The sequence below is a fragment of the Sporosarcina sp. SG10008 genome, from assembly GCF_044569405.1.
Lineage (GTDB): Bacteria > Bacillota > Bacilli > Bacillales_A > Planococcaceae > Sporosarcina > Sporosarcina psychrophila.
In genome coordinates this window covers 2,810,807-2,868,477 of sequence record NZ_CP172607.1, presented here as the reverse complement: position 1 = coordinate 2,868,477, position 57,671 = coordinate 2,810,807, and the positions used below count along the sequence as shown (strand labels likewise).

Genomic DNA, 57,671 nt, shown 5'->3' with positions numbered 1-57,671 from the left:
ATACGCGACCGCCGCGTGCCATATAATCAAGGTCTTGCACGGTGAAGAGGTGCTCCATATGTGCCGCCATGTATCGGATTTTACGCTCAATCGTTCGAACATCGTCTTCTCCCGCATCGCGTAGCCGAACTGCTTCTTTTACAAGAAGACCGTAACCAAGCGAAGCGCATCTTGAATCGATAATAATAAGGTTCATTTTTGGATTCGTTTCTTTTGCTTGGTCTCCGGTCATGATTGCGGTGTCGAATGTACCGGATAACTCTGAAGAAAAAGCGATGTAAATCCCACTTTCACCTGATGATGCGAGTTCCTTCCACTTTCGAAGGAACAGTTCAGGTGATACTTGTGATGTTTTAGGTTGCTTGCCGTTGCGAATTGCTTGGTAGACTTCTTTTGAATCGATCGTCATTATATCGTCGTACTCTTTGTCATCGATGAGGACGCGTAATGGGAAGAGCGTTACATCGTTGTCTTCGAAAAATGACTTTGGTAAATCACTGGCACTGTCCGCAAATATTTTCATATAGACCCCTCCGTTGGATAATTGTAGTTATTCCAAGTGTAACCTTTCGCGGAGCACTCGTGCAATGCCATCCTCATTATTCGTGTCTGTCACTTCATTCGCAATTGATTTCAATCTGTCAATTCCATTTCCCATTGCCACTCCGATGCCGGCATAGTCTATCATTTCAAGGTCGTTGTCTTCGTCACCAAAAGCAATAATTCGATCTTTTGGAATATCCATCCACTTCGAGACGTGTGAAAGTCCGACAGCCTTATTCAAGCCATGCCGAACGATTTCAATGACTTTCCACGGTGCTCCCCATTGACGATGATCAATGACTTCCGCGTGTACATCACCAAGATGGCGTCTGATTGCATCAACTTTATCGTCAGGTGCATGGATCAGTAAACTTGTAGGATCGACTTGCAAAAATTCACGAATGTCTCCCTGCGTTATTTTAGGCTCACCAAATCCAAAAATGTCGAGCAGTTTTTCATCGTGATGGTGCATGTATACATCATCCATCACTTCTGCAACAATATTATGGAATGTAAATTGCTGCATAGCATCAATGACATCTTTCACCACGGGAAGAGAGATCGTTTCATGGATTGTTTTCCAAGAACGATTATCAGGATGGTGAACGAACGCACCGTTGAAGTTGACAATCGGTGTTTTAAGCCCGAGTTGACGGTAATACACTTCGCTTGCTCGGTATGGTCTTCCGGTCGCAATCATAATGTGATGACCTTTTTCTTCTGCCTTTTTCAATGTAAGCTTGGTTTTATCTGAAATTACTTTTTCGTCTGTAAGTAATGTCCCATCAAGATCGAGGACGATTAAATGTGGCTTCAAAAAAACGCCTCCTTCTATAAATAGTCTATCGTTAACATATGATTCAAGTCAAAAAATCCAGTCATGAAATCGTGCCTTTTGTTTTTTTAGAAAAACTTTGGTACGCTCAAGTGAAAAGGAAAAGGTGTGATTTCAATGAATGTTACTGAAGAGTTATGGGGCGATATCCCCTTATTACATATAGTTGAGGATGAGTTTAAAGACAAACAAGTTCCAGTTGTTATTTTTATTCATGGATTCATGAGTGCTAAAGAACATAATTTGCATTATGCCTATAATATGGCGAAGAAAGGCATCCGAGTTCTCTTACCTGACGCGCATCTACACGGTGCTCGGGAAGATAATCTTGATGAAGTCCAACTGAGTCTACGTTTTTGGGAAATCGTTTTGACGTCAATTGAAGAAGTGAGTGTCATTCGTGAAGAGCTAGTGCAACGCGGACTTTTTACTACAGGTAAAATTGGTTTAGGAGGCACATCGATGGGCGGCATTACGACGCTCGGCTGTCTTGCTGTCTATGATTGGGTCGATGCTGCCGCTGTTATGATGGGAGCTCCAGGCTTTGTTCAGTTAGCGAAAGCACAAATGTCTGAGTTCGAACGTCGCGGTTTTACATTGCCTGTTACTGAAGATGAAAAGAAGAAATTACTCGCCACATTATCTACGTTTGATTTAACGAAACATCCATCGGCATTGAACAATAGACCTGTCTACTTTTGGCATGGTAAGCAGGATGCGGTTGTGCCATACGAACCGACACACAACTTCTATCAGGCCATCAAGAAGGAGTATGCTACTGAACCGGAGCGAATTGAATTTGTTTCAAGCGCTACCTCGGGGCATGCCGTTTCTAGAGCCGGAATGCTTCAGGCGGCTGATTGGCTTGCCTGCCATTTGAAATGAACAGCCGAACTCTGCTATGATGAAGCTAGTAAAAACAAGGAATGAGGGATGAAGATGAGCCAGGATATGAAAGATAGCATGATGGGGGCACTTGAAAACGTTATTGACCCGGAACTTGGAGTCGATATCGTCAACTTAGGTCTAGTTTATGATGTAGAGCTTGACGAAGAAGGAACGTCAAAAGTGACAATGACACTAACATCGATGGGTTGTCCAATGGGGCCGCAAATCGTTGCTAACGTTACACAAGAACTGATGGAACTTCCAGAAGTGAAAAACGTAGATGTTAATATCATTTGGAGCCCACCATGGTCAAGAGATAATATGTCTCGTTATGCTAAAATAGCGTTAGGCGTAAGATAATAGAAAATAGTAAAGCCGTGTGACTTAGAGATAAGTCGCGCGGTTTTTTTGTTGGTTTCACGGGTAAATCTTCACAACAGATTATCCTTACGTACAGGTACTTTCGGATCGCTGTGGACTGAACGATTACTATACAATTATTGGGATATCTTGCTGAGTAGGGATGCGACAATGTCGCATCCCTACTCATTTTTTCGTTAATCGTATGGTGGTAGTTCGTCCGTCGCTCTCCAAAAATACCGGTACACCAAGTGCCAAAGCTTTCGGGAATGAATGAATAGCCACTTTGCTATCCAATAAAGGAGCAGCCAAAGATGCAATTTTGGCTGCTTACTCCTTCTTTATAGTATTTCCTTTTCAAATTTAAGGCAGGGTTATTTTCTATCTAGCGGCACACTGTTACTTGTCTGATCCTTGCTAAAATAAGCAAAGAGGGCTTTATTAAAAGTAGTGAAGTGCCCGAAATTTCATCTTCGGGCTCTTGCAACCTCTCTAGAAAGCTAGTTATTCTTTCATCTTCCAAAGTAGTTGCATTTGTCACTTGAACAATGTAGGTATGCGACGGACAGATAGTCGCAACAGGATGACCGAAAAAAATGTGGCTGGAAGTGACGAAGTCATTTCCAATCACATTGAACCCGTGGTAATAGTATTGTGATTATTTCGTCCAAAGCAAGCCGGAAATGTACACGTGCAAATACAGACTTGTATGCTTTTCTATCAGGTGCTTCATCTGAAAAAGTGGTTCATCAACAGACATTATATTTCTCACTTAAAAAGGAATATCGAAATAATGTCGAATGGTATAGATATGAGAAAGAATTCCAATAAGGGAGAGTGTTCAAATGTCGATAAAAACTGCGGATGTATGTGATGATTTTTCAAACGAATTGCAAGTGTGTTCAACGGTATTTAAATCGTATGGCAAAAGCAAAAGATTTTCTGGCCCAATTGCTACTGTGAAAGTATTTGAGGATAACGTTCTTGTGAAAGAAGCACTGCAAACTATTCCGGAAGGTAGTGTTCTTGTTGTCGATGGCGGAGGTTCAAAAAGATGTGCGTTAATGGGCGGCAATTTAGGTGTTATCGCTGAAACCCGTAAACTCGCAGGGGTTATTATCTACGGATGTGTTCGCGATACAGCAGAATTAATCGAACAAAATATTGGTGTGCTGGCACTAGGCAGTCATCCGTTGAAGAGTACAAAAGAGGGAAAAGGGGAACAGGACAGTAAACTGCTTTTCGGAGATATAGAGTGGAATCCCAATCACTTTGTCTATGCGGACGAAGACGGAGTAGTGGTAGCCACTCGTAATCTGTACAGCTAATGACAAACCCTAAGACACTCCTTTGTAGAGGTCTTTTCTTATCATTCATCGCCGTGCAAATCGCTTTACTTTCAATCAAATTCATCTTATAATTTAATTAATCAAAGATAGTCAAAGTCAGACGTTGACTTATAGAAAGGCGGATGTATATGCGAATGGACGGACAGCAAGAAGACCAGCGTACACCTCTAGAACAATTTGGACGGAATCTCGTTGAAGAAGTTAAAAAAGGGAAAATGGATCCCGTTATTGGTCGTGATGAGGAAATACGTAACGTCATTCGGATTTTATCAAGAAAGACTAAAAATAATCCTGTTTTAATCGGGGAACCGGGTGTCGGCAAGACGGCAATCGTTGAAGGACTTGCGCAACGAATTGTGAAGGGCGATGTGCCAGAAGGATTGAAAGATCGCCAAATTTTTGAACTTGATATGAGTTCACTTATCGCGGGTGCAAAATACCGTGGTGAATTTGAAGAGCGTTTAAAAGGCGTACTGAAACAGGTGAAAGATAGTGCAGGGGAGATCATTCTATTCATTGATGAAATCCATACAATTGTCGGCGCGGGGAAAACAGAAGGAGCAATGGACGCTGGCAACATGCTGAAACCAATGCTAGCACGCGGTGAATTATACTGTATCGGAGCAACGACACTTGACGAGTACCGGTTATATATCGAAAAAGATCCTGCGCTTGAACGCCGTTTCCAGCAAGTACTCGTGCGTGAACCGTCCGTGGAAGATACAGTGTCGATTTTACGGGGATTGAAAGAACGCTATGAACTTCATCATGGTGTGCGCATCCATGACCGTGCAATTGTTGCAGCGGCAGCATTATCAGACCGTTATTTAACAGAGCGTTTCTTGCCGGATAAAGCAATTGACTTAATAGATGAAGCGAGCGCGATGATACGGACTGAAATCGATTCAATGCCATCCGAATTGGATGCGGTGACACGCCGGATTATGCAGCTTGAAATTGAAGAGCAAGCGTTACGTAAAGAAAAAGACGCGGTCAGTAAAAATCGTCTTGAAGTACTTCGTGATGAACTGACAGAGCTGAAAGAATCGTCTGCAGGCATGCGGGAGCAATGGGATTCTGAAAAAGAAACATTGCGTGGAATCCAGGATAAGCGAGAAAAGCTAGACCGTTTCCGACGTGAACTGGAAGAAGCTGAAAATCGGTTTGACTTGAATAAAGCTGCAGAACTTACTTATGGAAAAATCCCGAATCTAGAGGAGGAGTTGCATGAACTTGAGGCCGCGCTTGTAGAGGGACAGGAAAATCGACTGCTCCGTGAAGAAGTGACGGAAGAAGAAATTGCAACAATTGTCGCGCGTTGGACGGGTATTCCGGTAACGAAACTTGTTGAAGGTGAACGTGAAAAACTACTTCGTCTGCGTGAAACACTTGAAGAGCGTGTAATTGGGCAGGATGATGCTGTACAACTTGTGACGGAAGCCGTGTGGCGCGCACGTGCGGGCATTAAAGATCCAGATAAACCAATTGGTTCATTCCTATTTTTGGGACCAACTGGGGTCGGTAAGACAGAGCTGGCGAAAACGCTCGCTGCGACATTGTTTGATTCGGAAGATCATTTCATCCGCATCGACATGTCGGAATATATGGAGAAGCATAGTATATCACGGCTTGTTGGCGCACCTCCAGGCTACATCGGTTACGAAGAAGGTGGTCAATTGACGGAAGCAGTACGACGCAATCCGTATTCAGTGGTGCTGTTAGATGAAATCGAGAAAGCACATCCGGATGTCGCAAACATCTTATTGCAAGTATTAGATGACGGCCGAATCACCGATAGCCAAGGCAGACTCGTCAACTTTACCAATACTGTCGTCATTATGACTTCGAATATCGGCTCTGCCTACTTGCTTCATGGGCTAGACGATACAGAAAACCATGCAGCAGAAGATCTAGTCATGGCCGAATTAAAAAATCATTTCAAACCAGAGTTATTAAATCGAATGGATGACATCATTATTTTCCATTCACTGACAGGTGATTCATTCCGCAAGATTGCACGGAAAATGATTGAAGACCTAGTTAAACGATTACGTGGACAGGAAATCATTATGGAATATAGTGAAGATGTGCTCGATTGGATTGTCAATGAAGGAACAGATGCCGATTTCGGAGCTCGTCCATTGAAACGCTTTATCCAACGACATGTTGAAACGATGGTTGCAAAAGAAATTATTAAAGGCGATCTTAAACTAAATGATAAACTCGTTCTAGCTATGGAAGACGGGAAATTAGTTATTCAAACAGATTAAAACAGAAAAAGCCGCAGGAAGTTTGAACTTCCTGCGGCTTTTTCTATAGTATCCAATCACGTCTATTGATTAACTATTTTCTTACATAAAGAGCAGGTAAGAAAGGCTTAAAAAACGCCATTTTCACTGGATCATTCCCGATCCGCTTTCAGAGAATTATTCACGACAACCTTACCGAGGGGCAAGTGTGGCTAGAAACGACTTCGTCATTCCTAGCCACACCCTTTTCAGTAACCCTGTTGCGAATTGTTTCCTATCGCGTTCCTATAACGGTCAAGTGAAAAATACAGCTGCTTTAGAATAAAAGAATAGATGACTTTTTATACATGTTGTAAGTGCCCGAAGATACAATTTCGGGCACTTTAGTACTTTGTACAAGGTGTTCCTTGTTTACCTTTAGTAAAGGGTATGCATCTTATCATGCGATGGACTATAAGAAAGTGACTCTTTCTTAACTAAAAAAGACAAGACTATGGAGAAGGCTTCAGCCGACAAAATTGTATCTTTGGCGGCTATTATCTAGATAAGAAGCCCCGTTATTCTTTCGTCCCGAAAAATTTTAGTACTTTGTGTACTTAGGAATTTGGAGCGCGACGGATGAATAAGCACCATACGATTACCGAAAAAATGTGTAGGGATGCGACAAAGTCGCATCCCTACACATCAAGACATCTCGGTAATCGTATAGAGGGCATTCAATTCAAAGCAATCCAAACAACCTGTACACGAAGCGCTTAGTGTTTGATTCAGTTAATTACTGGTTGTTTTTGGTTAATCAACACAAGTAGTATCCAATATAAAAACCATCCCCAGCGAGGGAGATGGTTTTTTGTTGATTAATGATCTGCAATTTCGCCTTCTGGGAAAGATTCAGCCAGTAAGATAACGATTACAGAAACGACAAGCGAAACATATACGCCTGGCATGAAGTCAAATGGCAAGTTAGCAATTGCTCCAGAAACATAGTTCAACATAGTGATTAAACAGAAAGACCAGAAAAATGTCATTACGTATTTCATTGAATTCACCTCTACATTACTATTTCATATTTAATCATATCACAGTGGTTACATTGGAGAAACTAATTTCCATGCAAACGGAACTTTATTTGGCGAAAAAGTGTCAACAGGTTGAAAAGTGAGCCCGTTTCTTTTATGATTAAGAGCAGGTACTAATAATAGATGATAAAGAACGGGGGATGCGGAATGACTGCTGGATTTATCGGCATGGGTAAATACGTACCATCACACGTTTTGACGAACGCGGACCTAGAAAAGCGTTTGGATACATCGGATGAATGGATTCGTACAATGACAGGCATCGAAGAAAGACGCATCGCAGACGATTCAACGGATACGTCTCATATGGCATACAACGCTGCAGTGGAAGCGATTAACAACGCAGGGATCAAACCAGAAGAAATCGGACTTATTCTTGTAGCTACAGTCACACCTGATCGACCTTTTCCTTCAGTGTCGACAATGCTTCAACAACAGCTCGGCGCAACCAATGCGGCGGCTATGGACATTTCAGCGGCTTGTGCAGGGTTCATGTATGGCGTCGTAACGGCGAAACAGTTCGTCGAATCTGGCACATATGATTATGTCCTAGTTGTCGGAGTTGAAAAATTATCTAAAATTACCAATTGGGAAGACCGCAATACCGCCATTCTTTTCGGAGATGGAGCGGGTGCAGCTATTATAGGAAAAGTAAGTGAAGGACGGGGAATCCTGTCATTCGAACTCGGTGCAGACGGTAGCGGTGGCAAACACCTTTATCAGGATGAAAAACTTGTTATGAATGGCCGTGAAGTATTCAAATTCGCAGTCCGTCAGATGGGCGAATCCGCAGAAAGCGTTATTAGAAAAGCGGGTCTAATGAAGGAAGACGTCGATTTCCTTATTCCGCACCAAGCGAATATACGAATTATGGAATCTTCTCGTGAACGACTAGGTTTACCAGTAGAAAAAATGTCCAAGACAATCCATAAATATGGCAATACATCTGCCGCGTCCATTCCAATTTCACTTGTCGATGATCTAGCTGAAGGCAGAGTGAAAGATGATGACGTTATTGTCATGGTTGGATTCGGCGGAGGTCTCACTTGGGGCGCAATATGCATTAAGTGGGGAAAATAAAAAAGTACACATGTTTTGTAGTGTATGAAAAGTGACAAGAAGCGTCAGTCTTTATAGAATAGAAGGGAAGTTTTCACATATGGGAATAAAACGTGTAGTAGTAACAGGTATAGGGGCAATTTCTCCAGTCGGGAATTCAGCGGAGGAGTCTTGGAAAGCGGTCTTGGAAGGGAAATCTGGAATCGGACCACTAACAAGACTTGACAGTGATAAGTTTCCTGTAAAAGTGGCAGCAGAAGTGAAAGATTTTGATATAGAACAATATATCTCTCGGAAAGACGCGCGTAAAATGGATCGATTCACGCATTACGCACTTGCGGCATCGATTATGGCAATGAAAGATGCAAATCTTGAACTTGAAGGAGATTTAGCTCTTCGCACGGGTGTCTGGATTGGTTCAGGCATCGGTGGTATGGAAACGCATGAGCAACAGTTTCTAACGTTCCAAGAGAAAGGCTATCGACGTGTTAGCCCGTTTTTCGTACCAATGATGATTCCCGATATGGCAGCGGGCCAAGTATCGATTTATCACGGAGCAAAAGGCATTAACTCTTGTACCGTAACAGCTTGTGCATCAGGCACGAACTCGATAGGAGATGCATTTGAAGTTATTCGCCGCGGTGATGCTGACGTTATGATTACTGGCGGAGCAGAAGCGCCAATCACAACAATGGCAGTTGCTGGTTTTTGTGCGAATACAGCATTGTCGTTAAACCCCGACCCTGCAACCGCATCACGTCCATTTGATAAAGAACGTGACGGTTTTGTAATTGGAGAAGGAGCTGGTATCTTAATCCTTGAAGAGTACGAGCATGCAATTGCACGCGGTGCGAAAATTTACGCTGAACTAACCGGCTATGGTGCAACAGGTGATGCGCACCATATTACGGCTCCAGCTCCTGGGGGCGAAGGTGGCGCACGCGCGATGCAACAGGCGATTGAGCAAAGTGGTATCAGTCCAGATGAAATCGATTATATTAATGCTCACGGAACGAGCACGCCATATAACGACCAATTCGAAACAATGGCAGCGAAAACAGTTTTCGGCGAACACGCTTATAAACTCACGATGAGCTCAACAAAATCAATGACAGGCCATTTGCTCGGCGCAGCAGGCGGATTGGAAGCAATCTTCACGGTGAAGGCATTGCAAGAAGGAATCCTGCCACCGACAATGAATTTTGTGAATCCAGATCCTGAGTGTGATCTCGACTATGTAACTGAAGGTGCGCGCAAAGCGGACATTACGTACGCTATGAGCAACTCACTCGGTTTCGGCGGACATAACGCATCACTCGTATTCAAAAAAGTATAAGTTTAAGTTAGCAGGACGTTCCAGTTTACTGGGGCGTCTTTTTGTTTATGTAGTTTTGGGCTTGTTCAGAAAGATTCGCGGCTTGCCCTGATAGTTTGGCGATTAGCCCTTACAGTATGGAAGTTTGCCCTCAGAGTTTAGTGATGCGCTCCCAGTTTCTTGGCTTGCCCTGACAGTTTGGCGATTTGTCCTTACAGTATGGAAGTTTGCCCTCAGATTTTCGCGATGCCATCCCAGTTTCTTGGATTGCCCTGACAGTTTGATGATTTGCCCTCACAGTGCGGAAGTTTGTACTCAGATTTTTGCGATGCGCTCCCAGTTTCGTGGATTGCCCTGACAGTTTGATGATTTGCCCTCACAGTGCGGAAGTTTGTACTCAGATTTTTGCGATGCGCTCCCAGTTTCGTGGATTGCCCTGACAGTTTGGTAATTAGCCCTCACAGTACCGAAGTTTGTCCTCAGAGTTCCGCAATGCGCCAACCCACCCCGACACATTCAAAGTACTATCTTTTTAAATTAAATGGCCCCCTTCGTCTAAAAGGGGGCCATGCTGTCATATAATCAAAGAAAATCAAAAGGACGATGCTAATGACACGCATATTTTTATTTCTAATTAGTTATGGGCTAATTGTTGTTACTGTTTCACAAATAATATTTTATTTTAATTACAGATCATTCGGTTACGACTGGTATCAAATCATTTATTTTATAATACATACGGCAGATTTTGCGTTATTCGTCGTAGCAACAATCATGATTATTCTTACCGTCTACGTCCGAGTCCCATCGCGACTTCCATCTTCCCGAGAGTGACAGCTGCAATCGCATTTGCTTTCACTGCGCCTTCATCCAAAATTTCATCTAGGACAGGCGAATCCAAAAGTTCGTAGTATCTCTCTTGGATAGGTGATAGATGGTTGATGACGGCTTCGGCTACGCCAGCTTTAAATGCGCCATATCCAAGTCCATCATATTTCACAACAAGATCTTCAATTGAAACATCACTTAACGCTGATTCAATTGTCAATAGATTCGATACACCTGGTTTATTTTCAACGTCGTATTTCACGATGCCTTCAGAATCTGTTACTGCGCTTTTAATCTTTTTCTCGATTTCTTTGGGTGTATCAAGTAGCGAGATAGTCCCTTTTTTATTAGGATCAGATTTACTCATTTTCTTTAACGGATCTTGGAGTGACTTAATGCGTGCACCATTCTTTGGAATTCTGACTTCTGGAATCGTCAAGATACCGCCGAACCTTTTATTGAACCGCTCTGCTAGATCACGCGTCAATTCAAGATGCTGCTTTTGGTCATCGCCAACCGGGACGATATTAGTGTTATATAGAAGGATGTCAGCAGCCATAAGTGGTGGATATGTCAGAAGCGCCGAAGAAACGCCCTCTTTCCCATCTGATTTATCTTTGAACTGCGTCATACGCTCAAGTTCACCGATATAAGCAATACATTGCATCATCCAGCCTGCTTGCGCGTGTGCAGGGACTTCTGATTGGATAAACAATACCGCTTTCTCTGGATCGATTCCACTTGCAATATAGATTGCAGCAAGAGAACGGATTGTTTTTGCCAATTCCACTGGATCTTGCTGAACTGTGATAGCATGCTGATCGACAATACAAAATAGGCATTGATAGTCATTTTGTAACTCTGTAAATTGACGGAAGGCACCGATGTAGTTGCCAAGTGTTACTGTTCCTGTCGGCTGTACGCCTGAAAAAATGGTTTTCATTTTGAAAAACTCCTCCTGTTTGATGGATAAAATAAATTGTTAAGGCTACCTAATATGATGAAAAAGCTCCGATGGAAGACGGCTTAAGTTCATCACGATGGAAGGCAACCAAAGTTCGCCGATAACGGAAGGTAGTCTAAGAACGCGACGTCCTGTCGCAACGACTACATGATCAGCATCCTGCTGACCCCGGCAATGGTTGCACACCTACATGCTGTAGACGCAAAAAAACATCAGCCGTCCCCGTAAAAAAAGGGACGACTGATGTTTGATCAACCGTGGTACCACCCGAATTGCCCGAAGGCCACTCTGATTCCCATAACGCGGGGGACGTGACGAGCTTCTTTAGGGCTAATTCAAAAAGTCCATATACTTTGAATTAGCTCAAAAGGTTCGCTTATCAAGCTCGGGATCCCATTCTTTCGGTTCAGTCTACCTGTTTGCACCACCCACAGGCTCTCTGAAAGACTGATACTGAAATACTTTTTTCCGTCATTGCCATTCGCTCTAAATGTTTCTAATAATTATAAATCTTACACTGGAAAAATGCAATAGGCTTGCTCCTTAAATATAAAAAATAAGGAGCGCGATTCCCATCATAATAAGAATGAGTGTACCGCTTCCGAGCATTGGACTTACGTTTCCTGAAAAAACTTCTGAAGGCTTCCGCATCGCCATAACATCATCCATCCGACGTTTAGGTGTAACTACTTTTCTCATGCTAACGGTAAATACATCGAAAAATCCGGTTGAAAAAACGAAAGAGACCAGACCAAGAAATGTTAGTACGCCACCAACGATGAAAGATGCGTTTATATAAGAGAGTAAAGTGAGCTCTTTAAAATAGAGTAGAATAAGCAGAATAATTATTACATGTGCAATCAGAATATTCCTAACTATTTTCTTCATATTTCCACCCCGTTCCAAAGTAATAGTAAAGTATTGGTAAGAAAAAATCAATATAACAGAAGTATATCAATAAAAAATATGAATTAATTTATCGTTGTAAGCGTTGTCAATGCAGGCTTTGTCTATATAACGCTGTTCTATTACACTAGAAAATTTCAAAAAGGTATGTACAACTGTGAGAATCATTGTATAATATAAATGTACCTAGTTTTCAGACAATTTTGAGGAGGTCATCGATTTGAAAAACCACAAATTTATGTGGCTAATTAGTATCATGCTTGTACTTAGCGTGTTCTTAGCAGCGTGCGGCGACAAAGAAGAAGCAGGCACTACTGAACCGGTAAAAGACAAAGAAGAGGACAAAGGAACTACAGAAGAACCAGCTAATGAAGAAGTGGCGCAAGTTCTGAATCTGATTGAAACAGCAGAGATTCCTTCTATTGACTCATCAATTTCAGAAGATGCTGTAGGTTTCAACGTACTGAACAACATTATGGAAGGACTTTACCGTCTTGACCAAGACAGTCTTCCAGTACCTGCTATGGCAGATGGAGAACCTGAAATCAGTGAAGATGGATTGACATACACATTCAAAATCCGTGATGCACAATGGTCTGATGGAACACCTGTAACTGCGCATGACTTTGTATATGCTTGGCAGCGCGCAGTCGATCCGGATACTGGTTCACCTTACGGACCATATTTGATGGCAGGCATGATTAAAAACGCAACTGAAATCGGTGAAGGAACTGCAGAAATTGCAGATCTTGGAATTAAAGCAGAAGACGATAAAACACTTATCGTTGAACTTGAACGTCCAGTTGCTTACTTCCTATCACTTATGTCTTTCGGTACATTCTACCCACTTAACGAAGAATTCGTAACTGCTCAGGGTGATAAATATGCAACTAACTCTGAAGCAATGATCTATAACGGTCCATTCTCATTAGCTGATTGGGATGGTACTGGTAACTGGAAATATGTTAAAAATGACAAGTATTGGGATGCTGATACTGTAAAACTTGAAGAAATCATTGTTGACGTCGTTAAAGAAACTGCAACAGGTGTAAAATTATATGAACAAGGCAAGAAAGACCGTGTACTACTTTCTGCTGAATATGCAATGCAATTTGCTGATGATCCAAATATCATCAATGAGCTTGAAACATCTGTATTCTACTTTAAACTGAATCAAGAACGTAACGGTAAAGCTACACCACTTGCAAATGCTGACATTCGTAAAGCATTCGCAAGAGCCTTCAACAAAGAAGAGTTAGCAGATGCAATACTTGCTAATGGTTCTATTGCTGCTAACTTCCTAGTTGCAGATGACTTTACTTTTGATGCGGATGGAAAAGATTTCCGTGATTACAGCGGTGAATTCTCTGCATATAACGTTGAAGAAGCACAAGAATATTGGAAAAAAGGTCTGGCAGCACTTGGAACAGACAAAGTGGAAATTGAAATTCTCGGTGGCGACACTGAAAACGCTAAAAAACAACAAGAATGGTTCAAATCGGAATTTGAAAGAAACCTTCCAGGTTTGACAATCAAACTGAAAGAAGTTCCTTTTGCTGTTCGTCTTGAACTTGATGATACAAGTGATTATGATGTTCAATCAGCAGGATGGGGCCCTGACTTCCAGGATCCAATCTCGTTCATGGAATTGTTCGTAACGGGAAGTCCACAAAACAAAATGAATTACTCTAACCCAGAGTATGACAAGCTTATTGAATCTACAAAAACTACAATTGCAACTGATCCAGTAGCTCGTTTTGAAGCATTTGCAAAAGCTGAAAAAATTCTTCTTGAAGATGATGCAGGTCTTGTACCTCAGTATCAACGCGGAAGAATGGTTCTTATGAACCCTGCTGTAAAAGGTCTTGCTACACATCCATTCGGTGGCGACTATAGCTACAAATGGACGTATATGGAAGCTGCAGAAAAGTAAGAAGTATAACTTGTTAGCTTAAAATCTTATAGAAAAGAGAGTATATGGGCATTTATGACCATGTACTCTCTTTTTCACTGAGGTTAAACTAACTAAAAATTCGTTGTATTATTTGCTAGAATTAATAGTTTTTTAATTAAATTCATCTATGAAATATAGGAGGTGCGAAAATGGCAAAGTATATCACTAAACGTGTGATTTATATGTTCCTATCACTATTCTTGATAGCATCGTTTACATTTGTTCTAATGAAACTGCTTCCAGGGTCCCCGTTAGCTTCCGCAGCAAAATTATCCGTTGAGCAAAGGGAAGTCGTTTATGAGAAGTATGGATTGAACGATCCGATTCCCGTACAGTACGCCCGCTATATGGGGAACCTTGCAAAAGGTGACTTTGGTGTATCGTTTCAATATAAAAATGCAGATGTCACAACACTTATTGTGAAAAAACTGAAATACTCGGCGATTTTAGGATCTCAGGCACTTATTTTCGGGACCTTAATCGGAATTATTCTCGGAATGATTGCCGCGTTGAAACAAAATACAGTTTGGGATTATGGTAGTACCATTATCGCAATTCTCGGTATCTCCATACCGTCCTTTGTTTTTGCAGTATTGCTGCAATATGTCTTTGCAGTATGGCTTGGAGTGCTACCAGTTGGCCTGTGGGAAGGTTGGAAGTCCAGTATACTACCTTCAATCGCACTTGCGATGGGACCTATTGCTATTGCGGCAAGATTCATCCGAACAGAAATGATAGAAGTATTAAGCTCAGACTATATTTTGCTAGCAAAAGCGAAAGGCGCAAATTGGTTTGAAATCGCTTTCAAACACGCATTCCGTAATGCGCTTATTCCGCTAATCACAGTCCTTGGACCAGTTGCAGCAGGACTATTAACAGGATCACTTGTAGTTGAGCAGATTTTCGCAATCCCAGGTATAGGTGAACAGTTCGTTAAATCAATTAACTCGAACGACTTCGCTGTCATCATGGGTACAACAATGTTCTTCTCGGTATTCCTAATTGTGATTATATTAATAGTGGATATTCTTTATGGGGTCATTGATCCGCGTATCCGTTTGTCTGGAGGTTCCAAGTAATGACTACTAACATGAAGAAACTACCAAAAGATTCGTTTGAGCGGATTACAATCGATAGCTCGCATGCCGAAAAAATTTCGAAACCGAGTTTGAGTTTCTGGCAGGATGCTTGGCTTCGGATCCGTAAAAACAAAGCGGCTATCGTCAGTATGTTCATTCTTGTGTTTATTGTATTTATGGCATTTGCAGGTCCTTTCATGGTTGAACATGATCCAGAGGATGTAAAAGTTGCGCATGCAAGCTTACCGCCTAAAATTCCAGGGCTTGAAAAATTAGGTATTTTTGATGGCGAAGGTAAACTGGGTTCTAAAACAGTTAATCTGTATGAGTTAAAGAAAGTAGAAGTTAACTACTGGTTCGGCACGGATAGCCTAGGGCGCGATTTGTTTTCACGTCTCTGGAAAGGAACGCAAATCTCACTGTTAATCGCATTCGTAGCCGCTATCATTGATGTTGTGATAGGCGTCATCTACGGCGGAATTTCCGGTTATTACGGAGGTCGAACCGACGATGTCATGCAACGAATTGTCGAAGTGCTAATTGGAGTTCCGACACTGGTCATCGTTATTCTTATGATTATGATCATGGATCCGGGCATATTGTCCATTATCATAGCCATATCGATAACAGGATGGATTGGAATGTCCCGTATTGTACGCGGACAAGTTCTTAAATATAAAACTCAGGAATTCGTCTTGGCAGCTAAAACTTTAGGTGCAAGCGATACACGAATTATCAGCAAGCACTTATTGCCGAATATCATGGCGATTATTGTCATAAATATGATGTTCACAATTCCTACCGCAATTTTCTTCGAGGCATTTTTAAGCTTTATAGGACTTGGCCTTCAAGCGCCGAATGCTTCTCTTGGAACACTAATTAATGATGGTTATAAATTCATTGAGTATCAGCCACATATTTTGTTCTTCCCGGCGGTTGTCATAAGTTTACTTATGATTGCGTTCAACTTAATTGGGGATGGACTACGTGATGCACTTGATCCGAAAATGAAAGATTAAAGGAGGAAAGTGAAATGGAGAAAATTGTTGAAGTGAAAAACCTGGAGCTTTCCTTCCATACATTTGCAGGAGAAGTGAAAGCAATTCAAGGGGTTAATTTTGAAGTATTTAAAGGGGAGACGCTCGCTATAGTTGGTGAGTCAGGTTCAGGTAAATCGGTAACGACGAAATCGATTATGCGGCTCCTTCCGAAGTCTAGTACCGAGTACAAAAATGGTGAGATTTTATTCGGAGGAAGAGACCTTCTGAAGATTTCTGAAAAAGAAATGCAAAAAGTAAGAGGAAAAGACATTTCGATGATTTTCCAAGATCCGATGACTTCACTTAATCCGACAATGACGATTGGTAACCAGATTATGGAGCCACTGCTAAAACACCAAAAACTTAGTAAACCCGAAGCTCGGAAAAAGTCTATTGAATTGTTGACTCTGGTTGGGATGCCTAAACCAGAAATGCGATTGAAACAATACCCTCACCAATTTTCTGGTGGACAGCGTCAACGTATCGTCATTGCTGTTGCCTTGGCATGTAATCCAAAGCTTCTCATTGCGGATGAGCCGACGACAGCCTTGGATGTTACAATTCAAGCGCAAATCTTAGAATTGATGAAAGACTTGCAAAAGAAAATTGATACGGCAATCATTTTCATCACACATGATCTTGGAGTCGTAGCAAACGTTGCAGACCGTGTTGCGGTCATGTACGGCGGTCGAATCGTCGAGGTGGGAACGGTTGATGAAGTCTTTTATAATCCGCAGCATCCGTATACGTGGGGGCTTCTAAGTTCAATGCCGTCACTGGATACATCTGAAGAGAAACTATATGCGATTCCAGGCACGCCACCCGATTTGTTGGATCCTCCGAAAGGAGATGCATTTGCACTGCGTAGTGAATATGCGATGAAGATTGATTTGGAACAAGTTCCGCCTCTCTTTAAAGTAAGTGAAACACATTATGCGGCGACGTGGCTACTCCATCCGGATGCACCTCAAGTGGATCCGCCGGTAGCGGTCATAGAGCGAATGAAGAGATTCCCTGGCAGCCGGTATTATGAAGGCAATGCAGGAGGTGTTCGATAATGGCTGAAAAATTACTTGAAATCAAAAACTTGAAACAGTATTTCAATGTGGGAACAAAGAATGAAGTGCGTGCTGTTGACGATATAACATTCGACATCTATAAAGGCGAAACGCTTGGTATTGTTGGTGAATCTGGTTGCGGTAAATCAACAACCGGTCGTACAATCATCCGTCTTTACGATGCGACAGGCGGGGAAGTCATTTATGATGGCGTCGATGTCCATGCGAAAAAATCGAAAAAAGAACTAAAAGCGTTCAACCGGAAAATGCAGATGATTTTCCAAGATCCATATGCATCATTAAACCCGCGTATGAAAGTGCTTGATATCATCGCTGAAGGCCTCGATATTCATGGTCTTGTGAAGAATACGAAAGAACGTACTGCACGTGTTCATGAGCTCCTTGAGACGGTAGGATTGAACCGTGAGCATGCCAATCGTTATCCGCATGAATTCTCTGGTGGTCAACGTCAGCGTCTTGGAATTGCACGTGCGCTTGCTGTAGAACCAGAATTCATTATCGCAGATGAACCGATTTCAGCTTTGGACGTATCTATTCAAGCGCAAGTCGTCAACTTGTTGAAAGAGCTTCAAGAAGAAAGAGGACTGACATATCTATTCATCGCACATGACTTGTCGATGGTGAAATATATCTCAGATCGAATTGGTGTTATGCATTTCGGTAAACTTGTCGAAATTGGACCAGCCGAAACGATCTATACGGCGCCTTTACATCCTTATACGCAATCGCTATTATCTGCGATTCCGTTGCCAGATCCAGCTTATGAGCGTAGCCGTGTACGAAAAAGCTACGATTCAACATCACATAAGTATCTTCAGGATGAAGAAGTAATCATGCGTGAAGTGACACCAGGGCATTTTGTCCTTTGCTCACAGCGCGAATTCGATTCTTTTGCAAAGTAAGTTTAAATAGAAGCAACTGGGCTGGTTTTCGATAAGAGAACCAGTCCTTTTGCGTGTTTGAATATAGATAATGGTAAGTATGCGGTGAAATTCATGGATTCAGGTAATAGGAATTCCCTAAATGTTAATTACAAACCAAAATAGATAAAGAATTTCAGTGGTGAGCCTTATGTTTCTGAATTTTTTTAAATTAATATGAAACCTTTGCCCGTATTTAGACGTACTATATAATGTAGACACTAAATTATTTTCAATTAGCAGCTACCCAAATGAGAAAGTTTTTTATTTGACAAAGCAGATGTTTAATTAATTCTTGCATCGGGTATAACAGTAGAGAGAACATGCACATACTGATGAAAGTCGCTTATGTTGCGGAACTGTGACAATAGTGTATGGGATAGCGAATAATTTTTAAAAAGTGTATTCATCGGTAATGAAAATGTGTATAATAGGGATTAGAAGCAGGCAGTTTAAAATAATTCTAATCTAAACGTAAAAATATAAATCAAAACATTCGAGCCGACTGAAAGGGAGTGTCAGCATATGATGGTCACATTATTTACTTCACCTAGCTGTACATCATGCAGAAAAGCGAAAGCATGGTTAGAGGAACACGAGATTCCGTATACTGAACGTAACATTTTTTCGGAACCATTGAATATTGATGAAATAAAAGAAATACTTCGTATGACTGAAGATGGAACAGATGAAATTATTTCAACTCGTTCGAAAATATTCCAAAAATTAAACGTTGATGTGGAAAGCCTTCCATTACAACGCCTATATGAATTAATCCAAGAACATCCGGGTCTTTTAAGAAGACCAATTATTCTTGATGAGAAAAGACTTCAAGTGGGATACAATGAAGATGAAATTCGTCGATTCCTACCTAGAAAAGTAAGAGCCTATCAGCTGCTTGAAGCGCGGCGCATGGTAAACTAATCCGTAAAATAGTGTGAAGCTGATAGGGGTTGACATTGCAAAATGCCGTACACCTATCGGCTTTTTGTGTTTCTCTTGCTTTCCGGGTGGATGTTCTCTACAATGCTATTACTATCAAAATTATACGTCCTAAGGCGGAACCCTTTCAAAACGTAGAGGACGGTCATATAGTAAGTATAAGCATTGCAGGATTTTTTCACACATCGAAGGGAACCGGACAAATCCTGTTCCATAGGAAGGGAGAGAAAAGGGATGGAAATAGAGCGTATTAATGAAAATACAGTTAAGTTTTTTCTTTCATATATTGATATCGAAGAGCGTGGCTTTACTCGTGAGGAAGTTTGGTATAATCGCGACAAGAGCGAGGAACTCTTCTGGGAGATGATGGACGAAGTCAGTGACGAGTCTGAGTTTGAAGTCGAGGGGCCATTATGGATTCAAGTACATGCGATGAGCGGCGGCATTGAAGTGACGGTCACACGTGCGCAAATGTCTGAGGATGGTGAACCACTTGAATCACCATTCACTAACGATGATCCAAGAAAACTGTTCCAACATGGCAAAATGTATGACGACGATGATGATGATGATACTATGCCAGGTATAGGGGATGCAGCATTTGAATGGCTTGACAATATGTTTGTCTTTAGCGAATTTGATGATCTTATTCCTCTAGCAGGGAAGATGAAAGATTATGAAGTGAAGACATCTCTATATTCGTTTGAAAATAACTTTTATTTACACTTGTTATATGACGATGAAATTATGGATGATTCTCGCAAGACAGATCTGTTTAGCGTACTTTCAGAATTCGGTCAACCGTCAAACATGACGATTCATCGAATTGAAGAGTACGGCAAACTTATCATGGACTCAGATGTTTTCGTGACAATAGAGCGATACTTTGGGGCAAAATAAAGGACAGTAGAAACAGCTATCTTAAATGGTAGCTGTTTTTTTACTTGCTTTAGTATCTGAATATTTGTATTATTAATGCAGGGAGGAGCTGAATATTATTCTCACAGCAAAAACAGAGGAAGGAAAACTTGTTGTTCTTACACCGGAATTAGAAAGAGAACGGTTGCGCAAATGGCGAAAGTTGCGATCATTCTTTTGCCCACAATGTAATTTTCCGGTTCAGTTGAAAGTTGGAGATATTATCATCCCACATTTCGCACATTTGAAGGATTCTACCTGTCTTACTTTATTCTCTGAAGGTGAATCTTACAGCCATCTTCAAGGTAAGCAACAATTGTATGCTTTTTTTCAAAAACATGCCGAGCTTGTCGAACTTGAGCCATTTTTAAGAATGTTATCTCAAAGACCTGATATCCTGATAACGACACAATCTGAATCGATAGCCGTTGAATTCCAGTGCAGTACGATTCCCATTACTGACGTAGAGGCTAGATCCGCAGGTTATCGTAGTATAGATATGAAACCCATCTGGATTTTGCATACCCCAGCAAAATTTAGTTCATTACCTGTAGGTGTCGGTACATTCGATTTTTCAAGATTCCACGAAAGCTTCTTGACACATACATCCCCTGAAGGCTATTTCTTACTCACATATAACCCCCAAACGGAACGATTCCATTATTTTACGAGTCTTATTCATGTCGCAGGTAAGCGCTATATTGGTATCCATCGTACTTTGCCATTATCGATGCAGATATTTCCATTTGCTCGGCCAAAAACCCCGACAGAGCAAGAAATTTACCGTTATGTAACCCTTTATTTATCCATACGCAATCAATTTATTCAATCCCGTATTTTATTGAATAAAAGGGGGGTGAACAATCCTTTTCTAAGAATGTGCTATGAACTGCGAGTGATACCAACGAATCTTCCAAAATGGATTGGATTACCCGTCCTTTTCAGTGAGTCATTCCGCGAGCATGACTGTGAATGGCAATTAGCATTCCTTTATTATTTGAGAAGAAAGGGGATTAGTGTTAGAACTATATCCCGCAGTCAGGTTAGAAAATATGTCTCTCTGTTAGAAGAGCCATCGGAAGCAAAGGGAAAAGCGTGCATAGCATACCGCGATTTCCTTATTTCCGCGACTGTAGATTCTTGTCAAAACAGAACAGTTATTGACGAAGAAAAAATAATTCAACTAATTTCAGAAAGATTGCTTGCAAAGCGTTATGAAAATTGAGAAAATAGGATTGATTCGTTTCCCGAAGTAATGGGAGAAGGGGGATAAGTGACGATGGCTGAAACTAAGAACAAAGTATTAACTCGTGGTGAAGTAAAGGTAGAGGAGACTTGGCGTCTCGAAGACATATTTGCAACTGATGAAGCATGGGAAAAAGAATTCGCTGAAGTTGAGGAATTCTCCGGTAAAGCAGATTCTTACAAAGGGACACTTTCGGGTGGTGGAGATGCGCTTTACACTGCATTGACATACCGTGACACCCTCTCTGAAAGACTGCGCAGGCTTTACACGTATGCGCATTTGAAGACTGACCAGGATACGACAAACAGCTTCTATCAGGCGATGGATAGCCGTGTGAAATCACTTTACGTGAAAGTAGCAACTGCATTATCATTCTTCTTGCCAGAGCTTCTGGCTATTGATGAAACAGAATTGAACAAGCTGGTTACTGAGCATGAGGGACTAGCTCTTTATAAACAAGAATTCGAAGAAGTCAACACGCAGCGGCCACATGTGCTGCCTGCTGAACAAGAAGCTTTGCTTGCACAACTATCAGAAGTCACGGGCAATTCTTCAGAAACATTCAGTATGTTGAACAATGCTGATTTAACTTTCCCAATGGTGAAAGATGAAAAAGGTGAAGAAGTAGAATTATCACATGGCCGTTATGTAGGGTTTTTGGAAAGTGATGATCCGCGTGTTCGCGAGGATGCGTTCAAAGCAATGTATTCGAAATACAGCGAATTCCAAAATACTTTCGCATCCACGCTTTCAGGTAATGTAAAAGGCGATAACGTTAATGCACGTATCCGCAATTATTCATCTGCGCGCGAGGCTGCAATGTCAAATAATCATATCCCTGAACAGGTTTATGAAAATCTTGTTTCAACAATCAATAAAAACGTCCACTTGCTACAGCGCTATGTCGCGCTCCGTAAAAAAGTGTTCGGATTGGAAGAACTTCATATGTGGGATATGTATGCACCGCTTGTGAAAGATGCAGGCATGGAAGTTCCATATGAAGAAGCTAAACAAACGATGCTTGATAGTTTCCACCCACTAGGTGAAGAGTATGTATCAATCGTAAAAGAGGGTCTTGAGAATCGTTGGGTAGACGTCCGTGAAAACAAAGGGAAGCGTTCAGGAGCTTATTCTTCAGGCGCCTATGGAACAAATCCATATGTCTTAATGAACTGGCAAGATAACGTCAGTAACTTGTTCACACTCGCGCATGAATTCGGCCATAGTGTTCATAGTTATTATTCACGGAAAAGCCAGCCATTCGTCTATAGCGGTTATTCCATTTTCGTAGCTGAAGTCGCGTCAACTGTGAATGAGGCTATTCTGAATGATCATCTTTTGAAAACGATTGATGATGAACAGAAACGAATTTATTTGCTGAATTATTGGCTTGACGGCTTCCGTGGTACTGTTTTCCGTCAAACCATGTTTGCTGAGTTCGAACACCTTATTCATCAGCTTGATCAGCAAGGTGTCGCGCTGACTGCTGAAAAATTGACAGAAGAGTACTATGCACTCAATAAGAAATATTTCGGTGAAGATCTAGTCGTCGACGAGGAAATTGGCTTGGAATGGGCAAGAATTCCACATTTCTACTATAACTATTATGTTTATCAGTATGCAACAGGTTATAGTGCAGCAGTCGCACTAAGCAATCAAATCTTGACAGAAGGAGAGCCGGCAGTTGAACGCTATGTGAATAACTTCTTGAAAGCCGGTTCTTCCGATTACCCAATCGAAGTACTGAAAAAAGCAGGCGTCGACATGACTAGTGCCGCTCCAATCGAAGAAGCATGCCGCGTCTTCGAAGAAAAACTGAACGAACTTGAATCACTTCTTTTGAAAAAATAAATTAAATTGACCTAGCAAAAAGCCTTATCCGCCATATTTCTGGTCGAGATAGGGCTTTTTCTTCTATACATATTACTATATAAATATAAAGTAAGGCGTATTGGTGAAATCATCATTGTGACAGTCATGTGAAAATCATTGTGAATTCTTGATGCTACTATTATTTTGTGATAAGGTAAGGATGTGAAATAAATCACATACCAAACATACACCCCTTTTGTTTGAACGTGAACATTTCTCCCATTCCCTTTGAATAAGAGCATTCCCTCCCCCCCAGGAGCGAATGCTCTTTTCTTTTGTATTTATAGTGGAGGATTTCGTGGAATTAGTCATGGCCAGTTCGAATAATTATGACAAAATCAATATTTTATGGAATGTGATGAAAAAAGGATTTACGGCAGACTATTGCCATATAAGTTAGCATTTTGTATAATTAAATAGAATAATCAATCATATTTAAGGGGTGAATAAAATACTGGTTCCCATTAAAAGGAGTACCCCTGCTCTGCTCAAAGGAATACCACGCTTGATTGCCCGCATACCCCCTGATCATTGGAAAGTTCAGCATTTAAAAGAACAACTTTATCGGATCAGTGCAGGCTATTCTGGAGAGTGTAACGTCGATTCATACATCGAACGTACCCGATTTCCTGAAAGTACCAAAGTGTTTACTGATGTTCAATTACGCGTTTCCCCCAATTTCACATTTCAGATTGATACTTTGATTATCACAGAACGGTATGTCTTAATCGTTGAAGTGAAAAATATTAAGGGCACAATTCGATTTGTCCAAAACCCCCCACATCTCGAACAAGTGTTAGAAACTGGTGATCAAGCGATTATCGATTGCCCTGTATATCAAGTCGAATCAAATAAATTAAATTTAGATGAATGGTTCCGCCAACGAGGGATTAACCTGAAAACACTAGGTTTAGTCGTTCTCGCAAATCCAAACACAAAAGTAAAAGATGTGCCCCAAGACTTTCCTATTATCTATAAAAAGCATATTCCTTTCTATTTACAAAAAATTAGACCATTCGAAACAGTTTTTTCAACTGCCCAAATTAATGAAATTTCAAAGGAAATAGATAAAGAACAACATGAATTTAACCCTTTTCCATTATGTTCTTATTTTCATATTAACCATCAAGATTTGCGAACAGGATTTATATGTCATTATTGCCATCAGTTACTTCAACGAAAGAGTTTGAGGACATGGCGCTGTAGCGGTTGCGAAAAAGATGTCAAAAATCCATACGAGAAAGGTATCGATGATTGGTTTATGCTGGTGAAAAATTCCATTACGAACGAAGAGTGCCGAAAGTTTTTAAACTTGAAAGATTCCAATGCAGCACGGTATGTATTGTCTTCGTCGTTACTTGTGAAGAAGGGGAAATCTACCGGGACATTTTACATTAAAGGTACTAAGAAAACGAATCATTGATAGTTATGAAAAGCCTTTCGCTTTAGGAAGGCTTTTTTCTAATGAGATGTATTATTGCTATGGTGAATAGGGCGAACAGGCCGCGTCGTTGACTTCATGGCCAAGAGTCAGTTAGTCATGGCGCGCTTCGATGAAGTCATGGCCCGTCGTTGACTTCATGGCCAAGAGTCAGTTAGTCATGGCGCGCTTCGATGAAGTCATGGCCCGTCGTTGACTTCATGGCCAAGAGTCAGTTAGTCATGGCGCACTTCGATGAAGTCATGGCCAAGCGTTGACTTCATGGCCAAGTGTCAGTTAGTCATGGCACGTCTCGGTGAAGTCATGGCCCAGCGATGACTTCATGGCCAAGTGTCGGTTAGTCATGGCGCGCTTCGATGACTTCATGGCCGGACGTTGACTTAATGGCCAAGAGTCAGTTAGTCATGGCACGTCTCGGTGAAGTCATGGCCCGTCGTTGACTTCATGGCCAAGTGTCGGTTAGTCATGGCACGCCTCAATGAAGTCATAGCTAGACCAAATAAAGTCATGGCTCTTTCCGACTAATCAACTGTAACCCAACAACCCAAACCCGCTCAACAAAAAAAGCCACCTCACTCCCCGGAATCTCCAGGCAATGAAGTAGCTCACTTAATTCATATCATTTTTTTACGCCATAATGTCATGTCCTGGAAATGAATCCGTTCGACATGCTGTTGGAGAAGGCGTTTCTTGAGTTCGCGTTCTGCAGATTTTTCCGTGATATTGTAGATACTAGCAATCTCTGTTGTGGAGAGTGTATCGAAACGTTGGAACAAATCCTCAAGTGGAGGGGGGATGTCCGGCAGAATCGGTCCGCCGACTAACTCTTCTAAAATTTGTTCGTAGACATCGTAGTCGTATAAGCCGCTCACTTTTAATCCTTCATCTTCAATGTTTTCATTGAAAAAGACGAAAGTAGGTGCTTTGTCGACTTCCATTTCTTTGGCCATGTACAAATCGACTTGTAAAGAGCGCAAGACGTTTTTTGAAGAAAAGTCTCGGATAAATTCGTCTACATCAAGATTTAACTTTTTTGCGATTTCGACGAGTACGGAAAAAGACGATACATTCCTTGACTTCAAAAATGAATATTCAAGCATTTTTGATAAATATCGAAAACCGGCACGTTTGCCTTGAAACTCTGCAGTTTTAACAGCAATACTTGGGAAAGCTGGATGTGTTTTTTCACAAGCCAGCTCATCCTCATCTTTATGCAGACATTGAAGATTCATTTTAGGCAATGATGTGCGTAATGCAATGCGCAGTGTGAAATAGCGATCATATTCAACTTGTAATTTTCGGAGTAAAGGCGGGAGCGACGAACAATCTCCGCATAAAGGATCGATGAAAACATATAGCTCGATTGGCCTTATGCATGCGGAAGTACTGATTGGGTTCTCCAGTAATGTTTGTCGATTCACGTTTTCTCCTCCCCAGCCCTGTTCACCATATGATTGGCGGTCAAGACGAGGCGCTTATAATAGATATCACGTATATTTCCTTCAAGTTCGACTTCGTCCATTGCTTCTGCCATGCACGCTAGCCATGCTTCCGCTTGAACTGGTGTAATTGGGAATGGCATATGACGAGCTTTCATCATCGGATGACCATGTTCTTCAGTATATAAATTGGGACCACCTAAATATTGTGTTTGAAATTGTTTTTGTTTGCGTACTGTTTCTGTCAGGTCATCTGGGAAAATCGGATATAGGTCCGGGTGTACGGCCACTTTAGCGTAAAACAGGTCGATGAGTTCCGACAACTTTGTAGCACCGATCTCCTCATAAGGGATCAAAGGTTTTCGCATCATTATGTCAATCTCCTTTGCTCTGACTGTATTGATATTCTATCAACCCTGCACTCTTTTCACAAATAAAGCGCTCCGTTTATGAAACAGTAGGTTAGATTATCAATCTTATGCATTGAAATAGCCGAGCACTTTTTTTACGTATTGCTGTGTCTCTTTGAATGGGGGAATCCCATCATGTTTTTTTACGTTTCCGGGACCTGCATTATAAGCAGCAAGGGCAAGCTCGATATTACCGCCAAACTGATTAAGCATTTGTCTTAAGTATTTGGCTCCGCCCATCACGTTCTGGACAGGGTCGAAACTATCTTTTACGCCTAGGAACTTTGCCGTTCCGGGCATTAGCTGCATAAGGCCTTGTGCACCCGCGTGGCTGACAACACCGTTGTTGAAGTTCGATTCTTGTTTGATAACGGCAGAAATCAGTTTATCGGGCAAGTTATATTTGTTTGCAGCTTGGCTAATAATATCGCGATAGCTGTCATCCCCAATGGATGTATTTTTCATGGGAACAGTTGAACTTTGTTGCGCCGTGGAAAGGATAGCGCTGAGAGAAGAAGGTTCAAACACACCATTTTTTCCGTCATAGCGCAAGCTTTCTATATTATTGAGGCTTCCGAGTAGTGTAGATGAAACGGAAGATAAGGAATCCGTTATGGATGTGCCGCCTAACATCTCCTCTAATAGTGTGTTAAAGAGGGATGGGGATGTGTTATTTTGTTCAGTTTGTGTCTGAACAGCTCCGAGAGACTGGAGTGTATTTATTTCCATTAATGTACGAATTGTGTGCGTATCCATCATGATCTGTCCCTTCTGACGTTAAGCTGTTCGCTCGCGAAATAATAACTTAACATTAGTATACCAATTTATGTGGGGAAACGCATTTTCTAGACTGCAAGGCCGCGCAGCATATGATAGAATAAACGTAATGACGCATGAAGGGAAGAAGAAATTGTGAACATTAAAAATCGAATTGATAGTGGACTTCGAAATGATGAACAAATCCTCTTTTTAGTAGCAGAACAAGCAGAACAGCCTCAAGGTATACCAGCTGGAAAGATGATAACAGATTCAGACAACTTGTCGTTTGTTTATCTTTTAGAAGTAGAAGCAGGGTACGAGCATCTTCATTTAACACAGGCTGTATGGCCACTTATGGTCGATGTATTGACGACGAATTTAGATCCGGTGCTTTCGTGGAAGGATGAAATAATTCCGCTTCCTGGATTCAAAGATGAACTGACAATGCTTATTTTTAATATTGAGGGTAATGATAATTACGGGGAAGCATTCTCCTCGGCAGTCGAGCAAGCATTCAGCTCGATACTTCAACATATGGAATAACAGCTGGGAGGGGTCCGGATGAGGCAGTGGAATCAATTTCTTGAACCTTATAAACAAGCAGTAGATGAACTGAAAGTGAAATTGAAGGGCTTGCGAGCTCAGTATGAATTGGAAGACGTACATACGCCCGTTGAATTCGTGACGGGCAGGGTGAAGCCGCTCGCGAGTATCTATGACAAAACACTTGAAAAAGGGATTCCATTCGAACCATCGGCAGAACTTGCCGCTGAACTGCCTGATATTGCGGGCCTTCGTCTGATGTGCCAGTTTGTCGATGATATTAGTACTGTTGTAGAAACGTTACGACAGCGGAATGACCTCGAAGTGATTGAAGAGCGCGACTATATCGCACATAATAAACCAAGTGGATACAGGTCTTATCACTTAATTATCAAATACCCTGTTCAGACGATTCATGGGGAGCAGACGATTTTTGCCGAGATTCAAATCCGTACGTTAGCAATGAATTTCTGGGCGTCGATTGAACACTCATTGAATTATAAATACGAAGGCGAAATGCCGGATGAAATCAGGCATCGTCTAGAACGAGCAGCGGAAGCAGCCTTCCAGCTAGATGAAGAAATGTCGCAGATTCGTAATGAAATTCAGGATGCGCAACAATATTTCAGTGCATTCAAAGAAACGGCGACAAGACGCTATGGAGAGGCGAACGGGAAAGGAGGAGGGAAATTATGAAATTTGCAATACAGACACGAAACGATGCATTATCGAACAAACTTATGGATGAAGCAAAGGAATATTTGACAGATTTCGGGCTTTTTTTCGATGAAGAAGAACCGGACATCGTTTTGTCAATTGGAGGAGATGGTACTTTACTCCACGCTTTTCATAAGTATAAGTACCGATTGAAAGATACAGCGTTTGTCGGAATTCATACAGGCCATCTAGGGTTTTACGCAGACTGGAAGCCGGCTGAAATTGAAAAGCTTGTCATTTCTATTGCTCGTAAAGAATTCGAAGTTTTCGAATACCCACTTCTTGATGTGAAGATTAACTACCGAAACGATAAGGATAGCGCATTGTACCTTGCACTGAATGAGTCGACGGTGAAATCTCCTGATGTGACGCTCGTCATGGATGTTGAACTGAATGGCAACCATTTTGAACGTTTTCGTGGCGACGGGTTATGTATGTCAACGCCTTCTGGGTCTACTGCATACAATAAGGCATTGGGCGGAGCAATTATTCATCCTTCTCTACCGTCCATGCAATTGACAGAAATGGCATCTATTAACAATCGGGTGTTCCGTACAGTTGGCGCACCACTAGTGCTACCCGCGCATCATAAATGTGCACTAACACCTGTAAAAGGACCAGATTTCATGGTAACAGTCGACCATTTGCAACTTCTACATAAAGATGTGAAGTCGATTGAATATCAAGTTTCAAAGGAAAAAGTACGTTTCGGAAGGTTCAGGCCGTTTCCATTTTGGAGACGTGTGCATGATTCATTCATTGACAGCGATGTCTAAGGGGGATGAGCTGGATCGCAGGTTTCGCCTCGTATTTCAGGTGGATGAAGGCGGTATACTGCTACGCGAATTCTTGCACGCAAAAGGGATATCTAAAAGAACGTTAACTGCGACTAAATATGATGGCGGAGATATCCGCGTGAATGGCTTTGAACGCAATGTGCGACATCCGTTGCAGTCAGGTGATGAAGTACTTATTATTTTTCCATCAGAAGAGCCAAGCCCAGGTTTACTTCCAGAGACAGGTGATTTATCGATTGTCTATGAAGATGAAGCGCTAATTATTGTCGATAAGCCAGCAGGGCAAAGTACTATCCCGTCGCGAGATCACCCCAATGGAACGATGGCGAATGCCGTTGCCGGAAAGTTTGCTAAGGAAAGACTTCCAGCCACAGTACATGTCGTCACACGTCTTGACAAGGATACATCGGGTCTAATTTGTATTGCAAAAAACCGGCATATTCATCATCTGCTTAGTGAACAGATGACAAATTCCGGTTTTCATCGACAGTATATCGCCCTGGTTGAAGGACATGTTGAAAGGGACCAATTCAGCATTGTACAACCAATTGGTAGAAAAGATGGTAGCATTATCGAACGAATTGTACGTGAAGATGGCCAATTCGCTCGGACAGATGTAGAAGTACTGGGTCGTTCGGACATAAAAGGTCATCAGTTAACAAAAATTGCACTAACGCTTTATACGGGCAGGACGCATCAAATACGTGTCCATATGAGGTGGGCAGGCCATCCGCTACATGGTGATGATTTATATGGCGGCTCCCATGGGTTGATTGGTCGGCAGGCTTTACACTGTGCGATGATTGGGTTTTTGCATCCACTTACAAGTGAAAAAGTTGAGTTTAGATGCGATATTCCGTTAGATATAAAGCGACTAACCAACACTGATATCAAACAAACGCAGTAAATTTCTCTGGCACAAATGGTTGTAAAGAAGGAACTGATACAATTTCCATTTCGGGATAGCGAAGGGCTGTAAGTTTACCGCCGAATACGCAACCTGTATCAACATTCGCAGAGTTATTTACAAAGCGTACTTCCTTTACAGGCGTATGACCATAGACTATGAAGGGAGTACCTTTGTAGTGCTTAGCCCAATCACGTCTTAGAGGTCTACCATCGGGTAACTTTTGGCCTGTGATATCTCCATAGAGAACGAATACTCGTATTTTTTCCGAATAGGGTGCACCAATCATTTCTTCACGGATGCCTGCGTGTGCAATGATAAGATTACCTTCATTAAGGGTATGGTATAACGGTAGAGCTTCGTAAAATTGACGGTATCTAGTCAAGAAGTGTTTACGCGCATCACTTGATAATGCATCGAGTTCAGCTACTGTTGTTTCAAGACCATGTGTGGGTTGAACCTGGTTACCCTTGGAGAAGCGATACAACTTATTGCAATGATTTCCCGGGGAATAATAAAGTGTATGCTCATCTTGGATTTTGAAAAGAAGATTCAACATTTTAATCGACTGAGGCCCTCTATCCATCGTATCTCCGACAAATACCAGACTTCTGCCATCGGGATGTAGGGGGATACCTGTAATCATCTCGTATCCTAATTTGTCAATCAAATGCATGAATTCATCATAACAACCGTGAATATCACCGACAATATCGTACTTCATATTTTCATCACCCTTTTTCACAATATGTATTCGTATATAATACCCTTATTCACTTTATTAATCCACGATAGAAGTAGAAAGGAAGGTGTAGCTGTGAACATAAAAGAAGAGCATAAAGAAGAAATTATTTTCGATGAAGAGAAGTTGAAAGAGACACTTATCCAGCACAACATTAAATCTTTCCGAAATGAGTACCTACGCCTTCATCCGTATGACAGAGCGATATTTTACGAGAAAATCGAACCGGAACTCCGGGAAATCATCTATCAATACTTATCACCAAAAGAACTTGCGGAAATATTTGAGACGAGTGAAATTAGCGACGATGAATACAAACAGTTCCTTCAGGAGATGGACACGACGTATGCAGCAGACATGATTTCGTTCATGTTTGTCGATAACGCGGTAGATGTCCTGAATGAACTCGACAAATCACAAGTTGTCAGCTATTTGACGCTAATGAATAAAGAAGCCGCTGCTGAGATCAAAGCATTACTTCATTATGAAGAATATACGGCCGGGTCGATCATGACAACGGAATTTGTTACAATTCCACAGAATTCGACAGTCCGTTCTGCGATGACAATTTTGCGCAATGAAGCACCGAAGGCAGAAACAATTTATTATATATTTGTCGTTGACGATAATAATCGCCTGACAGGTGTTATATCGCTACGCGATTTGATCATTGCACATGAAGATACACTGATTAGTTCTATAATGAGTGAACGAGTCGTAAGTGTTCTCGTTTCAGAAGATCAGGAAGATGTTGCCAAGATGATCAAGGACTATAATTTCCTTGCCGTCCCGGTTGTCGACTTCCAACAGCATATACTTGGGATTATTACAGTCGATGATATTATCGATGTACTCGATGAAGAAGCATCAGATGACTACTCCAAACTTGCTGGGGTTTCCAATATGGATACATTCGATAAAAACTCATTCTCAGCTATGAAAAAAAGACTTCCATGGTTGCTTATTTTATTAGTACTCGGAATGCTTACTGCTAATTTAATAGACTTATTTACAGAAACAATTTCGAAAGTGGCACTTCTAGCTGCATTCATTCCTCTTATTGCGGGTACTGCAGGGAATAGTGGAACGCAAGCACTTGCTGTCGCAGTGCGCGGTATTGCGACAGGAGATGTTGAGGACGAAAGTAAATTCAAGCTACTTATCCGTGAAGCAGGAACAGGATTGATGACAGGTTTTATCTGTGCACTATTTGTAGTTGGTCTAATTTACGTGTGGAAGAATGAATTCGTAATTGGTCTATTAGTAGGTGCTGCCATTTTTGTCTCAATTTTTGTCGCAACGATTTCAGGATCATTCATCCCATTGCTTATGCATAAGTTGAAAATCGACCCTGCAGTTGCGTCCGGTCCTTTCATCACAACATTAAATGATGTTATTAGCGTTATTATTTATCTTGGTCTTGCAACGGTTTTCATCAGTGATCTTTAGATCACTGGTGAAAACCTTTTTTTATTTGGGTGGATGTCTAGACTCCAGACGTCAGCCCCATGGGTCATAAGACGGTTTGCTGTGGGGGCTCTGTAGTATGCATCCTCTTACCTGCAAGGATACAGGTAAGTAGTCGCTGCGACAGGACGTCGCGAATTTAGACTACCTTCCTTTTCCTCTATGCTTGTCGGGGCTAATCAGCGTCATGCGCTTTTTTTATGAACATCCGTAAAATGGGCGCATATACTGTGTTAAAAAGGATGTGCTTAACATTTATCAAAATAAACCGTTATTGTTTGTTGACGGGCCACCAGTCTTTATTAAAGTTGCGATTATAGTGGAGGAAAGCACGTCAGTATTTTTACTTAACAATGAAGAGGAATCGGTGGTGGAAAATGAGGAACAGTTAAGTGTTACCGAAGTCGTGCCAGTGAATCCGGGCATTCAACGTAAAATTATTTACTTAAGTAATTCGTTCCGTCGCCAAGCTTATCAGCCACTTCAATTTGTTCTAGAGGAAGAAACACTATCTGGAACGATTGAGAAGATTGAAGAAGAAACAGTATGGATTGATCTGGAAGGTGTCAATCATGAAATAATAGCCGTGGAAATGGGGAAGATTGAAGAAGTATTATGGCGTGGTAAGCCGTTTGATGAAATTAAATAAGAAAACGGAGGTGCCTTTAACTTAAGGACTGAAGCGACTCAAAGGGCTAGGAGATGGAGTCTAGACACTGCTGCATGTGAAAAACCTATACTTTCTTATTATTGTAAAAAGGCAGGATGGGGAATCTCTCCGTCCTGCTTTTTTACAATGATGAAGAAAAATTAAAACAACCCAACAGATTGAAACTGTTGGGTTGTTTGGGCATTGCAGGGTATTAATTAATCTACGTCGCAAAAGTCGATAAACGTATCTTTGATACATTGGATTCCACAGAAACAAGTCAAGTCTACTGTGATGCATGAATCTGTCGCACCAAACCTAGTAACTTTACAAAGTTCTTCGAGATCTAGCTTGCCGTTTTTAATAATGTCCACCGGATTATTGTTACTGTCTAACGGTGCTAGTACTTGCAATGTTGCGCAGCAGCCGTCAAAGACGTTTTGGACTCTGAAAAAAGTAGAGAAGCAATTGTGTAGGTAATGTCTTCGGCTTTCCGGACGGAACATTGCTTTGAACGGATCACCATTCTTCGTCAATAGCATGAAAACGCGTGTATTAACACGGTTACGTGCAGGGCTGGATATGCTACCAAGCGGAGCCATGAAACAATCTGTTTCACATTCTACACAGTCATCGTCTGTTCCAGCATCCTGTAAACGTTTGATGAACCTGACAACCTCACATACACAGTCATCTTGGTGCTTTCTTTCATTATCTTCTTCATTTCTTCCACATCCCATTAATTCCACCTCCATTTCTCAATTCTTTATACTTTATGCGGCAAAGTTCATAGTGTTAGGGCGCTTAGGTGAATAATGAATAAAGTTTAGTATGAAAAGGCATACTGTATAAAAATGGAGGGGACGCGTATCCGTAAATTTAGCCTTGTGTTTTTCGCAGTTGTCTTACTATCCGGCTGTTCAGGTAGCGGATTCCGGATTGACAACAATTCCAGTGAGGATCATGCGAAAGCCGAAGAAGTATTGATAAATGACAAACGTCTCACATCAGCGGTCACTGTTTTTCATGAAAATGACTTGCTAACTGGCGTTACGCTTACAACTTTTTCGCGCTTCAAAAAAGAAAAGATTGAAAAGGAGCTCAAGAAAAAATTAGAAAATAGCTACCCAGAGTTGGACGTTACCGTTTCAGCAGACAGTAAAATATGGATGGAAACGAACAAGCTCATTGATTTGGATGACAAAAAGGATCAGGGAAAAAAGATTGAAAAATTGAAATCGCTTATAAAGGAAGAGACATGATGGACGAAAAAAAATATGCGAAGTTAGAGAAAGAAATTTCCCCTAAAACACCATTGATGCGGAATATCATTTTTGCATTTCTGACGGGAGGCACAATTTGTTTGGTAGGCCAATTTGTGTCGCTATTTTATATGACCTATTTTGATTTCACGGAACGGACGGCTAGTAACCCGACTGTTGCAACGATGATATTTTTTGCGATGCTGTTAACGGGTTTTGGATTGTATAAGAAAATTGCCCAATTTGGAGGAGCGGGGAGTGCGGTTCCAATTACAGGTTTCGGCAATGCTGTCATTTCTGCTGCAATTGAACACAAGACGGAAGGGTATGTTCTTGGAGTTGGCGGCAACATGTTCAAACTAGCGGGTTCAGTCATTCTCTTCGGTGTTTTTTCGGCATTTGTTGTTGCACTCATTAAGACGATACTTGTGAAATTTGGTGTCGTATCATGGTAGCGCGCGGCCTGCTGACATTCAAAACGACCCCATCCATTGTGGCAACAGGTGTTACAGTTGGACCTTTGGAAAAGAAAAGTCTATTCGTCGATAAATTTGATAAAGTTTACGAGGATGAGCGCTGTGAAATGAAAACAAATGAGCATGGTCATGCAAAAATGATGGAAGATGCGTGCATGATTGCGTTAAGTAAAGTGGATTCTGTACCAAGCGACGCCGATTTCCTGTTAATTGGCGATCTTATTAACCAGATGACACCCTCAAATTTTGCGGCTACAACGGTTGGAATTCCCTATATTGGCCTGTTTTCAGCTTGTGCAACGTCAGTATCTTCGCTTTTAATGGCTGCATTGCTGACAGAAACGGGCATGTCCACTTGCGCTATTGCTGGAGCATCTAGTCAGCATAATGCAGTTGAAAGACAATTCCGCTATCCGAATGAGTACGGTTCACAAAAGCCTGAGACATCTCAATGGACTGTCACAGCGGCAGGGGTAGCAGCTGTCGCACCTTATAAAAAAGGGTTTCCTTCTATAGAGTGCGGAACAATCGGATGCGCAATAGATCTCGGAATGACAGATCCACTGAATATGGGGGCGGCGATGGCACCGGCAGCGGCAGATACGCTTACCCGCCATTTAAAAGGTCACAATAAAGACGTGAAAGACTATGATGTGATCATGACAGGAGATCTTGGGAAAACTGGTTTTGAGTTATACAAAAAACTTGCGAGCAATCAAGGAATTGACGTGACTAAAAATTTCCGGGATGCAGGTAAAGAATTTTACGGTGCTGACGCATCATTTTTATCCGGGGCAAGTGGTGCAGGTTGTTCTGCCTCCGTTTTCTTCGCGGAAATAATTGATAAAATGAGTACGGGTGAATATAAACGGGTCCTTCTAATTGCGACGGGCGCGCTATTATCTCCGTTATCATTTCAACAAGGTGATACGATTCCGTGCATTGCGCATGCAATCGAATTAACAATGAAATGAGTGTGGATTATGGTTTCGATTTTCATTACAGCATTTATTGTAGGTGGTCTCATTTGCGTTGTGGGGCAGCTGTTGTTTGACGTAGCAAAACTGACACCGGCACATACATTGTGCATTTTGGTTGTTGCAGGTTCAGTGTTGGACGGGGTGGGTCTGTATGAGCCGTTTATCGATTTTGCTGGAGCGGGGGCAACGATACCAATTACTTCTTTCGGTAATGCCCTAACCCATGGTGCAATGGCAGAAGCCGAAAAACATGGACTGATTGGTGTTATGACAGGCATGTTTGAAGTGACTAGTTCAGGAATTAGTTCAGCGATCCTATTTGGATTCATTGCATCTGTTATTTTTAAATCGAAAGGAAAGGTTTAATAGTCATGCGCCCTCTTCCTTCTTCTCGTGTCTGCATAGGATACGAAGAAAGGAAGGGGGTATTATTATGTTTGGAGGATGTAATTCTTTCGGTGGCGGCGGATACGGCGGCGGAGGTTGTGGCGGTTATGAAAATGAAAAAGGCGGCGGTTCAACATTTTGCCTGATTGTGGTTCTATTCATCTTGCTTATCATTGTAGGCCGCACTTTTTGCGTATAAAAAGGGGGAGATAACAGATGAATGATTCATTTTTCCGGAAAATCGAATCAAAAACAGGCGTCCCGATGGAAGAAGTTTTTGCACTTGCAAATGCAATTCAATATGCAGATTTCAGTGATGAACGGCAAGTGAGGAAAATTATACGGAAAGTCGGAAGGCTCGCCAAAAAAGAAGTACCTCAACAGACGGAAGATGAGCTTGTTAATTCTATCGTCAAGAATGGCAAAGCGGTTAATATTAGTGATATTCAAGATATGCTTGGCCGACAATAAAATAAATTAATAAAAAAGCAGAATAATAGGTTTAATAATACTAACTTCTGGATATAGTAATAGTACTAGCAAAAATGGAGGTGTTAACGATGGGTTATATTTTACCAATTCAACCAATCCAATCTCAAATATATGCAAATCGATTGAGTATGGAAGCTTATAATTTTGCTTATATTGATCGGGTGAACAAAGTTAAGTTAAATTCAGACTTTTTGGATGAATTTAAAGAGTCCTCGCATCAAGAACGAGAAAGGGAGGAAGAAGAGGAAAAACCCATTGTAGCAGCACCTTTGGCATATCAAGGATTTGTCCGTCCCAATCCAGTTAATCTATCACCGGTGATCGCCAGAGTAGTAGGGAAAGGTATCGCGATAAATGCTTATGTCTAACTGATAACAAGAAAAAGGTTCGCATTGCTGTTATAAAGCAATGCGAACCTTTTTTATTTTAAAAAAGAAAGAATAAGTTTTTCTACTTAGGTAGGTGTCTAGCTCCAGGTGCCAACCGCTAGGAGACCCACTGGATGTGGGGTCACGTAGCCATTGCCGCAGGACACGGCGTACTTAGGCTTTTCATATCATCCTTTTTTCCATTGCGCGATGCGGGATATCCGCATCCATAAATTCGGGTGAAGTAATGACATAGCCTAATTTTTCATAGAAAGGGACAGCATATGATTGTGCATTTAAAATAATCTTGTTCATACCCGTTGTTTTAGCATGTTCTTCAAGTGCATGCATGATAAGGTTTCCGAGATGTTTCCCGCGAAATTCCCCTAAAATGCAGACACGTTCAACTTTTCCGATTCCGTCGTTGATTTCCCTGATACGGCCTGCGCCGATTGGAGATTCTGATGAATAGACGACGAAATGTGCTGCAGTTTTATCGAAATGATCTAGTTCAAGGTCAAGTGGCACACCTTGTTCTTCCACGAACACTTTTCTTCTGACAGAAAATGCATCTTCTTGTTCAAGGTCAGAAGTTGCGAATCTTACTTCAAACAATTTTCAGTTATCCTCGTCAAGGCGGAATGTTTCATATACCGTCCATGAGCCGTCTTCAAGTTGATAAGTAAGGTGCAAACGATCAATTGTTTCAGTATGATCGACACCAATCATTTTCAGTTGACCAATGATATCATCGTGTTCGCCAGAAGAAAGTTTTTGAGCAATCGTCACGTGGGGAACGAATGCAAACTCAGGTTTTTCACCGAAGAAATCGTTGTTCAGGTCTTTATGCAAAGCAGCTAATTCATCGTTAAGGGTAGCCTTAAAATAAATTGTATTTGTGATAGGAGCGAATGTGCCCACTTTTGACACGTTTAATTCAAATGGAGTGTGTTTTTTAGTTACTTCTTTAATTGCCTTTGCAACTTCTTCAATTTCTTGATCGTTCGCTTCGAATACACCTTTAACCGTCAAATGCGGCGTGATTTGTGCATAATGCGGATCATATCTCTTTCTGTAAGCGTTTGCCAAGTCCTGAAGTTTCTTTGATGGGAAAGCAACGACACCGTATTTCATAATAAAAACCTCCTAGAATAATTGTTTTAGCTTTATAAATTTGATTATAGCAGAATACTTGAAAATATGTCCGTTTTGTCTGAATTAGTGACCAAAAACCATTTGAATGGCGCGGCGGACATCGGGTTGCCAATGCTTCCACGTATGGTCTCCATTGAATTCATCATAGAAATAAGGGAAGCCTTTTCTTTCAAGTAATTCGTTTAATGTTCTGTTTGGCGTAAGGAAGTCTTGAACACCATCAACTTGCGTATTTACTTGGGTTTCTTCCTTTCCAATTACATGATAAATGGAGAATCGGGAAGGATCTTGTGAAGCTTCCACTTTTTCAAGCACAAAATCATTGACATAAGGGGAATGCAGAATCACTTTCCCGAATATATTGGGATACTTCGATGCAGTTAGAAGAGAAATCGTCGCCGCTAAGGAATCGCCGATAAGAGCCCTGCCTGCCCCAATCTGATATGTTGGATAATTGTCGTCGATATACGGAACAAGTTCATGAGCAAGGAAGCGGGTGTAGGCTTCACGTCGATCCCCATCGGGATGATACATGCGCCTGCGTTCTTTGACACTCTTATAAGGAACACCAACTACAATGACGTTTTCAATTTCTTCGGCATCAATTAATTCGTCAACGACCCGTCCTATACGGCCGAACTGAAAATAATCTTTCCCATCAGATGCAATCAGCACTGAATATTTATAGAGAGGTGAAAAGTTGTGGGGCAAATGAATGAGCAACTGCATTTCCTCATCAAGTGCTTTACTGTAAATTGATATATCTTCTATTTTTCCGTATTTCACTCTGGTTGCCTCCTCAAATTGCGTGTATATTGAAATTGTATCATATCGTTAAGGTCAGGTATAATAGTTGTGTTCTGTTTATATACTAACTATAAAAGGGGTTGGCAGGAATGCATGATGATACAAAAATTGTACATTCAAAAGTTGTGACTGAAGCAACGAAAGCGGCTTTGAAACGGCGCGGTGTGACGTTGGAAGCAATCGCTGAAATCGTCTATGAACTACAATATCCGTATAATAATGGTCTTACAATGGCCCACTGCATTGAATCTATCGAAGGTGTCCTTCGAAAACGGGAACTTCAGCATGCGATCCTTGTGGGAATTGAATTAGATGAACTGGCAGAACAGGGAAAACTGTCCGCCCCATTACAACAAATCGTTGAGTCTGACGAAGGTCTATTCGGGGTTGATGAAACAATAGCACTGGGTGCCGTGTTTACATATGGTTCCATTGCAGTAACAACATTTGGTCATCTCGATAAAAATAAAATGGGCATCATTAACGAACTAGACACGAAAAAAGGTCAAGCTATTCATACATTTTTAGACGATCTCGTTGCCAGTGTTGCTGCTTGTGCAGCTTCAAGAATCGCACATAGAACTCGCGATCTTCAAGAAGCGGGCGAAACGTTTGAAGATATTACACCTGAGGAAACGATGCCTGAAACGAAAGTGAAAGGTGCACAAATTTAGTGAATAACTACAAACACCTGAAAGGATTCTCCCTTTTAGGTGTTTTTTGAATTTGGTGAATAGTGTATAAGAAAGCGTTTGTAAACGCTTGCAAAAAACTGATTAATTTTAAAGTTTATTGACAAAATAGAGAGACTTCATGGTAAGATGTATTTTAGGATTATGGAGAATTATTACACTTAAGGGGATGAAGGTAAATGAAGAAAAAGCGATTGCGATTGTTTACATTTATTATGATGATTGCATTACTAGTTCTATCAGCATGTAACTCAGGAGATACAGGGACATCGGAGAAAGATTCAGATGCTGGTAAAAGTAAAGAAGATTATAAGTTTCTAAGTATTTTAACTGGAGGAACACAAGGGACTTATTATCCACTCGGGGGATCATTCGCAGATTATATTTCAGAAGCAACTGGTATTAAAACAACAGCAGAAGTATCACAAGCATCTGCTGCGAATATGACATCACTTCAAGACGGTGATGCTGACATTGCATTCGTTCAAACAGATATTGCTTACTACGCATCTAAAGGTGAGCTTATGTTTGATGGCGATGTAATTGATAATGTTTCAGCTATTGGTGCATTATACCCTGAAACGGTTCAATTGATTACACTTGAAAAGAACGGTATTAAAACATATGAAGATTTGAAAGGGAAGAAAGTTTCCGTTGGTGCACCAGGTTCTGGAACGTATGCGAACGCGGAACAATTGCTAGAAATACATGGACTAACAATGGATGATATAAAGCCACAAAGTCTAGATTTTGGTGAATCACAAGAAAGTCTACAAGCGGGTCAAATTGATGCTGCATTCATCACAGCTGGTACACCTACGGGAGCGGTTGAAGGCTTGAACGCAGTTGCGTCAGTATTTGTTGTTCCAGTTGAAGATGCAAAAGCAGACGAATTGATCAAAAAGTATCCTTACTACGCTAAAGAAATGATTCCTTCAGGTACATATGGAATGGCAAATGAAACACCAGCAGTTTCCGTTGGGGCGATGCTTGTTATCCAAAATGAAGTTCCTGAAGAATTAGGCTATGAAATTACAAAAGCAATTTACGACAATGCGTCTAAATTGCAACATGCAAAAGGGAAATTGATACAAGCTGAAAAAGGTCTTGATGGAATCGGAATTCCGGTTCACCCAGGTGCACAGAAATACTTTGATGAAGTAATCAAAAAATAAGATGTAATGTTAGCGGGGCGGTGAAGCGTTGTTAAGCTTTAGCCGTCCCATTTTTGAAATTAATCTAATGAATTAGAAACGGAAGGAAGAGGCGAGATGTGTCACAAAAAAGCCGTTCCGTTTATTACTTTTTTCATTTGTTCAGTTGCTATTCTTTTTTTTATTCCAATAAAACCAGCGTTTACGTTTACTGAACATCGTGTGGAAAACCCTGACGTCTATTATGTCCCTTTAAAAAATACTAACAGCTTTCAAATCAGATACGTTCACTCCATTCATTTGACAGATGTCATTGAATTCTATGAAGTGACTGCTGATCGAAAAATACGTCTGTTATCGATGCAGTACGAGGATCTTGCAATTGGTTTGCCTGGCTATGCAGAAGAAGGAGAAACCCTAACTGTGCAGGATGGGGTGTATACGCTTACATATGATGATAATGTTATAGATTCATTTGTCATGCTGGTTGGAGATGTAGATGCAGAATTAGCTTTTCGATACTTAAGAAACGAACTAAATTTAAAGAAACAGTTGATAAGGGGAAAATCGTACACATTTCGTGTTGTGAACCTATCCTTCTATCAAATGCTGAAAGGAGTTCATATGAATGGGGAAAAAAACAAAGCGGAACGATGAGCTAGAGCTGGAAACGCAAACAGAAGAGTTTAAAATGTTGTCAGAAGAAGAACAACTGGAAATACTTCAAAAATATGACCCCGAATCGAATACACGTGATGTTACAGGCATATTTAAGAAAATTGTATTTTTTGGTTTACTAGCGTTTTCCATATTTCAATTATATACAGCAATTGGAACTCCTTTTACGGCGTACATTCAACGTTCAATTCACTTAGGATTTGCATTATCTTTAATTTTCATCCTGTTTCCGGCTAGGAAAAAAAGTAAGAGAGAACGAAATAAGGTACCATTTTACGATATGATTTTGGCGCTTCTGGCTATAGGGGTCGGACTTTATTGGCCGCTTCTAATCGGAGATCTTGTGTTACGTGTTGGTCGTGTATCAATACTTGATATAATCGTTGGGGTCCTAGCCATCCTCTTAACGATGGAGGCCGCGAGACGAGCGGTTGGTATGCCAATTACAATTATTTCGGCTGTGTTTTTAGTCTATGCATTTTTCGGACCATATTTCCCAGGATTCCTTGCACACCGTGGACAAGATCTGAAAAGTGTTGTTCAATTGATGTTTTTCACGACAGATGGAATTTTAGGTACGCCAATTAGTGTATCTTCCACATTCATTTTCGTGTTCCTGTTATTCGGAGCATTCCTTGTCAAAACGGGGGTCGGAGCTTATTTCAACGATCTTGCGGTTGTATTGGCGGGCCGTTTAGTCGGTGGACCGGCTAAGGTTGCCATCTTCTCAAGTGCTTTACAAGGTACAATTTCGGGAAGTTCGGTTGCCAACGTTGTTGGATCGGGTTCGTATACAATTCCGATGATGAAAAAACTTGGTTATAAAAAGGAATTTGCTGGCGGCGTTGAAGCGGCAGCGTCGACGGGCGGGCAAATTATGCCACCGATTATGGGAGCAGCCGCATTCCTTATGGTTGAATTCATAGGCGGCGTTACCTATTGGCAAATTGCAAAAGCCGCAGCGATTCCAGCACTCCTTTATTTCACTGGAGTTTGGATTATGACACACTTTGAAGCGAAGCGTGTCGGTCTAAAAGGAATGACGGAAGACCAAATTCCTGACCGTAAAAAGACATTAAAGAAAATATATTTACTCTTACCGATTATCGGTATTATCGTCTTTTTATTAATTGGTATTCCTACGATGAAAGCAGCATTGTTGGGAATCGTCTTAACGATTATTGTCAGCTCATTCGATAAGTCAACGCGTCTTGGATTTAAAGATATGATTGAAGCATTGGTTGATGGTGCGCGTACAGCGCTTGGTGTCGCGGCAGCGACAGCATGTGCCGGTATTATCGTAGGGGTTGTTGTGAAGACAGGTTTAGGCCTAAGTCTTGCGACTGGATTGATTTCAGCTGCAGGTGGAAACATCTTCCTCACACTGTTCTTTACAATGCTTGCTGCAATTGTTTTGGGCATGGGTTCACCGACAACAGCGAACTATGTCATAACGTCAACAATCGCTGCTCCTGCGATTATCACGCTTCTTATGCTTGATAACCCAGGCGCAACTGTTCCAATTGTTGTGGCTGTGTCCGCACATCTATTTGTATTCTATTTTGGTATTATTGCAGACATCACACCACCTGTTGCCCTTGCAGCATTCGCTGCAGCTGGTATCTCAGGCGGAGATCCTATTAAAACAGGTGTCGTTTCTGCGAAGCTCGCTGTTGCGGCATTTATCATACCGTACATGTTTGTATTCAATCCTGCGATGCTCATGATGGGAGCCTCTGTCCCAGAGATTTTATGGGTCGTTTTCACTGCCATTATTGGGATGATTGCGATTGGTGCAGGAATGATTGGCTTCTGGTATCGAAAATGTAATTGGATTGAGCGCCTGTTCGCTTTAGCGACAGGGATGCTTCTCATATACCCAGAAACTATTACTGACATTATCGGACTGGTTCTGTTCTCGGCAATGGTCGCACTCCAGTGGATGACACGGGAGAAAGAAGACGATAGCAAGGAAGTCACAGTAGCTTAATAGAATATGGAGATCCCTTTGCTATGAGTTTTCATATGCGAAGGGATTTTTAGTTTGGGGAATAGTCGCTTGATCATATCTCGTGGCTGACCGACCATATTATATCTGAACGTATTTAAAATCACCTCACCATTTATTACTCACTGTTCGAATATCTGTAACAATTTTAGAAGAGAGGGGAGGATGAAGTCTTATGAAGTATATAAAAATGAAGGGATGGATATTGTCGTTAGTAGCCTTATTACAATTTGGTGCACTTGTTTGTGTATCATAACAATAAGAGTTGATGATTTAAATTGAATTGAACTAATCGGTACGCCGTATGCATCGACAGCCGCACGTGTAGAGTAGGAAGGGGAATTTGGAGGATAACCTCAAAAGCTTACCTGTCTGTATAAAGAAGGAATTATCGGATTCTATGTCGAATTAATAATAAAGGAGGTAGTTACTGTGGTTGAAATTTCAAATGGTATTGCAAAAAGAGAAATGAAAAGCAAAATGAATCAGTTGTTCGAGGACGAAAAGAATGGTCACCTTCATGTACTATATAAGTATAATGGGCTTGAAAATTACATTATACAGGTTTTGAGTTATGTACAAGATGGTATTGCAGCGGGAGATTACGTGATTCTCATTGAGAATTCTCGTCTTTATCCTATTATTCGCAAAGAACTAAGTACACGTTTAACGAAAGATCAAATGGAATTCATACACTATGTAAATAGCCTCGAATTCTATTGGTCAAGTGGCAGTTATCATCCACCTTCAATCGCTGATTACTTCAGTAAGACAATTCAGCCCTATGTCGAAAATAAAATCTCTTTCCGAGCATGGGCACATGTCGAGTGGGCTACAATGGAAGAGCCACTGCATCTTATAAAAGATTTAGAGGTAATAGTAGACGAAGCTGTAAATCTGCTGTCGTTTCCATTAATTTGTGCATACGAAGGAAATAAAATGCCCGACTACCTCAAAACGAGTTTGATGGAAACACATCCCTATGTTCTACTGGAAGATGATTTTATCGTCTCGGAAGAATACCAGCCATCGAATGTAGTAAAATGATATTTATTATTTAACAAACAGGCGCGTTCGTATTAGTTTAACAGCAGGAAATCATTTATTGACGGTTGTTTTTGAACAGAAGGCTTGTAAAATTAAAGGCGACCTATCGTTAATCATTAGACGGGTCATCTTTTTTTATTTAAAAAAATAACCAATAAAAACTTGTCATTCGATGATTACTAATAATAAAAAACACAACCCAATAAAGGGTTGTGTTACTCTGTAACCCCTTATGCACAAGGGGTTAACGATATAGTCCCGACTGGAATCAATCCAGTCCTCTCCATGTCGATTTTGTATCCCCTAGATTATCAAGGGGTAGAACGTACTTTATCATACTGTGGACATTTAGTTGGTCGATTTTAGTTAGCCAATATGCAATCGCTTTTCAAATTCTGATGATTGCCAGATCAAAATCCTTCATCGTAAAGGGGCGCATCTAGACTTTGCTAGTCAGGTTCCTATTTAACTTTCTTTTTTTCCCTTGTCCTCACTAAATAATATGCATTAATCCAGGAAGCAATTGGTACAATCAGTGCGATACCAATACCCGCACTAAATATTGTAATCATTTCACTACCGAAAATCTTTGAATTTACGATTTCCCCTATAGAATAAGATAAGTCTTTAAACCACAAAAGCAATGCCATATAACCCCCAAAAAAGGCGAAAAACAACGTATTTGTATTTGACCCTAGAATATCCTTTCCAATATTTATCCCAGATTTGAATAAGTCTCTTCTACTAATAGTTGGATGTTGGTTAAATATCTCAAGCATAGGGGAAGTAATCGAAATGGCTACGTCCGTAATAGCTCCGATTGTACTCATAATAATGACTGAAGCTGCAATTTTAACAAAATCCACACCAATATAAAGAGAAAATATGGTCAGTTCATCGATTTCTTCTTCGCCAAACCCTTGAATCATCGTTAATTTCGTCACTTGATTGATAAAAATCAATAAAATGACAATTGTGATGGCAGTAGAAAGGAATGCAGTTTTTGTTTTACTGTTCACTTTATTGATGAAAAAAAGGTTAATACAACTAATGATCGTGCACCCAATAATCGTCAGGATAATTGGGTTTGCATTCGGATCTGCCATGATCAATGTGATAAGAAGGATGACACCAAAGTTTAAGAATAAGGAAATGAAGGACCGTGCTCCTTTTTTTCCGCCAATGACGATCATCAATATAAACAAAATGGCTGCTAGCCACACCAATACATTCATAATTTATGCCTCTTTCGATTCACAAAGAAGATAGAAGTGTATAAACCAATCGGAATTGCCAGTACAATCCCAATGCCACCTGCCAACGCTCGCGCTAATTCCAAAGAAAGGTTCATAGAAAGGGCAAATGACAGTGAAGTGTGGTTTTTTATATATAAAATAAGGACTGGAATGGATCCGCTAATGTACGCAAAGAACAAAATGTTAGTCATGGTACCCATAATGTCTTTTCCAATTTCTAAACCGGATTTCTTCAATGCTTTTGTCGATATATGATTGTCTTTCTCGTAAAGCCCGAAGATAGAGGAAGACATTGTAATGGCGACATCCATCACTGCACCTAAAGAACCGACGAAGAGACCAGCCATGAAAACCATTTCATAAGGGCGTGTCAGAAAGCTCATCTCCTCATATCGTAACCCGCTTCCAGCAGTGATCCATATGACCAGATAAGCAATCAGTAAGGAGAAAAATGTTCCTAAAAGTGTTGCGACAATCGCAGCATATGCTTTTTCGTTAAAACCGTTCACGAGTAACAAAGAGGTGACGGTAAATAAAATAACGGTTATCCCGCATATCCAAAGTAAACTGATAGATGAATTGTTTACATAAACATCTAGTGCAAAAGATAATAAGAGGGCATTGACTGCTAAACTGACGATCGAAAAAAATCCCTGTTTTTTCCCAATTAGAAGCAAAACAAATATAAACACCCACATGATCATAACAATGTATTTATCACGTTTAATATCTTTTATACTTCCGGTTAAATCGCCTGATGCCTTTGTTTGCTCATCAATTGAAATAAATAAATCGTTTCCTACTCGATATGCATGATCATAAGCACCTGAAGTTGAATACTCGTTCGTTATATGGATTTGTTGTCCTTTTTCTTGTCCATTTTTAATCTCGGCGATGATTTGCTGTGTGAACAACTGATCGCGATTATTATGCATATCAACAACTTGAATTGAATCTTCGAGATTGGTCTCGATAATTTTAGCAATTGGTCGATCGTAAAAAGAATAATTGTATTGAACAAACAGTATAGAACCAACAAAACAAACTGCTATAATGCTGTACAAAACAATATTTTTGAGTAGCAATTTTTTAAATCTGTTTATGACAACATTCAAAGAAAAACCTCCGACTAATAGTTAGTGTCTATCGCATATAACAAAAGTATACGGACAATTGTATAGTGAGAAATAAAAGTAAAGTGTTATGAAACAAAAAAGTACATAACGTTAAACTTAAATTTTAACAAAAAAGACTTGCCTGTCTTCCAAAATTTCTCTGCTTTAGTGTGTAGAATCAAATGCAGTGGAGGTCGAAAGGAATGCTGAGGATGTCTGAAGTCAATTGTATCAAATTAATGAGGAATCAAAAATCATTAACTACCAATAAAATCAAAAAACGTTAGGAATTAATTGGAAAACGGCAAAATAAGATACAGACGCAGAACAAATCCCTGCTGAGAATGAAAGAAAAAGTTCAGGGATGCGGCGTATTCAATCACTTGCCAGAAAAGAATCAGGAAAATCATTTACTCGGGATGAAAATGATATTCAATTAGTTAATTGGGTTCCGAAAAAAATGAAGAGACTGTATTCACTAATGAAATAGAACTATTATTGCAATGTATCTTAAGTCAAAGGGGATTAAGTTTTAAGGGTTTGAGGTTAGGTCTATTATTTACTGTTTTACATGCTTAAAAAAGACGCTATTATAGCAAAAAATTGGTTGCTTTTAAATCCTGTTGGTGGCTATATTCTAGGAGCGATATTGCTAGGAGAACCTATATAAAAATCTCTATAATTGGAACAATACCGGTTTTATTCGGTCTAAATTTGTCAGAGGATTTTGTGTAAAACCTTCTACAGCAGTAGTTACACAAGTTGCTAAAATGAGTAGTGAGTAATACAAGATGTAGTCTGAAAAATAGTATTGTACCAACGGTCAGTTTAGTTCAATAATGAATGGATGTTATACTTTAAAAGAATTATAAAAATTCGATGTTCTGTTATTTAATTAAATTCTGAGAATATGTTAGTGAGGTATTCAAAATAATGATGAAAATAGTACCCCCTAAGCCTTTTTTCTATAAAGGTGGAGAGAGAGCCGTTTTACTATTACATTCTTTTACAAGCAATACGATTGATATGAAAAAGTTAGGGAGGTATTTGCAAAAGAACAATTATTCTTGCTATGCACCATTATACAGTGGACATGGTTTAACAGCAGAAGAATCTCTCACACATAGACCGCCAGATTGGTGGCAAGATGTACTAAACGGTTACAAGTTGTTGAAGGACAAAGGTTTTGAAAAAATAGCTGTGATTGGTCTTTCTCTTGGTGGTGTGTTTGCATTAAAAGTTGGTCAAGAGTTGGAGATAAATGGTGTTGTGACAATGTCAGTTCCAATACATAGGGAAGCTACTTTTCTACAAAAACGTGTCTTTCATTATGCAAAAGGATACAAACAACTGGAAGGAAAAAATGAAGAACAAATAAATGTAGAAATGAAACGTCTTCAAAATATTTCTATCGATTCATTAGTTGAGTTCCAACAGCTAATTGATATAACGATGGATAAATTAGCACTTTTAACATCACCAATTCATTATATGGTGAATTAGATGAGCCATTGTATAAAGAAAGTGCAGAGGTAATTTTTCAAAGCGTTGCGACGAATCAAAAAACAATGAAGGGGTATCCGAACTCTAAACATTTAATGACATTAGGCACGGATATCAATGACGTGAACAAAGATATTCTTACATTTTTAAATGAATTAACTTGGTAATTTTAATGAATCTTCAACTAACAGTAGCTTTACTTCAAGAAGGAGTAAAGCTGTTTCCTTATTCAACTCCCCCCAATTTAAAAAAACAATAAAAAAAAGACCTCCAAGCACAAGGCCTGAACGTCTTTTTTATGGAAAAACCTTTGTTCCTAAAGGTTTTCTTCGGGTTTGGCACCCAATGGTCCCGACTGGGCTCGAACCAGCGACCCCTACCTTGTCGATTTTGTATCCCTTAGTTAAACTGGTTAAGCTGAATTAGTTGAGGTTAAATAAGTTTGATTTAATAAGGTTTTAGTGAACAGGTAAATTAACTCAGTAAAATAAGTTTGGTACAGGAAATTAATTATGCGGACAAATTGCGGACAAGAAAGTAAGCAGGTGGTCTGTATTACTTTTTTGAATAAATCTTTATACTACAACAGTTTTCTTATTAGAAAATGTTACTCGTAATCCGAGTAGGGAATGATATTTCACATTACCAAATATGTTTAGACATTACGGGAATGTCTGTAACTTAGAAAAACGGATTCACATGCTAATTATGGGCAATTCACTGGGGACGAAAAATCACGGCCAGAAAATATCTTCCCACCTCCGCTATGAGTTTCCATGGAGGGTTTTCGACTGCTTCTTGTTGAGGTCAATCTGCATAATTATCCATGTAGAGAGGCCTGGCGCTCACCAGAAAGCCCGTTAGTGGATTCAAGCATAATAAAGTAAGGGGTCATAGAAGGGGAACTGAGGTGTTACAAGGGGTTACCTGTTGGAAACAACTGCCGAGAACCGGTGTTATGTCTACTAAAGATGCATGGCCTATACAAGCTTGTTTAGCGATCGAATTCCTTGTTCAACTAACTGGCAGGTTAGTTAAGTAAATAAATGGTATAATTTTTTTAGAGGGGTTCTTTAGTGAAAAATTATGGCCTACCTAGGTCAGCTTTTTTCCTTCTTGAACTAACGGGCCATTTTATCGAATATTATTTTTTTACAAATTTACTTAGCTAACGATCAGGTTTTGCAATAAAGTGATTAAACGATTTGGAGGTATTTGCATGGATAATATAATATTTATGGGAGCAGGGAATTTGTTAGGGATACTTTCCCTAGTACTGATTGTACTTTGCTTTTATTTCAGTCTGTCCTTCTTTCATTACTTAAAATTAGGCGATGAACGGCTTATTAAACAGTCTAAATTTGCAGCAATCTTATGTCTCGCCCTGAGTTTGTTAATACCTGCAATATTTAATTTTTATGTCAATTATCGAATGATGAAATAATACCCGTTAACATTTAAGATTTTCCATAATCGGGCGCGATTGTTTAATAAGCGTCTCTGTTCTTATTAAAATAACGAATACTTTAGTTGAACAATCGGCTGCCTTTCATGACAGCTTTTCCTATTGAACTAAAGGGGCAGGTTAGTTGAAGAAGATTTTTTTAGTATCAACTATTAAAACCAGATGATAAAATTAGTGAATAGGATTTTAATAAAATTTTTATGGGGGGGCAATAATGATTTTAGATACTCAAAAAATTAAGGAAATAATTAGACATCGTTATCCATTTCTTTTAGTGGATAAGATTTTGGAATTAGAAGAAGGAAAAAGAGCAATTGGTATTAAAAATGTGACTGCAAATGAGGATTTTTTTAACGGGCACTTCCCCAATTACCCAGTTATGCCAGGTGTATTAATTGTGGAGGCATTAGCTCAAGTAAGTGCTGTTGTGATGTTAACTAAAGAAGGAAACCAAGGACGATTAGGGCTATTAGCAGGTATAGATAATTGTCGTTTTAAACAGCAAGTAAAACCCGGAGACCAGCTCCGTCTTGAAGTTGAAATCACTCGATTAAAAGGTCCTATTGGGAAAGGCAAAGGTTTAGCTACTGTTGACGGGAAATTAGTTTGCGAAGTAGAAATAATATTTGCTTTTGGTGATTAAAAGAAAATATTAAAAATGTTACTCAAAATCTCTAACGAAAGGTTGTCTTATGCAGCTAACGGGTGCTTTAGTAAAAAATAGACAGGAAAAAATGAGCTTGGAAATGCTTCTCCAAGCTCATTTTTCTATACGAAATCAACAACCAACTTAAACATAGCCAATAAAAATTAAAATTCTTGTAACGAATAACACTTTAAAGCTATATATAAGTATCCATGCAAAAAAAATGGTGGGAAGGAGGGAAAAGGTGGAGGATTTAAATGACATCTACGAATCTTATGCAGACGAAGTCAAACGTTTTCTTATTTGTTTAACGTCAAACGTAGATGTAGCTGAAGAGCTAACCCAAGAAACTTTTTATCAGGCGGTAAAGTCTATTCATCGATATAACGGTGAATGTAAAATGTCTGTATGGTTATGTCAGATTGCAAAACATACATACTATAATTACTTAAAAAAGGAGAGCCATTCTACTCATCTGAGTGTAGAAAACATTGTGCAAATGGGGATGGATATCACATCTCCAGAACAGCAGCCAGATGTTAAGCTTGTCAATCGCAATACACTTATTTCGATACATAAAGAAATACATCTGCTAAATGAACCTTATCGTGAACTATTTTTATTAAGAACATCCATTGATCTCAGCTTTAGAGAGATTGGCGAGATATTTGGTAAAAGTGAAAACTGGGCGAGGGTAACCTATTACCGTGCGAAATTAAAACTATCGGAAAGGATTGATCCATATGAATTGTAATATTATTAAAGATTTATTGCCATCATATATTGATGGTATTTGTAGCGAAGATACTGCAAAACTAGTTGAAGACCATTTAGAGCATTGTGAAGAGTGTAAGGCGTGTGTCAACAGTATGGAACGGCAAATTGCATATGTTCAACAAAATCCAAAAGAAGTTGTGAAAGCTATTGCACCTTTTAAAAAAATCAATAAAAAACGACGTATCCAAGTCATTACAGCTATTGTTATGACCATTTTTATCTTGACGGTAGGTTCTCTAGTTTATCAGAACGTAGGTGTTGTTCATTATTACTTTTCCCCAAAGGTGACCGCAATTGTGGTTGTAGAAGATACTTCGGAAGAGTGGCAAAGCATAAGTTTTAACGACAAAAATTATCTAATATATGATCGTATTTTCTGGAAGAAGATTATCGTAAATGACGCAAATAGTGAAAGTGATGTACTTCTAAGGGTAAAAGATGTAAATGGTAAAGTAGTAGTCGATGAAATTCGGGTAAAACCTGGAACAAACGTCAAATTGGATAGCTTAAAAAAGAACGAAAAATATTTCTTTGAAATAAAAGCATCACAAGGGAGATTTTTCATTAATGCGGTATGAGAATAATGGAGACCTAGATAGTTGCCAGTAGTATTTTATTGCACTAACGGGTGCTTTCGTATTATAAGGTTAACCAGTTTTTACTGATTGACCTTTTTTTAATTGGATTTAATATATCAGTAGCCAGGGTAGGACGTACGGGTGCGTGGGGCATTGATCCCGTCAAGTAAACTGTCCACCCCCTACTTGTAGAAACATGTTTGAGGCTGGTTGGGACGTAGATCTCGTATAACAAGCGAAGCTATGACACTACAAGAAGGATTAGGGGTACTGGCAAGTAGAAATTAGAGGAGGAATAAAAATGAATCCAGTAGTTGGCCTGGATGTGGCAAAAGGAGAAAGCCAAGTTCAGGCATTCTTAGATAAATCAAAACCGTTTGGAAAGAGCTTTTCTGTGGAGCATACCAGAGAGGAATTACATCGCTTTATTGGATTTTTAAAAGAGATAGAAAAGATGACAGGACAAATGCCTATGGTCATTCTAGAATCCACTGGTCATTATCATACCCCCGTTGTTCAATTCATGGAGGAACATGATGTTCTATATATCTTGCTTAACCCTATAATTTCTTATCAGGCTAAGAAGTCCAGTTTAAGAAAGGTGAAAACGGACGCAATCGATGCGTATCAGTTGTGTGTGCTTTATTACAAAGAAGATTTTGAACCTCATAAAAACAGAGGGCTTCAGCTTTTAGACCTTCGAAATCTTTCAAGACAACAGGAGATCGTTACGAATATGTATGTAGAAGCAAAACTTCAGTTTCATACTATTTTAGATCAAGTATTTCCTGAATATCGGAAGGTTTTTGGTGATCTATATTCAAAGGTTTCTTTATTGATGTTAGAGGAATTTCCGACTTCAGAAGCCGTCTTATCAGCTGGGGAAAGTAAAATAGCCGTGCGTGTTGCAGAGTTCTGCCCTAGTCGTTCTGTCCAATGGGCAAGAGAAAAGGCAAAAAAAATAATGGATGCCGCAATGCGAAATCCATTTCAAAAAGTCGTGTATCAAAGCCACTTAATCAATCTTCAAATGTATATTGAGATGCTTTTTCAGTACCAAGGACACCTTTCAATTTTAGAGAATCGTATTGTGACCTTGGCAAATGAGCTAGAAGACTACAAGATTGTCCAATCGATTCCTGGAATAGGAGAAAAAATCGCTGCAACGATTATCTCCGAAATTGGTGAAATCGATCGGTTTAGTCATCCGAAAAAACTGGTTGCCTTTGCAGGAGTAGATCCCAGAGTTTACTCATCAGGAAAGTTCACAGCAACAACCAACCGTATTACTAAAAGAGGTTCAAGCAGACTGCGTCACGCCTTGTATCTAGCAGTATTATGTGGAATAAGAAGTTCAAGGAACAAAAAGCTTAAAGAATTCTATGGTAAGAAAAAGTCAGAAGGAAAGCCAGCCAAAGTAGCGATTGTAGCCTGTATTAATAAATTACTTCATTGGATTTATGCATTATTAAACAGAAAAGAATCTTTCCTTGATATAGCTTAATTAACAGTTTTAATAATGAGAGAGAAAATCTTCCAAAAGGTTTTTGGAGGGCTGTTTGGCATGCTCAAAATAGTATAACATAGGGTTAATAATTATTTTAGAGAAAAATATTGACATCCTATTAGCTGGTTTAGTTGAACAATCGGCTGCCTTCACAGGGTGGCTTTTCTTATTGCGTAATGAAGGTAACTACTGCCGTGAACTGGGGTTATGTCAACTTGGTGTCTAAGTGCATACAAGCCTGTTCAGGTTTGATTCCATGGAGCTATTCCAATTTATTATTCAACTAAAGGGGCAGGTTAGTTCAATAAGGAAAAGACTAAATAGTGTGAAGAAATAGATGGAATAGAATGGGGCGAAAAAATGGAAAGGAAGTTTAGTAAGTATTCCATCATTTTAGTTGTCGTTGGAATTTTTGTTGCATATATGGCTTTTCCACCGATTAATATTACTATTTTGGGTTGGTGGGGAATATTCATTGGATTTGGTGTCTATTTAACAGGCATAATACTTGGTATCGTTTCTTTCTTTAAGAAAGAAAAAGGGTTTATGAAGTATATCTCGTTACTTTCCATTTCATTAGGTGTTTTATTTATTGCATTTCTCTATGCAATCGTCGGTAGAATTTAACGAAATTAATTTTATGACATAATTATACTAACGAAGCAGATTACTTCAATAAAGATCTTACGTTTTTATGGAGAATTTATAAGGGAAAGAGGGGAATTTGTGAACAAATTTTTAAAAGTTACACTTATTGTTGTCGGAGTGATTATATTAGGAATAGCTATACTTGTATTTTCTTTTCTTCAGAGTATGAAGCCAGATAAAGAAAAGGAAGAAAAGGTAAAAATCCAAGCGGAGGAATATTTAGAAGATAAATTTAATGATAACTTCGAGATATATGACATTTTGCATGGTTCTATGGAGCACTTTAATTTTGAATACGGTGCCAAGGTACGGGATAAGAAAAATAATATAACGTTTTATGTTTACTATAGCGAAGCTAAAGATAAAATGGTTGACACTTACACCGCTAATAAATGGGCAGGTGATTTAGAAAATGAAATACGCCCTTATATTAAAGGGAATTTCGGAGAAATCACTGACTTTGACGTCATTTATGATGACACAATAGGAGAAGAATTGGGTATTGAATCTGCTAATCCAGGGAGTTATAAAGATTTTAACGTTGCACCTATTATTCGTTTTAATATTCCCCGAAAAAAGAGAGAGGAAGATGAAAAACTCTTTAATGAGTTCATATCTTTTTTGAAAAGTGAAGACAAACTGGAACAGGGTACTGTTATTGTCGGTTATGTCGCTGAAAATGGTGTATGGCTGGAGGATGATGAGTGGAGTAGAGAATTTTAATAAGTAGTTGATTGAGATTACTCAACTAACGCTTGCTTTAGTTAAAGATCATGGGGGTGCTTGGGCAGCTCTTTTATCTTATTCAACTAAAAGGGCAGGTTAGTGAAAGAAGGTTATAAAGAAATAATTAATTGGGGGTAGAGATAAATGTTATGGGGAACTATTTTACTTTGGATTGTTGGATTATTAATTTTGTACGTAGTAATCTTTGCAGCAGTAAAGGATGGGATTGATAGGTCAGAGGTTGGTCAGTTAATAAAAACGAAGTATGGGGTTAGTGCTGAAATTGTTTCGGTTAGTGATGATGAGATTGAAAAGGAATTGGAAGACGAATTTAATAAAAAATAGTGGATGATAAATAGGTTTGAAAAAAGTAATTCAGTAAAACTAGTTGAACTAACGGGGCAGTTTAGTTGAAGAAGTGCTTGTAAAATCCTGATGTTAATCTAAGGATTTATCTGTTGAAGTTTGTTTTTTGGAGGGACATAAAATAGTGGAAATCTCATTTATAAATGTAAGCGAGGACTATGAAGAGGAAGTAAATTTAGGTATTAAAGCAAAGGAAATGCCTATAAGTATTTTCGAAATAAAGTGCGAGGACATTGAGCAGTACCATTACATTTTTAGAGGTGTAATATCCATTCTCGCTGATTATTCAACTAGGCTAATTACAATCATATCGGAACCTGTTCCATTAAAAATCCCCTTTGATTATAAGCAGACTGTTTTAAAAGGAAAAAAGATGATTCAAACTGACTTCATAGATTCCTCAGCAATTGGTTTTCTTGAAGTTTATTTTTCAGAAAGTGAGTATCGAAATTCTGATGATTTTCTTTGCATAGGTGAAGTCCAGTCATGGGAAGTAAAACCTAGACCTGAATTTCCCCCACTATCTTTTATAGATTTAAAAGGTTTATTTGCCTTTTCTGAAGACCTAAAAATAATTCAGTGTGTAGTATTTGAAGCAGGATTTCAAACTGGGTTTTTAGCGAAATTGAAAGATATCAAGTCCTAATACTTATTCAACTAACAGGTGCGTTAGTTGAGCATGAAGGCCGATCCTTTTATCGGCTTTTTTTACACCATAGCAGTGTCATAACCTTTAGGTTCTGACACTCTAAATTGATGGTACAAGAGAATGGGTTCCTAGGGTGTCATTTATTAGGATAATAAATATAGAAGCCGTTGAATTGGCAAGAGTGTATATTGTTTAATGCGAGCATCCTAGAAAGGATGCTCTTTTGAATTACCTGGATTGATTTTTAAAATCATGCCACAGATTATAAATCTGCTTTTATCGTATAAATTGTATTCCTCGAAATGCCAACTTCACGAAGTATATCTACGATGTTCTTACTTTCAGAAAGTAGTTGGACAACCCGTTCAAAAATAACTTTATCTTTTCCAGTAGCAGCTGTATGATATCTTTTCTTACCCTCCCCCGATACTTCCCTTGTTGCTTAGCGATCGCAATTCCTTCTTGTTGTGCAGTGCGGATTCGTTGGCGATCATCATCCACCATACATGAGAGTAGCGTAAAGACGATATCTGAAAACGGAAAAAGACAGAGTTAGAAGATTATTAACTTCAATTACCCATGTTCAAAATCGTCTCTTAAGAGAAAGAATACTTCAGGAGTTATAGGTAGAGAAGGAACTTACCACAGGGTTTCTTCTTTTCTTTTAGTAACAGATAAAAGTAATAATAATTTCAAATAAATTATTCGAGAATGAATGAGTACCCTATAAAAATTACATACCTAGCTTTCTTCCTTATTTATTTCACTCCGAGTGAGTTGTTCGAAAGCCTTGTATTTCCTCGTCATTTCCCGCTTAAAATCGGTCTCTTTTGCGGTGGCCGCCTTCACCGTACTTCATAAATGATAAAGAATCTCCTCATTTTCATTATCGATACTTGCCTTTGTCGGTTAAGCTTAGCAAATCGTGGATATTAAAATCGTGTAAGCAAAATAACAACAAGAATCATTTTGCCTTGGAAAATTTATATATATTTTTTGAAAAGTTGTAACGGAATTTGCGGTCAAGGTATTAATACTAAGAACAGTGAGAGTGAGGGCCGTCATGAATAAGCTTGAAGATGAATATGAAGAGATCCAACCGAAAATATATGCGTTTTTTTATGCCAAGACAGGAAATCGGGCGACCTCTCAGGATCTCTGTCACGATACCTTTTATGAAGCGTGTAAAAATATTGCATCTTTTAATGGCCATTCCACCTTGTCGACGTGGATGTTCTCAATTGCCAACAACTTATTAAAAAAGTATTACCGCAAAAATAAATATCAACAGAGCTTAATGGAAAAGCTCGCAATAATTCCGGAAGCTGAAATACAGTCAATAGAAGAGTTAACGGAAGTCAATGAAGATACAAAAATGCTGTTGCACCATATCTCGAAAATGGAGGATGCTGCGAGGGAAATTGTATTACTGCGCATATACGGCGAGCTGAGTTTTGCAGAAATCGGCGTGTTGATCGGTAAATCGGAAAACTACGCACGCGTAACTTTTCACCGGTTGAAATTAAGAATTCAAAAAGCGATGGAGGTGACTTTATGAATAAAGAATGTGCCATTGTACAAGATTTATTGCCTTTATATGAAGAAGAGTTATTGCAGGAGGAAACCAAACGAT

At 39.9% G+C, this 57,671-nt stretch carries 61 protein-coding genes and 1 other annotated feature (2 of these 62 running past the window's edge); of the genes, 45 read left to right on the top strand and 16 right to left on the bottom strand.

The genetic code is table 11. The features are described 5' to 3' along the window. Together ACGLYD_RS13820 and ACGLYD_RS13815 are read right to left on the bottom strand one after the other, a co-directional pair. Positions 1 to 523, bottom strand: partial view of a DegV family protein gene (locus tag ACGLYD_RS13820; RefSeq protein WP_187045532.1) — the 5' portion only. It extends 344 nt beyond the left edge of the window; the window shows 523 of its 867 coding nt (coding positions 1-523); the start codon lies at positions 521 to 523; its stop codon lies off the left edge, out of view. Positions 524 to 550: 27 nt separating this feature from the next. Further along, positions 551 to 1,360, bottom strand: a complete 810-nt coding sequence (locus ACGLYD_RS13815; protein ID WP_067211906.1) for a Cof-type HAD-IIB family hydrolase — start codon at positions 1,358 to 1,360, stop codon at positions 551 to 553. 135 nt (positions 1,361 to 1,495) lie between these two features. On the opposite strand from ACGLYD_RS13815, the gene ACGLYD_RS13810 reads away from it, so the two are divergent. The 4 genes from ACGLYD_RS13810 to ACGLYD_RS13795 all read left to right on the top strand — a co-directional run bounded on the left by ACGLYD_RS13810 (position 1,496) and on the right by ACGLYD_RS13795 (position 6,245). Then, on the top strand, positions 1,496 to 2,263 hold the full coding sequence (locus tag ACGLYD_RS13810; protein ID WP_399628480.1) for a prolyl oligopeptidase family serine peptidase: 768 nt from the start codon (positions 1,496 to 1,498) through the stop codon (positions 2,261 to 2,263). Between the two features lie 54 nt (positions 2,264 to 2,317). After that, on the top strand, positions 2,318 to 2,626 hold the full coding sequence (locus tag ACGLYD_RS13805; protein ID WP_067211901.1) for a metal-sulfur cluster assembly factor: 309 nt from the start codon (positions 2,318 to 2,320) through the stop codon (positions 2,624 to 2,626). Positions 2,627 to 3,471: 845 nt separating this feature from the next. Then, on the top strand, positions 3,472 to 3,954 hold the full coding sequence (gene rraA, locus ACGLYD_RS13800; protein WP_399628477.1) for a ribonuclease E activity regulator RraA: 483 nt from the start codon (positions 3,472 to 3,474) through the stop codon (positions 3,952 to 3,954). Positions 3,955 to 4,109: 155 nt separating this feature from the next. Next, positions 4,110 to 6,245, top strand: coding sequence for an AAA family ATPase (locus tag ACGLYD_RS13795; protein WP_342538836.1), 2,136 nt, complete (start codon positions 4,110 to 4,112; stop codon positions 6,243 to 6,245). A gap of 836 nt (positions 6,246 to 7,081) precedes the next feature. Here ACGLYD_RS13795 and ACGLYD_RS13790 read toward each other — a convergent pair. Beyond that, the gene (locus ACGLYD_RS13790; RefSeq protein WP_067211898.1) at positions 7,082 to 7,264 is read right to left on the bottom strand and encodes a DUF2929 family protein; all 183 of its coding nucleotides are present in this window, start codon (positions 7,262 to 7,264) and stop codon (positions 7,082 to 7,084) included. A gap of 186 nt (positions 7,265 to 7,450) precedes the next feature. On the opposite strand from ACGLYD_RS13790, the gene ACGLYD_RS13785 reads away from it, so the two are divergent. Further along, positions 7,451 to 8,383 (top strand): beta-ketoacyl-ACP synthase III, encoded by a 933-nt coding sequence (locus ACGLYD_RS13785; protein ID WP_067211895.1) that lies wholly within the window; start codon positions 7,451 to 7,453, stop codon positions 8,381 to 8,383. 79 nt (positions 8,384 to 8,462) lie between these two features. Beyond that, a complete protein-coding gene (gene fabF, locus ACGLYD_RS13780; protein WP_067211893.1) occupies positions 8,463 to 9,698 on the top strand; it encodes a beta-ketoacyl-ACP synthase II in 1,236 nt (411 codons plus the stop codon). A 763-nt stretch (positions 9,699 to 10,461) separates the two neighbouring features. Here the strand turns inward: fabF and trpS are convergent. Then, positions 10,462 to 11,448: a tryptophan--tRNA ligase gene (gene trpS, locus ACGLYD_RS13775; protein WP_187045527.1), complete on the bottom strand. Its 987-nt coding sequence runs from the start codon at positions 11,446 to 11,448 to the stop codon at positions 10,462 to 10,464. A 250-nt stretch (positions 11,449 to 11,698) separates the two neighbouring features. After that, positions 11,699 to 11,953 (bottom strand) — a binding site (T-box leader). Between the two features lie 59 nt (positions 11,954 to 12,012). Continuing rightward, the gene (locus tag ACGLYD_RS13770) at positions 12,013 to 12,357 is read right to left on the bottom strand and encodes a DUF3899 domain-containing protein (RefSeq protein ID WP_067211888.1); all 345 of its coding nucleotides are present in this window, start codon (positions 12,355 to 12,357) and stop codon (positions 12,013 to 12,015) included. A gap of 238 nt (positions 12,358 to 12,595) precedes the next feature. Between ACGLYD_RS13770 and ACGLYD_RS13765 the strand changes: the two genes are divergently transcribed. From ACGLYD_RS13765 to ACGLYD_RS13720, 10 genes are all read left to right on the top strand, one after another. Next, positions 12,596 to 14,308, top strand: a complete 1,713-nt coding sequence (locus ACGLYD_RS13765; protein WP_067211885.1) for a peptide ABC transporter substrate-binding protein — start codon at positions 12,596 to 12,598, stop codon at positions 14,306 to 14,308. 170 nt (positions 14,309 to 14,478) lie between these two features. Continuing rightward, positions 14,479 to 15,408, top strand: coding sequence for an oligopeptide ABC transporter permease (opp3b, locus tag ACGLYD_RS13760; protein ID WP_067211883.1), 930 nt, complete (start codon positions 14,479 to 14,481; stop codon positions 15,406 to 15,408). Further along, positions 15,408 to 16,427 (top strand): oligopeptide ABC transporter permease, encoded by a 1,020-nt coding sequence (gene opp3C, locus ACGLYD_RS13755; protein ID WP_067211880.1) that lies wholly within the window; start codon positions 15,408 to 15,410, stop codon positions 16,425 to 16,427. The genes opp3b and opp3C overlap by 1 nt, the downstream gene beginning before the upstream one ends. A 14-nt stretch (positions 16,428 to 16,441) precedes the next feature. Next, positions 16,442 to 17,506, top strand: a complete 1,065-nt coding sequence (locus ACGLYD_RS13750; RefSeq protein ID WP_399628470.1) for an ABC transporter ATP-binding protein — start codon at positions 16,442 to 16,444, stop codon at positions 17,504 to 17,506. Continuing rightward, positions 17,506 to 18,429 (top strand): ABC transporter ATP-binding protein, encoded by a 924-nt coding sequence (locus tag ACGLYD_RS13745; RefSeq protein WP_067211875.1) that lies wholly within the window; start codon positions 17,506 to 17,508, stop codon positions 18,427 to 18,429. The genes ACGLYD_RS13750 and ACGLYD_RS13745 overlap by 1 nt, the downstream gene beginning before the upstream one ends. Before the next feature lie 546 nt (positions 18,430 to 18,975). Continuing rightward, complete coding sequence (gene spxA, locus ACGLYD_RS13740) at positions 18,976 to 19,371, top strand: transcriptional regulator SpxA (protein WP_186669618.1); 396 nt, start codon at positions 18,976 to 18,978, stop codon at positions 19,369 to 19,371. Positions 19,372 to 19,623: 252 nt separating this feature from the next. Next, entirely contained in the window at positions 19,624 to 20,289 is a 666-nt protein-coding gene (mecA, locus tag ACGLYD_RS13735; protein WP_187045526.1) for an adaptor protein MecA, read from the top strand. An 88-nt stretch (positions 20,290 to 20,377) separates the two neighbouring features. Further along, on the top strand, positions 20,378 to 21,532 hold the full coding sequence (locus tag ACGLYD_RS13730; RefSeq protein WP_187047953.1) for a competence protein CoiA: 1,155 nt from the start codon (positions 20,378 to 20,380) through the stop codon (positions 21,530 to 21,532). Positions 21,533 to 21,586: 54 nt separating this feature from the next. Next, a complete protein-coding gene (pepF, locus tag ACGLYD_RS13725) occupies positions 21,587 to 23,404 on the top strand; it encodes an oligoendopeptidase F (RefSeq protein ID WP_399628468.1) in 1,818 nt (605 codons plus the stop codon). Between the two features lie 526 nt (positions 23,405 to 23,930). Then, the gene (locus ACGLYD_RS13720) at positions 23,931 to 24,848 is read left to right on the top strand and encodes a nuclease-related domain-containing protein (protein ID WP_338655630.1); all 918 of its coding nucleotides are present in this window, start codon (positions 23,931 to 23,933) and stop codon (positions 24,846 to 24,848) included. Positions 24,849 to 25,480: 632 nt separating this feature from the next. Here the strand turns inward: ACGLYD_RS13720 and ACGLYD_RS13715 are convergent. The 3 genes from ACGLYD_RS13715 to ACGLYD_RS13705 all read right to left on the bottom strand — a co-directional run bounded on the left by ACGLYD_RS13715 (position 25,481) and on the right by ACGLYD_RS13705 (position 27,474). After that, complete coding sequence (locus ACGLYD_RS13715; RefSeq protein WP_338655632.1) at positions 25,481 to 26,287, bottom strand: DsbA family protein; 807 nt, start codon at positions 26,285 to 26,287, stop codon at positions 25,481 to 25,483. Continuing rightward, complete coding sequence (locus ACGLYD_RS13710) at positions 26,284 to 26,676, bottom strand: globin (RefSeq protein ID WP_067211850.1); 393 nt, start codon at positions 26,674 to 26,676, stop codon at positions 26,284 to 26,286. Before ACGLYD_RS13710 ends, ACGLYD_RS13715 begins: the two co-directional genes overlap by 4 nt. 105 nt (positions 26,677 to 26,781) lie before the next feature. Next, positions 26,782 to 27,474, bottom strand: coding sequence for a lytic transglycosylase domain-containing protein (locus tag ACGLYD_RS13705; RefSeq protein WP_067211849.1), 693 nt, complete (start codon positions 27,472 to 27,474; stop codon positions 26,782 to 26,784). 153 nt (positions 27,475 to 27,627) lie between these two features. Here ACGLYD_RS13705 and ACGLYD_RS13700 point away from each other — a divergent pair, with 153 nt between their 5' ends. From ACGLYD_RS13700 to ACGLYD_RS13685, 4 genes are read left to right on the top strand one after another with little or no spacing between them, the layout of a single operon-like run. After that, positions 27,628 to 28,017 (top strand): hypothetical protein, encoded by a 390-nt coding sequence (locus tag ACGLYD_RS13700; RefSeq protein WP_399628465.1) that lies wholly within the window; start codon positions 27,628 to 27,630, stop codon positions 28,015 to 28,017. Positions 28,018 to 28,035: 18 nt separating this feature from the next. Continuing rightward, a complete protein-coding gene (locus ACGLYD_RS13695) occupies positions 28,036 to 28,713 on the top strand; it encodes a GTP pyrophosphokinase family protein (protein ID WP_067211844.1) in 678 nt (225 codons plus the stop codon). After that, a complete protein-coding gene (locus tag ACGLYD_RS13690) occupies positions 28,710 to 29,510 on the top strand; it encodes an NAD kinase (RefSeq protein WP_067211841.1) in 801 nt (266 codons plus the stop codon). Before ACGLYD_RS13695 ends, ACGLYD_RS13690 begins: the two co-directional genes overlap by 4 nt. After that, positions 29,482 to 30,438 (top strand): RluA family pseudouridine synthase, encoded by a 957-nt coding sequence (locus ACGLYD_RS13685; protein ID WP_340740484.1) that lies wholly within the window; start codon positions 29,482 to 29,484, stop codon positions 30,436 to 30,438. Before ACGLYD_RS13690 ends, ACGLYD_RS13685 begins: the two co-directional genes overlap by 29 nt. Here the strand turns inward: ACGLYD_RS13685 and prpE are convergent. After that, entirely contained in the window at positions 30,422 to 31,162 is a 741-nt protein-coding gene (gene prpE, locus ACGLYD_RS13680) for a bis(5'-nucleosyl)-tetraphosphatase PrpE (protein ID WP_354312360.1), read from the bottom strand. The two genes, ACGLYD_RS13685 and prpE, sit on opposite strands and share 17 nt — an antisense overlap. 93 nt (positions 31,163 to 31,255) lie before the next feature. Between prpE and mgtE the strand changes: the two genes are divergently transcribed. Beyond that, positions 31,256 to 32,629, top strand: a complete 1,374-nt coding sequence (mgtE, locus tag ACGLYD_RS13675; RefSeq protein WP_231885702.1) for a magnesium transporter — start codon at positions 31,256 to 31,258, stop codon at positions 32,627 to 32,629. 262 nt (positions 32,630 to 32,891) lie between these two features. Continuing rightward, positions 32,892 to 33,296 carry a hypothetical protein gene (locus ACGLYD_RS13670; protein WP_399628458.1) on the top strand — a complete coding sequence of 135 codons (405 nt, stop codon included), beginning with the start codon at positions 32,892 to 32,894 and terminating at the stop codon, positions 33,294 to 33,296. A 218-nt stretch (positions 33,297 to 33,514) separates the two neighbouring features. On the opposite strand, the gene ACGLYD_RS13665 is transcribed toward ACGLYD_RS13670, so the two are convergent. Next, on the bottom strand, positions 33,515 to 34,036 hold the full coding sequence (locus ACGLYD_RS13665; protein ID WP_187045518.1) for a CotY/CotZ family spore coat protein: 522 nt from the start codon (positions 34,034 to 34,036) through the stop codon (positions 33,515 to 33,517). 114 nt (positions 34,037 to 34,150) lie between these two features. On the opposite strand from ACGLYD_RS13665, the gene ACGLYD_RS13660 reads away from it, so the two are divergent. The 7 genes from ACGLYD_RS13660 (at position 34,151) to ACGLYD_RS13630 (ending at position 37,261) form a co-directional block, all read left to right on the top strand. Then, positions 34,151 to 34,558 carry a hypothetical protein gene (locus ACGLYD_RS13660; protein ID WP_156476079.1) on the top strand — a complete coding sequence of 136 codons (408 nt, stop codon included), beginning with the start codon at positions 34,151 to 34,153 and terminating at the stop codon, positions 34,556 to 34,558. After that, complete coding sequence (spoVAC, locus tag ACGLYD_RS13655) at positions 34,558 to 35,013, top strand: stage V sporulation protein AC (RefSeq protein WP_067211830.1); 456 nt, start codon at positions 34,558 to 34,560, stop codon at positions 35,011 to 35,013. The genes ACGLYD_RS13660 and spoVAC overlap by 1 nt, the downstream gene beginning before the upstream one ends. After that, on the top strand, positions 35,007 to 36,008 hold the full coding sequence (locus tag ACGLYD_RS13650) for a stage V sporulation protein AD (RefSeq protein WP_187045516.1): 1,002 nt from the start codon (positions 35,007 to 35,009) through the stop codon (positions 36,006 to 36,008). Before spoVAC ends, ACGLYD_RS13650 begins: the two co-directional genes overlap by 7 nt. A gap of 9 nt (positions 36,009 to 36,017) precedes the next feature. Continuing rightward, positions 36,018 to 36,380 (top strand): stage V sporulation protein AE, encoded by a 363-nt coding sequence (gene spoVAE / locus ACGLYD_RS13645; protein ID WP_067211825.1) that lies wholly within the window; start codon positions 36,018 to 36,020, stop codon positions 36,378 to 36,380. Between the two features lie 67 nt (positions 36,381 to 36,447). Beyond that, entirely contained in the window at positions 36,448 to 36,600 is a 153-nt protein-coding gene (locus tag ACGLYD_RS13640) for a YjcZ family sporulation protein (RefSeq protein ID WP_082786662.1), read from the top strand. Between the two features lie 17 nt (positions 36,601 to 36,617). Further along, positions 36,618 to 36,872, top strand: coding sequence for a stage VI sporulation protein F (locus tag ACGLYD_RS13635; RefSeq protein WP_067211824.1), 255 nt, complete (start codon positions 36,618 to 36,620; stop codon positions 36,870 to 36,872). Between the two features lie 89 nt (positions 36,873 to 36,961). After that, positions 36,962 to 37,261 carry a hypothetical protein gene (locus ACGLYD_RS13630; protein WP_338655648.1) on the top strand — a complete coding sequence of 100 codons (300 nt, stop codon included), beginning with the start codon at positions 36,962 to 36,964 and terminating at the stop codon, positions 37,259 to 37,261. A gap of 183 nt (positions 37,262 to 37,444) precedes the next feature. Here ACGLYD_RS13630 and ACGLYD_RS13625 read toward each other — a convergent pair whose 3' ends face one another. The 3 genes from ACGLYD_RS13625 to ACGLYD_RS13615 all read right to left on the bottom strand — a co-directional run bounded on the left by ACGLYD_RS13625 (position 37,445) and on the right by ACGLYD_RS13615 (position 39,145). Next, complete coding sequence (locus ACGLYD_RS13625) at positions 37,445 to 37,876, bottom strand: GNAT family N-acetyltransferase (RefSeq protein ID WP_067211821.1); 432 nt, start codon at positions 37,874 to 37,876, stop codon at positions 37,445 to 37,447. A 3-nt stretch (positions 37,877 to 37,879) separates the two neighbouring features. Next, entirely contained in the window at positions 37,880 to 38,395 is a 516-nt protein-coding gene (locus tag ACGLYD_RS13620) for a YjcG family protein (RefSeq protein ID WP_067211818.1), read from the bottom strand. Positions 38,396 to 38,479: 84 nt separating this feature from the next. Further along, positions 38,480 to 39,145 (bottom strand): esterase family protein, encoded by a 666-nt coding sequence (locus ACGLYD_RS13615; RefSeq protein WP_067214033.1) that lies wholly within the window; start codon positions 39,143 to 39,145, stop codon positions 38,480 to 38,482. Between the two features lie 167 nt (positions 39,146 to 39,312). Between ACGLYD_RS13615 and ACGLYD_RS13610 the strand changes: the two genes are divergently transcribed. From ACGLYD_RS13610 to ACGLYD_RS13590, 5 genes are all read left to right on the top strand, one after another. Next, entirely contained in the window at positions 39,313 to 39,897 is a 585-nt protein-coding gene (locus ACGLYD_RS13610; RefSeq protein ID WP_067211817.1) for a phosphatidylglycerophosphatase A, read from the top strand. A 197-nt stretch (positions 39,898 to 40,094) separates the two neighbouring features. Continuing rightward, positions 40,095 to 41,090: a TAXI family TRAP transporter solute-binding subunit gene (locus tag ACGLYD_RS13605; RefSeq protein ID WP_187045513.1), complete on the top strand. Its 996-nt coding sequence runs from the start codon at positions 40,095 to 40,097 to the stop codon at positions 41,088 to 41,090. 96 nt (positions 41,091 to 41,186) lie between these two features. Further along, entirely contained in the window at positions 41,187 to 41,726 is a 540-nt protein-coding gene (locus ACGLYD_RS13600; protein WP_338655653.1) for a DUF1850 domain-containing protein, read from the top strand. After that, positions 41,698 to 43,737 carry a TRAP transporter permease gene (locus ACGLYD_RS13595; RefSeq protein WP_399628446.1) on the top strand — a complete coding sequence of 680 codons (2,040 nt, stop codon included), beginning with the start codon at positions 41,698 to 41,700 and terminating at the stop codon, positions 43,735 to 43,737. The genes ACGLYD_RS13600 and ACGLYD_RS13595 overlap by 29 nt, the downstream gene beginning before the upstream one ends. Positions 43,738 to 44,187: 450 nt before the next feature. Beyond that, positions 44,188 to 44,802: an MEDS domain-containing protein gene (locus ACGLYD_RS13590; protein ID WP_399628444.1), complete on the top strand. Its 615-nt coding sequence runs from the start codon at positions 44,188 to 44,190 to the stop codon at positions 44,800 to 44,802. A 461-nt stretch (positions 44,803 to 45,263) separates the two neighbouring features. Here ACGLYD_RS13590 and ACGLYD_RS13585 read toward each other — a convergent pair whose 3' ends face one another. Both ACGLYD_RS13585 and ACGLYD_RS13580 read right to left on the bottom strand, forming a co-directional pair. Continuing rightward, positions 45,264 to 46,037: a YibE/F family protein gene (locus ACGLYD_RS13585; protein WP_067211806.1), complete on the bottom strand. Its 774-nt coding sequence runs from the start codon at positions 46,035 to 46,037 to the stop codon at positions 45,264 to 45,266. Continuing rightward, complete coding sequence (locus tag ACGLYD_RS13580; RefSeq protein WP_399628440.1) at positions 46,034 to 47,173, bottom strand: YibE/F family protein; 1,140 nt, start codon at positions 47,171 to 47,173, stop codon at positions 46,034 to 46,036. The genes ACGLYD_RS13585 and ACGLYD_RS13580 overlap by 4 nt, the downstream gene beginning before the upstream one ends. A 933-nt stretch (positions 47,174 to 48,106) precedes the next feature. Between ACGLYD_RS13580 and ACGLYD_RS13575 the strand changes: the two genes are divergently transcribed. From ACGLYD_RS13575 to ACGLYD_RS13535, 9 genes are all read left to right on the top strand, one after another. Then, entirely contained in the window at positions 48,107 to 48,676 is a 570-nt protein-coding gene (locus tag ACGLYD_RS13575; RefSeq protein WP_399628437.1) for an alpha/beta hydrolase, read from the top strand. 1,682 nt (positions 48,677 to 50,358) lie between these two features. Beyond that, positions 50,359 to 50,784 (top strand): 3-hydroxyacyl-ACP dehydratase FabZ, encoded by a 426-nt coding sequence (gene fabZ / locus ACGLYD_RS13570; protein ID WP_342539691.1) that lies wholly within the window; start codon positions 50,359 to 50,361, stop codon positions 50,782 to 50,784. Positions 50,785 to 51,031: 247 nt separating this feature from the next. After that, positions 51,032 to 51,541 carry a sigma-70 family RNA polymerase sigma factor gene (locus tag ACGLYD_RS13565; protein ID WP_342538828.1) on the top strand — a complete coding sequence of 170 codons (510 nt, stop codon included), beginning with the start codon at positions 51,032 to 51,034 and terminating at the stop codon, positions 51,539 to 51,541. Next, positions 51,531 to 52,142 carry a zf-HC2 domain-containing protein gene (locus ACGLYD_RS13560; RefSeq protein WP_342538827.1) on the top strand — a complete coding sequence of 204 codons (612 nt, stop codon included), beginning with the start codon at positions 51,531 to 51,533 and terminating at the stop codon, positions 52,140 to 52,142. The genes ACGLYD_RS13565 and ACGLYD_RS13560 overlap by 11 nt, the downstream gene beginning before the upstream one ends. Positions 52,143 to 52,443: 301 nt before the next feature. After that, complete coding sequence (locus ACGLYD_RS13555; RefSeq protein WP_399628434.1) at positions 52,444 to 53,646, top strand: IS110 family transposase; 1,203 nt, start codon at positions 52,444 to 52,446, stop codon at positions 53,644 to 53,646. Positions 53,647 to 54,009: 363 nt separating this feature from the next. Next, entirely contained in the window at positions 54,010 to 54,276 is a 267-nt protein-coding gene (locus tag ACGLYD_RS13550) for a hypothetical protein (RefSeq protein WP_342538826.1), read from the top strand. Between the two features lie 99 nt (positions 54,277 to 54,375). Further along, entirely contained in the window at positions 54,376 to 55,020 is a 645-nt protein-coding gene (locus tag ACGLYD_RS13545) for a hypothetical protein (protein ID WP_342538825.1), read from the top strand. A 147-nt stretch (positions 55,021 to 55,167) separates the two neighbouring features. Beyond that, entirely contained in the window at positions 55,168 to 55,368 is a 201-nt protein-coding gene (locus ACGLYD_RS13540; RefSeq protein ID WP_342538824.1) for a hypothetical protein, read from the top strand. Positions 55,369 to 55,513: 145 nt separating this feature from the next. Further along, on the top strand, positions 55,514 to 56,035 hold the full coding sequence (locus tag ACGLYD_RS13535; protein WP_399628430.1) for a hypothetical protein: 522 nt from the start codon (positions 55,514 to 55,516) through the stop codon (positions 56,033 to 56,035). Between the two features lie 265 nt (positions 56,036 to 56,300). Here ACGLYD_RS13535 and ACGLYD_RS13530 read toward each other — a convergent pair whose 3' ends face one another. Then, the gene (locus ACGLYD_RS13530) at positions 56,301 to 56,360 is read right to left on the bottom strand and encodes a hypothetical protein (protein ID WP_399633233.1); all 60 of its coding nucleotides are present in this window, start codon (positions 56,358 to 56,360) and stop codon (positions 56,301 to 56,303) included. 741 nt (positions 56,361 to 57,101) lie between these two features. Between ACGLYD_RS13530 and ACGLYD_RS13525 the strand changes: the two genes are divergently transcribed. Both ACGLYD_RS13525 and ACGLYD_RS13520 read left to right on the top strand, forming a co-directional pair. Further along, a complete protein-coding gene (locus tag ACGLYD_RS13525; protein ID WP_067211747.1) occupies positions 57,102 to 57,596 on the top strand; it encodes an RNA polymerase sigma factor in 495 nt (164 codons plus the stop codon). Then, a protein-coding gene (locus ACGLYD_RS13520) for a zf-HC2 domain-containing protein (protein WP_342538822.1) crosses the window boundary here: on the top strand, positions 57,593 to 57,671 show its start. 470 nt of this gene lie beyond the right edge of the window; the window shows 79 of its 549 coding nt (coding positions 1-79); its start codon is at positions 57,593 to 57,595; the stop codon falls past the right edge of the window. Before ACGLYD_RS13525 ends, ACGLYD_RS13520 begins: the two co-directional genes overlap by 4 nt.

Excerpts from the sequence above, each read along its gene's own strand:
- prpE (WP_354312360.1), bottom strand. The coding sequence starts at position 31,162 with ATGAAGTACGATATTGTCGGTGATATTCACGGTTGTTATGATGAATTC.
- ACGLYD_RS13630 (WP_338655648.1), top strand. The coding sequence starts at position 36,962 with ATGGGTTATATTTTACCAATTCAACCAATCCAATCTCAAATATATGCA.
- ACGLYD_RS13785 (WP_067211895.1), top strand. The coding sequence starts at position 7,451 with ATGACTGCTGGATTTATCGGCATGGGTAAATACGTACCATCACACGTT.
- ACGLYD_RS13595 (WP_399628446.1), top strand. The coding sequence starts at position 41,698 with ATGGGGAAAAAAACAAAGCGGAACGATGAGCTAGAGCTGGAAACGCAA.
- ACGLYD_RS13575 (WP_399628437.1), top strand. The coding sequence starts at position 48,107 with ATGATGAAAATAGTACCCCCTAAGCCTTTTTTCTATAAAGGTGGAGAG.
- ACGLYD_RS13555 (WP_399628434.1), top strand. The coding sequence starts at position 52,444 with ATGAATCCAGTAGTTGGCCTGGATGTGGCAAAAGGAGAAAGCCAAGTT.
- ACGLYD_RS13605 (WP_187045513.1), top strand. The coding sequence starts at position 40,095 with ATGAAGAAAAAGCGATTGCGATTGTTTACATTTATTATGATGATTGCA.
- ACGLYD_RS13560 (WP_342538827.1), top strand. The coding sequence starts at position 51,531 with ATGAATTGTAATATTATTAAAGATTTATTGCCATCATATATTGATGGT.
- ACGLYD_RS13635 (WP_067211824.1), top strand. The coding sequence starts at position 36,618 with ATGAATGATTCATTTTTCCGGAAAATCGAATCAAAAACAGGCGTCCCG.
- ACGLYD_RS13810 (WP_399628480.1), top strand. The coding sequence starts at position 1,496 with ATGAATGTTACTGAAGAGTTATGGGGCGATATCCCCTTATTACATATA.
- ACGLYD_RS13650 (WP_187045516.1), top strand. The coding sequence starts at position 35,007 with ATGGTAGCGCGCGGCCTGCTGACATTCAAAACGACCCCATCCATTGTG.
- opp3b (WP_067211883.1), top strand. The coding sequence starts at position 14,479 with ATGGCAAAGTATATCACTAAACGTGTGATTTATATGTTCCTATCACTA.
- ACGLYD_RS13585 (WP_067211806.1), bottom strand. The coding sequence starts at position 46,037 with ATGAATGTATTGGTGTGGCTAGCAGCCATTTTGTTTATATTGATGATC.
- ACGLYD_RS13615 (WP_067214033.1), bottom strand. The coding sequence starts at position 39,145 with ATGCAGTTGCTCATTCATTTGCCCCACAACTTTTCACCTCTCTATAAA.
- ACGLYD_RS13790 (WP_067211898.1), bottom strand. The coding sequence starts at position 7,264 with ATGAAATACGTAATGACATTTTTCTGGTCTTTCTGTTTAATCACTATG.
- spoVAC (WP_067211830.1), top strand. The coding sequence starts at position 34,558 with ATGGACGAAAAAAAATATGCGAAGTTAGAGAAAGAAATTTCCCCTAAA.
- rraA (WP_399628477.1), top strand. The coding sequence starts at position 3,472 with ATGTCGATAAAAACTGCGGATGTATGTGATGATTTTTCAAACGAATTG.
- ACGLYD_RS13600 (WP_338655653.1), top strand. The coding sequence starts at position 41,187 with ATGTGTCACAAAAAAGCCGTTCCGTTTATTACTTTTTTCATTTGTTCA.
- ACGLYD_RS13620 (WP_067211818.1), bottom strand. The coding sequence starts at position 38,395 with ATGAAATACGGTGTCGTTGCTTTCCCATCAAAGAAACTTCAGGACTTG.
- fabF (WP_067211893.1), top strand. The coding sequence starts at position 8,463 with ATGGGAATAAAACGTGTAGTAGTAACAGGTATAGGGGCAATTTCTCCA.
- ACGLYD_RS13660 (WP_156476079.1), top strand. The coding sequence starts at position 34,151 with ATGGAGGGGACGCGTATCCGTAAATTTAGCCTTGTGTTTTTCGCAGTT.
- mecA (WP_187045526.1), top strand. The coding sequence starts at position 19,624 with ATGGAAATAGAGCGTATTAATGAAAATACAGTTAAGTTTTTTCTTTCA.
- pepF (WP_399628468.1), top strand. The coding sequence starts at position 21,587 with ATGGCTGAAACTAAGAACAAAGTATTAACTCGTGGTGAAGTAAAGGTA.
- ACGLYD_RS13695 (WP_067211844.1), top strand. The coding sequence starts at position 28,036 with ATGAGGCAGTGGAATCAATTTCTTGAACCTTATAAACAAGCAGTAGAT.
- ACGLYD_RS13750 (WP_399628470.1), top strand. The coding sequence starts at position 16,442 with ATGGAGAAAATTGTTGAAGTGAAAAACCTGGAGCTTTCCTTCCATACA.
- ACGLYD_RS13805 (WP_067211901.1), top strand. The coding sequence starts at position 2,318 with ATGAGCCAGGATATGAAAGATAGCATGATGGGGGCACTTGAAAACGTT.
- ACGLYD_RS13610 (WP_067211817.1), top strand. The coding sequence starts at position 39,313 with ATGCATGATGATACAAAAATTGTACATTCAAAAGTTGTGACTGAAGCA.
- ACGLYD_RS13690 (WP_067211841.1), top strand. The coding sequence starts at position 28,710 with ATGAAATTTGCAATACAGACACGAAACGATGCATTATCGAACAAACTT.
- trpS (WP_187045527.1), bottom strand. The coding sequence starts at position 11,448 with ATGAAAACCATTTTTTCAGGCGTACAGCCGACAGGAACAGTAACACTT.
- ACGLYD_RS13540 (WP_342538824.1), top strand. The coding sequence starts at position 55,168 with ATGTTATGGGGAACTATTTTACTTTGGATTGTTGGATTATTAATTTTG.
- ACGLYD_RS13685 (WP_340740484.1), top strand. The coding sequence starts at position 29,482 with ATGATTCATTCATTGACAGCGATGTCTAAGGGGGATGAGCTGGATCGC.
- ACGLYD_RS13795 (WP_342538836.1), top strand. The coding sequence starts at position 4,110 with ATGGACGGACAGCAAGAAGACCAGCGTACACCTCTAGAACAATTTGGA.
- ACGLYD_RS13550 (WP_342538826.1), top strand. The coding sequence starts at position 54,010 with ATGGAAAGGAAGTTTAGTAAGTATTCCATCATTTTAGTTGTCGTTGGA.
- opp3C (WP_067211880.1), top strand. The coding sequence starts at position 15,408 with ATGACTACTAACATGAAGAAACTACCAAAAGATTCGTTTGAGCGGATT.
- ACGLYD_RS13710 (WP_067211850.1), bottom strand. The coding sequence starts at position 26,676 with ATGATGCGAAAACCTTTGATCCCTTATGAGGAGATCGGTGCTACAAAG.
- ACGLYD_RS13770 (WP_067211888.1), bottom strand. The coding sequence starts at position 12,357 with ATGAAGAAAATAGTTAGGAATATTCTGATTGCACATGTAATAATTATT.
- ACGLYD_RS13745 (WP_067211875.1), top strand. The coding sequence starts at position 17,506 with ATGGCTGAAAAATTACTTGAAATCAAAAACTTGAAACAGTATTTCAAT.
- ACGLYD_RS13640 (WP_082786662.1), top strand. The coding sequence starts at position 36,448 with ATGTTTGGAGGATGTAATTCTTTCGGTGGCGGCGGATACGGCGGCGGA.
- ACGLYD_RS13525 (WP_067211747.1), top strand. The coding sequence starts at position 57,102 with ATGAATAAGCTTGAAGATGAATATGAAGAGATCCAACCGAAAATATAT.
- spxA (WP_186669618.1), top strand. The coding sequence starts at position 18,976 with ATGGTCACATTATTTACTTCACCTAGCTGTACATCATGCAGAAAAGCG.
- ACGLYD_RS13705 (WP_067211849.1), bottom strand. The coding sequence starts at position 27,474 with ATGATGGATACGCACACAATTCGTACATTAATGGAAATAAATACACTC.
- spoVAE (WP_067211825.1), top strand. The coding sequence starts at position 36,018 with ATGGTTTCGATTTTCATTACAGCATTTATTGTAGGTGGTCTCATTTGC.
- ACGLYD_RS13665 (WP_187045518.1), bottom strand. The coding sequence starts at position 34,036 with ATGGGATGTGGAAGAAATGAAGAAGATAATGAAAGAAAGCACCAAGAT.